Origin of the sequence: Curtobacterium sp. MCPF17_047 (genome assembly GCF_003234045.1) — a bacterium.
Lineage (GTDB): Bacteria > Actinomycetota > Actinomycetes > Actinomycetales > Microbacteriaceae > Curtobacterium.
Window position 1 is genome coordinate 1 of sequence record NZ_QKSF01000014.1, and the last position, 56,847, is coordinate 56,847.

A 56,847-nucleotide genomic window follows, 5' to 3' on the forward strand; every position below is an offset into this window, starting at 1 on the left:
TCGAGCACGAGGTCAATAAAATTGGCATTGACAATGTGCACGCTGTTGAGTTCTCAAGGACCAGACGCACTCCCCACACAACACCAACACGATGTCACGCCAGAGAGGCTGTCGTTCTCGAACCCACCGATGTCGTCGAACCCAGCAACACAACCGTGCAACCAGACCCAGTGGCTCATCCCGAAGGAGAGAACCGGTGGAGTAGTCATCCTAAGCGTCGAAGCGAACCAGCACAAGGCCAGATCCGATCTCCAGTGGAGGATGGTCCCGCTTGAGGGCCGACGTGCTCTGGGCTTTCGCTCCAGCCGCTCCGCCGCACCTTTGGGGTGACGAGGGATTACTTTACGCAGCCCCCACCCCCACCACCAACCCGCCCCACATCCCGGGCGTGTCGCACACTGCAACACATTGACGGGGCCTGGATCAGGAGACCGTCACGCCCGCCAGGGTCTTCTTCCCCCGTCGGAGGACGAGCACACCCGCCGGCAGTGCGAGGGACGCCAACGTCGCCGCCGGGTCCTCAGCTCGCTCGTTGTTCACGTAGACACCGCCCTGGGTGATCGCACGCCGTGCCTCACCGAGGGACTTGACGAGTTCCGTGTCGACGAGGGCACGAGCGAGGTCCGCGGTTCCCTCGATGGCGACGGACCCGGGGAGCTCCGCGATCGCGGAACGGAGGGTCTTGGCATCCAGTGCAGCGAGGTTACCGTTGCCGAACAGTGCTGCCGACGCATCGATGGTCGCCTGCGTCGCGTCAGCGCCGTGGACCAGGGTGGTGACCTCCACAGCCAGGGTGCGCTGGGCCTCCCGGCGGAACGGCTCGTCGGCCACCGCCTGCTCGAGCCGCTCGATCTCGGCACGCGACAGGAACGTGAACTCCCGGAGACGGGCGATCACGTCGGCGTCCGCCGTGTTGAGCCAGAACTGGTAGAAGGCGTACGGCGACGTCATCGCGCCGTCGAGCCAGATCGCGTTGCCCTCGCTCTTGCCGAACTTCGTGCCGTCCGAGTTCGTGATGAGTGGCGTCCCGAGTGCGTGCGCGGCCACACCCTCGGTACGCCGGATCAGCTCCGTCCCCGAGGTCAGGTTGCCCCACTGGTCGGACCCGCCGGTCTGCAGGGTGCACCCGTACTGCCGGTACAGCTCGCGGAAGTCCAGCCCCTGCAGGATCTGGTAGCTGAACTCCGTGTAGCTGATGCCTGCGTCGGAGTTCAACCGGGCGGCGACGGCGTCCTTCTTCAGCATCGAGTTGACGCGGAAGTACTTGCCGATGTCGCGCAGGAAGTCGATGGCCGACAGCGGCGCGGTCCAGTCCAGGTTGTTCACCAGACGGACGCCGTTCTCACCGTCGGGGCTGAGGAAGCGGGAGACCTGCGCTTGCAGACGACCGACCCACTCCACGACGGTCTCGCGGGTGTTGAGCGTGCGTTCCGCCGTCGGGCGCGGATCACCGATCAGGCCGGTCGACCCGCCGACGAGTGCGAGCGGCTTGTGTCCTGCCAGCTGCAGCCGGCGCATCGTGAGGAGCTGCAGCAGGTTGCCGCAGTGCAACGAGGGAGCCGTCGGGTCGAAGCCGCAGTAGTACGTGACAGGTCCGGCGTCGAGGGCCTCTTTGAGGGCGGTCTCGTCGGTCGAGACGTGCACCAGACCACGCCAGCGGAACTCGTCCCACACCGAAGCGAAGGTCGGGTCGTTCTGCTGGCGCGTCAGGACATCGGGAGCGGTATCACTGGACACCCCGTCATCGTACCGGCGCCGCGGCACACCCTTCAGTCCACGGCGCCCTTGTGACGCCGGTACGCGGAGACGGTCGGTTCGTCCCGCAGCCAGAAACGCCACGGGAACGCGGCGCCACCAGCGACACCGCCGACCCCGGTGCGTGGACCACACGCGATCGTGCCGGCGGCCAGGAGGTCGTCGACGACCGCAGCCGGGGTCGATGAGGCGAGCCGGCCCTCCAGTCCGGGTGCCAGGGCGAGGCGGTACGGGCCGGAGCCATCGAGGAGCGACGTCCCGTCGTCCTCGCCGAGGACGGCGCCGAGTGCGACGCCGAGGTTGCCCGGTCCACGCGCGAGGGCGACGTCCGCGACGGACGGACCGCGCCGCTGGCGTGCGGTCTCGACGCCCGCGACGACCTCTGCCCCTCGGAGCAACGACCCGGACGAGACGCCGTCCGGTCCGCTCACGACGTTGACGCAGGTGTGGATGCCGTAGGACCGGTACGCGTACAGGGTGCCCGGTGGGCCGAAGAGGTGTCGGTTGCGGGCCGTCATCCCGCGGTGCCCGTGCGACCCGGGGTCGGTGGGGCCGAAGTAGGCCTCCACCTCGGTGATGCGGAGCGTGACGCCCTTGCCCGCCACGGTGGCCCCGAGGAGGGCCGGGGCGGAGACCGGTGCTGGCTCGGACAGCACGGCGAGGAGCGCGGTGGTCGTCATCGCGCCGTCGCCGTCGCCGTCACCGTTGGTCCGGGCGTTCCGGTCATCGAGCGAAGGGCGTCCCCGCGGCGATCTCGGCCACGGACCGTGTCACGGCAGCGAGCTGCTCGGCGACCCGCTCCGGCGCGGTTCCGCCCACGCCACGACGCGAGGCGACGCTGCCCTCGATGGTGAGGACCGCACGGACGTCCGGCGTCAGGTGCGGTGAGACGGACGCGTACTCCTCGTCCGTCGGGTCGTCGAGGTCGATGCCGCGCTCCTCGCAGTACCGCACGAGCGCACCGGACACCTCGTGCGCGTCGCGGAACGGCACACCCTGACGGACCAGCCACTCGGCGACGTCGGTCGCGAGCGAGAAGCCCTGCGGCGCCAGCTCTGCCATCCGAGCGGTGTCGAAGGACAGTGTCGCGACCATGCCGGTGAACGCGGGCAGCAGGACCTCGAGCTGGGCGACGGAGTCGAACACGGGCTCCTTGTCCTCCTGCAGGTCCCGGTTGTACGCGAGCGGCAGGCCCTTGAGGGTGGCGAGGAGCCCCGTGAGGTTGCCGATCAGTCGGCCGGACTTCCCGCGCGCCAGTTCGGCGATGTCCGGGTTCTTCTTCTGCGGCATGATGCTCGACCCGGTCGAGAAGGCATCGTGGAGCCGGACGAAACCGAACTCCTTGGTGTTCCAGAGGATGATCTCCTCGGCGAGACGCGAGATGTCGATGCCGATCTGCGCCAGGACGAAGGCGAACTCCGCCACGACGTCGCGAGCGGCGGTCGCGTCGATCGAGTTGTCAGCCGGACGGTCGAAGCCCAGCTCGTGGGCGATCGCCGTCGGGTCGAGCCCGAGCGAGCTCCCCGCGAGCGCGCCGGCCCCGTACGGGCTCACGCTGGCGCGGCCGGCCCAGTCGCGCAGCCGTTCCAGGTCGCGGACGAGCGGCCAGGCGTGCGCGAGCAGGTGGTGCGCGAGCAGGACGGGCTGCGCGTGCTGCAGGTGCGTCCGCCCCGGCATGATCGCGCCCTCGTGCTCGGACGCCTGCTGGCTGATCGCGTCGACGAGGTCGATGACCAGGCGACCGATCCGGCGTCCGTGGTCGAGCATGTGCATCCGGCCGAGGGTCGCGATCTGGTCGTTGCGGCTGCGACCGGCGCGGAGCTTCCCGCCGAGTTCCGGACCGACGTCGGCGATGAGCAGGCGCTCCAGGGCACCGTGCACGTCCTCGTCGGAGTCCGCCGGCTGGAGGGAGCCGTCGAGGAACGACGCCTCGAGACGGTCCAGCCCTGCGAGCATCCGGTCCAGTTCATCGGCCGTCAGGTAGCCGGCCGTCTGCAGCGCTCGGGCGTGTGCCCGGGAACCGGCGAGGTCGTACGGTGCCAGCTGCCAGTCGAACTGGGTCGACTTCGACAGCGCTGCGAGCTCGGCGCTCGGACCGTCGGCGAAACGGCCACCCCACAGGGCACCCGTGTTCGTCGCGTCGGTCTTGCTGCTGGCTTCTTCCGGCCGGGAGGCCCGGGGCACGTCCGTCATGTCGTCCTGCGTCGTGAGTGGTGGTCAGATGGTGTGGGACGGGCCGGGGCGGTTCGCTCCGGCCCGTCCGACAGGGTGGTGCTGTGCTGTCTTCCGGCTAGTTCGCGAGGTCGCGGCGAGCGGAGATCTTGCTCGGCAGCGACCACAGTTCGATGAAGCCCTTGGACAGCGACTGGTCGAACGTGTCGCCCGTGTCGTAGGTGGCGAGGTCGAAGTCGTAGAGGCTCTGCTCCGAACGACGACCGGTCACCGTGGCACGACCACCGTGCAGCTGCAGGCGGATGTCTCCGGACACGTACTCCTGCGTGGAGTCGATGAAGGCGTCGAGGCTGCGCTTCAGCCCACCGAACCAGAGGCCGTCGTAGACCAGGTCGGCCCACTCCGACTCGACACCGCGCTTGTAGCGGTTCACGTCACGCTCGAGGGTGAGGCTCTCGAGCTCCTCGTGCGCGGCGATGAGCGCCATCGCTGCCGGGGCTTCGTAGACCTCGCGCGACTTGATGCCCACGAGACGGTCCTCGACGACGTCGATGCGGCCGACGCCGTGCTTGCCGGCGAGGGCGTTGAGCTCCTGCACGATGCGCAGGACGCTGAAGCGCTGGCCGTCGATCGCGACCGGCACGCCCTGCTCGAACGTGATGGTGACCTCGTCGGCGTCCCGCGGGACGGAGGGGTCCTGCGTGTAGGCGTAGAGGTCCTCGATCGGCGGGTTCCACGGGTCCTCGAGGAACCCGGTCTCCACCGCACGACCCCAGACGTTCTGGTCGATCGAGTACGGGGACTTCTTGCTCTGCAGGATCGGCAGGTTGTGCTCCTGCGCGTAGACGATCGCCTTGTCACGGGTCAGGGCGAGGTCGCGGACCGGGGCGACGCTCGTCAGGTCCGGAGCGATGGCGGCGACGGCGGCCTCGAAGCGGACCTGGTCGTTGCCCTTGCCGGTGCAGCCGTGCGCGACGCTGTCGGCCCCGAGCTGCTTGGCGGTGAGGGCGAGGTGCTTCGCGATGAGCGGGCGGCTCAACGCGGACACCAGCGGGTAGCGCTTCTGGTACAGCGCGTTCGCCTTGAGGGCGGGGACGAGGTAGTCGTCCGCGAACTCGTCCTTGGCGTCGATGACGACGGACTCCACCGCACCGCAGTCGAGCGCGCGCTGCCGGATGGCGTCCATGTCCTCGCCGCCCTGGCCGACGTCCACCGCCAGTGCGACGACCTCTTTGCCGGTGGCGTCCTTGAGCCAGCCGATGCCGACGGAGGTGTCGAGGCCTCCTGAGTAGGCCAGTACGACGCGGTCTGCCATGAGTGTTCTCCTTGCTGGGGTGGTTGTCAGTTGCCGGTGGGCGTCGCGTTGGCGGCGAGGAGCCAGGCGAGCAGGGCCTTCTGGGCGTGCAGACGGTTCTCCGCCTCGTCCCAGATGATGCTGCGTGGGCCGTCGATGACCTCGGCCGTGACCTCGTAGCCACGGTCGGCGGGCAGGCAGTGCATGAACACGGCGTCGTCTGCGGCGTGTGCGAGCAGCTCGTCGTCGACGCGGTAACCGTGGAAGACCTCGAGGCGCTGCTGCTTCTCGTCCTCCTTGCCCATCGACACCCAGGTGTCGGTGACGACGACGTCGGCGCCGGCGACCGCCGCGACCGGGTCGGTCACGACGAGCACCGAGCCGCCGGTCTCCGCGGCGCGGGCTTCGGCGTCCGTGACGACCTGTGCGGCCGGGGCGAACTCGGCCGGGGCTCCGACGCGGACGTGCATGCCGGCGGTCGCGCAGGCGAGCAGGTACGAGTGCGCCATGTTGCTGGCCCCGTCACCCACGAAGGCGATGGTCTGACCGGCGAGGGCACCGCGGTGCTCACGGATGGTCAGCAGGTCGGCGAGCAGCTGGCACGGGTGGAAGTCGTCCGAGAGGGCGTTGACGACGGGCACGGTGGTGCTCGCTGCCATCTCCTCGAGCCCGGCCTGGCCGTAGGTGCGCCACACGATGGCGGACACCATGCGCTCGAGCACGCGAGCCGTGTCGGTCGGGGTCTCCTTGCCGCCGAGTTGGCTGTTCGCGGTCGAGATGATCAGCGGGCTGCCGCCGAGGTCGCTGATCCCGACGTGGAAGGACACGCGGGTCCGGGTCGACGACTTGTCGAAGATCACCGCGACGCTCTGCGGGCCGGCGAGCGGCTTGCTCCCCCAGCGGTCGCGCTTCATCTCGACGGCGAGGTCGAGGATGGCGGACTGCTCCGCCTGGGTCAGGTCGTCGTCCCGGAGGAAGTGGCGGGTCATGCGATGGTCTCCTGGTCGGCGCCCGTGACGGCCGCCATGCTCTGGGCGAGGATCGCGAGGAACTCGTCGATCTCGTCGTCGGACACGATGAGCGGCGGCGCGATGCGCAGGCTCGATTCGTTCGGGGCGTTGATGATGAGACCGCGGTCGAGCGCGGCGGCGGACACGGCCGCGGCGACCGGCTGGCGCAGGCCGACGCCGATGAGCAGGCCGCTCCCGCGGACTTCTTCCACCAGGTCGGAGCCGAGCGCGCTGATGCCCGCACGGATCCGCTCCCCCTTGATGACGGCGCCCTCGACGAGACCCGCTCGCTCGATCTCGGCCAGGACCGCGTTCGCGACCCTCGTGCCGAGCGGGTTGCCGCCGAAGGTCGACCCGTGCTGGCCGGCCGAGAACAGGTCGGACGCCGCGCCGAAGGTCACGAGGGCACCGATCGGGAACCCGCCGGCGATGCCCTTGGCGACGGTGATGGCGTCCGGGGTCACGCCGGTGTTCTGGAACGCGAACCATGCCCCGGTCCGGCCGATGCCGGTCTGGATCTCGTCGAGGATCAGCAGGGCGCCGTGCTCCTCCGTCAGTTTCCGAGCGGCCTGCAGGAAGCCCTCGGGCAGGTCGACCACGCCGGCCTCGCCCTTGATCGGCTCGAGGATGAGAGCCGCGACGGTGTCGTCGATCGAGCGTTCGAGGGCCTCGATCGAGGTCTCGATGTGCTCGACTCCGGGGATCATCGGCAGGAAGTCCTCCTGCAGAGCGGGCTTGCCGGTCAGGGCGAGCGCTCCCATGGTCCGGCCGTGGAACGCCTGCTGCAGCGCGAGGATCCGGGTCTTGCGACCGTCCGTCCCGCGGTTCAGGCGTGCGAGCTTGAACGCGGCCTCGTTCGCTTCCGCGCCGGAGTTGCCGAAGTACACGCGGCCGGCGTCCCCGGCGCCGGAGATCCGCTTGAGGCGCTCGGCCAGCTCGAGCTGCGGCGGGGTGGCGAAGTAGTTCGACACGTGCACCAACTTGGCTGCCTGGTCGCTGATGGCCTCGACCAGGGCCGGGTGGGCGTGGCCGAGCGAGTTCACCGCGATGCCGGCGAGGAAGTCGAGGTACTCGTTGCCGTCGACGTCCCAGACGCGACAGCCCTCACCGCGCTCGAGCATGATCTTCGGCGGGGTCAGGGATCGCATGAGCGACGCCCCGAACCGGTCGTTCCAGGTCTCGGTCTGCGTCTGGGTGCTCACCGTGGGGTGCCCTTCTCGTCGTGGTGCGGGGTGGTGTGCTCGCCGGCGGCGCGGCGGCCGATCTCGGCGTGCGTGTTCTGGTTCTCGGTCCGTCGGCTCGGGTCCGGGATCACCTCGGTGCCCGCACCGCGCAGGGTGAAGACCTCGAGCAGGATCGAGTGTGGGATGCGACCGTCGATGATGGTCGCGCCGCCGACACCGCCGACCACGGCGTCCAGGCACGCGGTCATCTTCGGGATCATCCCCGACTCGAGGGACGGCAGCAGCTGCCGGAGTTCCTCGACGGCGATGAGGTCGATGATCGAGTCCCGGTCGGGCCAGTTGCGGTACAGGCCGGGGACGTCGGTCAGCATCATCAGCTTCGACGCGTTGAGCGCGATCGCCAGCGCGGCCGCAGCGGCGTCGGCGTTCACGTTGAGCGCCTGGTCCGGGTGCGCGTCGTCGATCGCGATGCTCGACACCACCGGGATGCGGTCGGCCCGGATCGCCGCGAGGACGCCGGACGGATCGACGTGGGTGATGTCGCCGACGTGACCGAGGTCGAAGTGCTCGCCGTCCACGACGACGCCCTTCTTCTCGCCCGTGAACAGCGACCCGCCGTCGCCGAACACGCCGACACCGAGGCCGGCACCGTGCTCGTCGATCAGGTCGACGATCTCGCGGTTCACCTCACCTGCCAGCACGTCGCGGACGACGGTGATCGCTTCGGTCGTGGTGACGCGGTAGCCGCCGCGGAACTCGGACTCGATGCCCTGTTCCTTGAGCGCCGCCGAGATCTGCGGACCGCCGCCGTGCACGACGACCGGGTGCAGTCCGGCGTACCGCAGGTAGACCATGTCCTCGGCGAACGCACGCTTCAGGTCGTCGTTCACCATCGCGTTGCCGCCGAACTTGACAACGACGATCTTGCCCGAGAACCGCTTCAACCACGGCAGGGACTCGATGAGGGTCGCGGCCTTGACGGTCGCGAGCTCGTGCTCTTCTTCCTTCGAGAGGTCCGGATCGCTCATCAGCTGGAGTACGCGCTGTTCTCGTGGACGTAGTCGTGCGTCAGGTCGTTCGTCAGGATCGTCGCCGCATGCGGTCCGACCCCCAGGTCGATGAGCACATGGGTGTCCCGCGGGCTGAGGTCGACGCTGTCGCTCGGCTGGTCCGGAGCGCCGGCATGGCAGACCCGGATGCCGTTCATCGAGACGTCGACCGCGTACGGGTCGAACTCGGCATCGGTGGTGCCGATCGCGGCGAGGACCCGACCCCAGTTGGGGTCGTTGCCGAAGACGGCCGCCTTGAACAGGTTGTTCCGGGCCACGCTCCGGCCGACCGCCACCGCGTCGTCCTCGCTCACGGCACCGACGACCTCGATCGCGATGTCGTGCGCGGCGCCCTCAGCGTCCTGTTGGAGCTGCCGGGCGAGGTCCGCGCAGACGGCGGTCAGGGCCTCCCGGAAGTCGCCGACCTCGGGGGTCGTTCCCGACGCGCCGGACGACATCAGCACGACGGTGTCGTTCGTCGACATGCAGCCGTCCGAGTCGACACGGTCGAAGGTGACCCGGGTCGCAGCGCGCAGCGCCTGGTCGAGTTCGTCGGAGGTCAGGGAGGCGTCCGTCGTGATGACCACGAGCATCGTCGCCAGGCCCGGCGCGAGCATGCCCGCACCCTTGGCCATGCCCCCGATCGTCCAGCCGTCGACGGTCACGACGGACTGCTTCGGCTTCGTGTCGGTCGTCATGATCGCCGTCGCGGCAGCCGCTCCCCCGCCGTCGGTGAGGGCATCGGCCGCGAGCGTCACGCCGCGGAGGACACCGTCGCGGAAGGTCTGGTCGCCGACACCGATGAGGCCGGTGGAGCACACGACCACGTCGCCGGCGCCGATCCCGAGGGCGTCGCCGACCGCTTCAGCGGTCAGGTGCGTCGTCTGGAAGCCGAACGGGCCCGTGAAGCAGTTCGCGCCTCCCGAGTTGAGGAAGACGGCTCGCGCCACCCCGTCCCCCACGACCTGGCGGGACCAGATCACCGGGTGCGCCTGGGCGCGGTTCGAGGTGAAGACGGCGGCCACGGCGTCGGACGGGCCGTCGTTGACGACGAGCGCCACGTCCGGCTTGCCGCTCGTCTTCAGGCCGGCGGTGACGCCGGCGGCCCGGAAGCCCACCGCGGCCGTGACGCCCTGCAGCGCGCCGTCAGCGGACGGGAGGCCCGTGGCCGCGTCGTCCGCGCCCGGTGCATCGGTGATGTCGGTCACGGGGCGACTCCGTCCACGCTGAGGCCGAGCGTCTCGGGGAACCCGAGCGCGATGTTCGCGGACTGCACGGCTGCGCCGCCGGTCCCCTTGGCGAGGTTGTCGAGCGCGGTGACGGCGACGACCCGACCGGCCGCTTCGTCGACCGCGATGCCGACCAGGGCCGTGTTGGCACCGATCGTGTCCGCCACCCGCGGGAAGACGCCCTCGGGCAGCAGGTGGACGAACGGTTCGTCCGCGTAGGCCTGCTCCCAGGCGAGTCGGACGTCGTGCGCGGTGACACCGGGTGCCAGGCGCGCGGTCGTCGTGGCGAGGATCCCACGGGCCATCGGCACGAGCACGGGGGTGAACGAGATGCGGACGTCCGAGGCCCCTGCCACCCGGAGGTTCTGCTGGATCTCCGGGACGTGCCGGTGACTGCCGCCGACCGCGTACGCGCTGGCCGAGCCCATGATCTCGGCGGCGAGGTACGTCGGCTCGAGCTTCTTGCCGGCACCGCTCGGGCCGACGCTGAGCACGGCGACGATGTCGTCGGACTCGACGAGCCCGGCCTGGACACCGGGTTGGATGCCGAGCGTCACCGCGGTGACGTTGCAGCCGGGGACGGCGATCCGCTTGGTCGCGGCCAACTCGGTCCGCTGCCGGCCCTGGGCGACGATGTCGTCGACGTCGCGCCACTCCTCCGCGGCACCCGGGGCGGGCGGAGCGTGCAGCAGTTCGGGCAGGCCGTATGTCCATGCCCCGTGGAAGTCACCACCGTAGAAGGCCGCCCAGGCGCTCTCGTCCGTCAGGCGGTGGTCGGCGCCGCAGTCCACCACGAGGGTGTCCGCGTCGAGTTCGGCGGTGATCGCACCGGACTGGCCGTGCGGCAGCGCGAGGAACACCACGTCGTGCCCGCGGAGGTTCTCGGCCGTCGTCTCCACCAGGGTGAGGTGCGCGAGCGATCGGAGGTGCGGCTGCGTCGCGATGAGCGGCTGTCCGGCGTTCGAGAACGCCGTCACCGTCCTGACGTCGAACTCGGGGTGAGCGGAGAGGACGCGCAACAACTCGCCACCCGCGTAGCCGCTGGCTCCCGCCACGGCGACGGATACGGACATGGGTTCCACCTTTGGTCGGACTGTTCGTCGAGAGAGTCGGAGGCGGCGACCCCGGGCGGTGATCCGTCGTGGATCAGTCGCGCAGGGTCGCCCCGAATCGCCCGCCGGCACGTCGGACAGCGCCGTCACGGGCCTCGGAGGCCTCGGCAGCGGTCAGCGTGCGGTCCGTGGCACGGAAGCGCAGGGCGAACGTCAGGGACTTCTGTCCCTCGTCCACGCCGGCACCCCGGTAGTCATCCACGAGCCGAGCATACTCCAACAGGTCTCCGGCACCAGCGCGCACCTCGGTCAGGACGTCGCCGGCGGGCACCGACACGTCCACCACCAGGGACAGGTCCTGCGTCGCTGCGGGGTAGGACACGATCGCCGAGACGTGCACGAGTTCGGGGGCGACGGCGACCAGGGCGTCGAGGTCGAGCTCGACGACGGCCACCACCCGGGGCAGGTCGGCGTCCGCGGTCCGTTCCGGCAGCAGCTCGCCCGCCACACCGACGACCGTGTCACCGACGAGCAGTGATGCCGCGCGTCCGGGGTGCAGCGCCGGGTGGCTCGTCTGCCTGACGGTCAGCTCGACACCGACTGCCCAGGCCACCGTGCGGGCGACGTCGAGGGCGTCGGCGATACCGAACGCCTCGACCGCGGCACCGGGCTGCTTGAGCACGGCGTTGCCGAGGAGCAGCGCGCTGACGTGGAACGGCTGCGGGGGCAGCGAGGCGTCGAGGGCGGCGAGGGTCTCGGGCGTCGGGCGCTCGGCGCCGGCGGGGACGTCGGTCGTCCCGAGCTCGACACCGGGCTCGGGCAGGAACACCCGGGACGTCTCGTACACGGCGACGTCGACCAGTCCGCGGGACACGTTCCGCCGGGCCACGTCGACGAGGGCGGGCAGACCGCTCCGACGCAGGTGGTCCTGCGCACTGTCGAGTGCGTTCGCCAGGACGACGCTCGGCCCGCCGGCGGGGTCGATGCCCGGGTACGCGGCAGCGGTGGCGGCGGAGACGAACGGTGCCGTGACGACCTCGGTCAGACCGGCGGCGGCCAGAGCAGCCGAGACACGGCGACGCGCCTGCTGGTGCCGCGTGAGCCCACGACCCGGCGGCGCGATCGGCAGGACGCTCGGGATGCGGTCGTACCCGACGATGCGGGCGATCTCCTCGACCAGGGAGACGTCGTCCACCAGATCGGGGCGCCAGCTCGGCGGGGTGACGACGAGCAGATCACCGTCGACGTCGACCGACGCGCCGATCGCACGGAGGGTGTCGAGCACCTCGGCGTCGGTGTAGTCCACGCCGATCAGTGCAGCGGCTCGACCGAGACGCATGGTGACGGTGGGGCGAGGCGACTCGTCGACGAGGGTCGATCCGAGCGCGTCGGGTGCGCCGCCGGCGAGGTCGACGAGCAGTTCGACGGCCCGGTTCGCCGCGGCCTGGGCGACGAGCGGGTCAACGCCACGCTCGAACCGGCGCGATGCCTCACTCGGCAGCTTGTGGCGCCGCGCGGTCCGGGCGATCGACACCTGGTCGAAGCCGGCGGCCTCGATCAGGACGTCCGTCGTCGACGCGGAGATCTCCGTCCGGGCACCGCCCATGACACCCGCGAGACCGACCGCCCCGGCGTCGTCGGCGATGACCAGGTCCTCGGCGTCCAGCTCGCGCTCCACGTCGTCGAGCGTGGTGAGCCGTTCCCCGGCGGTGGCCCGGCGGACGGCGAGCCCGCCCTGGACGGCGCCGAGGTCGTACCCGTGCAGCGGCTGGCCGAGCTCGAACATCACGTAGTTGGTGATGTCGACGGGCAACGAGATCGAGCGGACGCCGGCGAGCGACAGACGGGCGACCATCCAGGCCGGGGTGGGGCGGGTGGCGTCGATGCCGCGGACGACCCGCGTCACGAAGGTGCTGGCCCCGATGCGGCCCCGGATCGGTGCGGCGTCGTCGATCGTCACGGCGAAGCCCTCGCCGGCGCGCGGCAGGACGCGGTCGACCGGGTCCGAGAAGGTCGCCCCGGTGGCGTGCGCGTACTCACGAGCGACCCCGCGCATGCTCATGGCGTAGCCGCGGTCCGGCGTCACGTTGATCTCGACGGCGGCGTCGTCCAGGCCGAGCAGCGCGATGGCGTCCGCCCCGACCTCGGGCTCCATGCCGAGGTCGGCGAACCGGAGGATGCCGTCGTGCTCGTCGCCGAGTCCGAGTTCCCGCGCCGAGGCGATCATGCCGTCCGACACGTGGCCGTAGGTCTTGCGTGCGGCGATCGGGAACGGCCCGGGCAGCACGGCGCCGGGCAGGGTCACGACGACGAGGTCGCCGACGTCGAAGTTGTGGGCGCCGCAGACGATGCCACGCGGTTCGGCTTCGCCGACGTCCACCTGGCACCAGTTGATCGTCTTGCCGTTCTTCTGCGGCTCCGGGACACGCCCGAGCACCCGACCGACCACGACGGGCCCGGTCAGGTCGAAGGTGTGCACGGCTTCCTCTTCGAACCCGACCGACACCAGTGCGGCGTGGACGTGCTCGAGTGAGACGTCGTCGGGCAGGTCGACGGATTCGCCGAGCCAACGGAGTGGGACGCGCATCAGACCACCGTTCCGAACTGCTGCGAGAAGCGGAGATCGCCCTCGAGGAAGTCACGCATGTCGTTCAGGCCGTTGCGGAACTGCAGCGTCCGCTCGATGCCCATGCCGAAGGCGAAGCCCTGGTACTCGTCAGGGTCGATGCCGGCGGCCCGCAGGACGTTCGGGTTGACCATGCCGCAGCCACCCCACTCGACCCACCGCGCGCCGCCCTTGGCGTTCGGCTGCCAGACGTCCATCTCGGCACTCGGCTCGGTGAACGGGAAGTAGTTCGGACGCAGTCGGATCTGGGCTTCGTCACCGAACACCTGACGTGCGAAGTGCTCGAGCGTGCCGCGGAGGTGCGCCATCGTCAGGCCCTTGTCGATCGCGATGCCCTCGACCTGGGTGAAGACCGGCAGGTGCGTGGCGTCGAGTTCGTCAGCGCGGTACACGCGACCCGGGGCGATGACGTAGAGGGGCAGGTCACGGGACAGCAGTGACCGCACCTGGACCGGTGAGGTGTGCGTGCGCATCAGCAGGTGCCGGTCGACGGGCTCGACGAACACCGTGTCCGCCATGGCCCGTGCCGGGTGGTCCTGGTCGAAGTTGAGGGCGTCGAAGTTGAACCACTCGTGCTCGAGCTCGGGGCCCTCGGCGACCTCCCACCCCATCCCCACGAAGACGTCGGCGACGGTCTCGTTGAGGACCGACAGCGGGTGCCGCGAACCGGGCGTGCGACGTGACGGCAGCGCGGTGACGTCCACACGCTCGGCGTCCAGACGTGCACGCTCTTCGGATTCGGCGAGGACCGACTCCTGCGCCGCGATCGCCTGGTTCACCTGGCTCCGGGCCTGACCGACGAGCTTGCCCGCGGTGGCCTTCTGCTCCGGCGGGACGCTGCGCATCGACGCGTTCATCCGGGCGAGCGTCGACTGCTCGCCCGTGTGCTCGGCACGGGCCTGCTTCAGCTCGGCGACGGTCGTCGTGGCGCGGACGGCGGCGAGGGCCGCTTCCACGGCGCCGGCGACCGCCGATTCGCTGATCTCGAGAGGTTCTGACACGAGAGCCAAGCCTACCGGCCGCTGGGATACCGTCGCCCTCCCCAGCTGCACTGTGGACGGAGGCGAGTCAGTCCGTGGCTGTGGAGGAACGGGTCCGCTGCGCGAACGCACTCTCGTAGAGGCACACCGAGGCAGCGGTCGCGAGGTTCATCGACTCGGCCCGGCCGTAGATCGGGACCTTCACCGCCCGGTCGACCAGCGCCAGGTCCTCGGCCGTCAGCCCGCGGGCCTCGTTGCCGAAGACCCACACCGTGGGCCCGTCCAACATGCCGTCGGCTCGGACGTCCGGCAGGTCGTCACCGGAGACGTCGGCCGCGAGGATCGTGTAGCCGAGCCCCCGAGCGCGCTCGATGGCGTCCACCAGGGTCACGCCGACCGAGACCGGCACGTGGAACAGCGACCCGGTGGTGGAGCGGACCACCTTCGGGTTGTACGGGTCGACGCTGCGCCCGGTGAGCACGACGGCGTCCGCACCCGCGGCGTCCGCGGCACGGATGATCGTGCCCGCGTTGCCCGGGTCACGGACCTCTTCCAGGATCGCGACCAGTCCGGGGAGGGCGCCCGACGCATCGGGGTCGGCACGGGCCTCCAGACGGGCGTCCGGGAAGACGTCCTTCACCGACGTCGGGAACTGCTGGCACACCGCGACCACGCCCTGCGGCGTCACGGTGTCGGCCATCGCGTCGAGCACCTGCTCGGTGACGAACCAGGTGTCGACCGGGGCGTCGTCCAGACCGTGGCGCGCCGCTGCGGTCGGCGTGACGTACAGCTCGCGGAGGAGCTCGGGGCGGTACTCGATCGCCTCGCGCACGGCCTGCGGGCCCTCGAGCAGGAACAGCCCGGTCTCGGCACGGACGTCCTTCTTGGCCAGGGCGGCCACGGCCTTCACTCGGCCGGCACGGGGGTTCTCGAGGAGTTCGCTCACGTACCCAGTCTAGGAACGACCGGATGCCCGGCACGACCGGACCGCGGTCGACCGACGCCGGGAACGACGGAACCCCCACTCCGTAGGGAGTGGGGGTTCCGGTGCACGGGTGACGTGCTCAGGCTGCCTTCGGCGCCGAGGTGTCGGCCGGCAGGGCCTTCTTGGCGGTCTCGACGAGCGCGGCGAACGTCTCGGCGTTGTTGACCGCGAGGTCCGCGAGGATGCGACGGTCGACCTCGACGCCGGCCAGGTTCAGACCCTGGATGAGGCGGTTGTAGGTCAGGCCGTTCGCACGCGACGCAGCGTTGATGCGCTGGATCCAGAGGCGACGGAACTCGCCCTTCTTCGCGTGACGGTCACGGTACGCGTAGACGAGGGAGTGGGTGACCTGCTCCTTCGCCTTGCGGTAGAGGCGCGACCGCTGGCCGCGGTAGCCCTCTGCGCGCTCGAGGATGACGCGACGCTTCTTGGCGGCGTTGACCGCTCTCTTGACTCTTGCCATTGATCTGTTCCTTTACGATCCGGGTCGACTCAGTGGCCGAGGAGCTTCTTGACGTTCTTCGCGTCGGCCTTCGAGAGGACCTGGTCCTCGTTGAGGCGGGCCTTGCGCTTGGAGGACTTGACCTCGAGGTTGTGGCGCATACCGGCCTGCTGCTTCATGATCTTGCCGCTGCCGGTGACCTTGAAGCGCTTCTTCGACCCGGAGTGGGTCTTATGCTTGGGCATGTTGATGCCTTTCCGTGGGGTGGATGGGGGCCGCGTCGAGCGCGGAAGCGGTCTGGGAGGACCTATTCGGCCGACGAGTCGGCCGGTGCTGCTGCTGCGGCGGGGGCGGCCGGGGCCTGGTCCGCCGGCTGCGACTTCGCGGAGTGCTCGGTGGCCTTCCGCTCGGCCTTCTCGGCGGCGCGCTTGGCGTTCTGCTCGCCCTTGACGTCCGACTTGTTCTTCAGGGGCGCGATGATCATCGTCATGTTGCGGCCGTCCTGGGTCGGACGGGACTCCACGACGCCGAACTCGGCGATCTCCTCCGCGAACTTCTGGAGGAGTCGGACACCCTGCTCGGGACGCGACTGCTCGCGCCCACGGAAGAGGATCATCGCCTTCACCTTGTCGCCACCGAGGAGGAACCCCTCGGCGCGCTTGCGCTTCGTCTCGTAGTCGTGCACGTCGATCTTCAGGCGGAAGCGGACCTCTTTCAGGTCGGTGTTGACCTGGTTGCGGCGGGCTTCCTTGGCCTTCTGAGCGGCTTCGTACTTGAACTTGCCGTAGTCCATGATCTTGGCGACGGGCGGCTTCGAGTTCGGCGCGACCTCGACCAGATCCAGCTCGGCTTCCTGCGCGAGGCGCAGTGCGACGGCGATGGGGACAACGCCGACCTGCTCGCCCTGGGGTCCGACCAGTCGGACCTCGGGGACGCGGATTCGGTCGTTGGTACGGGGATCGGTGATGCGGAGCTCCTTCAATCAGGTGGTGGCCGTCCGGGGCGTTTGCCCGGGACGACGGCACGAGAGAGGAGATCTGACGCACGGATCGGGACCCGTTCGGCAGCCGCCCGACGCCGACCCTTGCGGTCCGGCCTGCCGATGCCCACATGGTGGACCCCGGCGGAGCGGTGGTGACCCGGTAGCCTTGGTGCAGCCGCGGGTGGGAGGAACTCCTCTTTCGTGACACTGTCCTGATCCGGGCCGTCCCGGTTCGAACCGGAACGATCCGGGTGCATCCGGAAGGTTCCGGGCGCGCGGACAGTGTCTGCCGTCGGCGAGTCTAGCAGAGGAGCACCGTGACCGACACCCCGAGCAACCCGGCCCCCGCATTCGACGAGTCCGACGAGGCCGCGCGCGACATCGCCGAGGTCCCCGCGATCGAACTGATCAACACCGTGGCCGTCCACCTGCTCAGCGCTGCCGCCGTCAAGGTGGGTCTGGCCGACGACCCGGAGCAGCAGACCGACCTGGACGAAGCGCGGAAGCTCATCACCTCGCTCGCCGGCCTCGTCACCGCCGCCGCCACCGAGATCGGCGACCAGCACGCGCGTCCGCTCCGCGACGGACTGCGGTCGGTGCAGCTGGCCTTCCGCGAGGCCTCGGCGATCCCCGACGCACCGGGCAAGGGCCCGGGCGAGAAGTACACCGGCCCCGTCAACTAGTCGGGCAGATCGGACGGGAGGCCCGTGGCGGTGTCGCCACGGGCCTCCCGTCCGTCATCCGGTCGCGCCGCAGACCGGCCGCTCGCCGTCAACCGTCCGCGCGCGCCACCAACCGGTCGACCGCGGCGACCGGGATGCCGACCCAGGTCGGTCGGTTCCGCGCCTCGTAGACGGTCTCGTAGACCGCCTTGTCGAGCTCGAACGCGTCGAGCAGTGCCCGGTGTGCGCGCAGGTCGGACCCGCTGCCTCGCTCGTAACCGTCGAGGAACGCCGTGCGCGCTTCGTGCGCCCAGTCGCCCGTCTCCACCGGCTGGTCCTCGTGCGCCAGCGCGCCTGCGACGTAGTCGAAGGACCGGAGCATGCCGGCGACGTCGCGGAGTGCGACGTCCGGCCGTGAGCGTTCCGGCATCGGGCGGAGGGGCTCGCCCTCGAAGTCGAGGAACACCCAGCCCCGGGGTTCAGGGGCCGACAGCACCTGACCGAGGTGCAGGTCTCCGTGGATGCGCTGCATGGTCGGCCACGGCACGGAGGCAGCACGGTCGTAGACGCGACCGACGGCGGCGGCGTGCTCGGCGACCTGCGGCACCTCGGCAGCCGCGGTGTCGAGGCGGCGGCGCATCGTCGCGATCGCCTCGTCGACCTGGTCCGGGCCGGACGTCGCCGTGGGCATCGCTCCCGCGAGGACCGTGTGCACCTCGGCGAGCGCGGCACCGAGCCGGTCGGCCGCGCTGGCGAAGGACTCGCCGTTCCGAGCTGCGGTGAGGGCGACGCGCCATGCGTCCTCCAGCCCGGGCAGGAACTCCTGCGCGAACGCGAGGTGGCCGTGTGCGGTCCCGCCGACCTGCGCCTCGTCCGGCCACTCCCCCGCCAGGGCACCGAAGGTGCGCGGGACGCGGACCGACCCGGCGCTCGACAGCGCCCGCTGCGTCGTGACGTCGGGGTTCTCACCGTCGTGCAGGACGCGGAAGACCTTCGTGATGACCTGTCCGTTCTCGGCGGTCCCGCAGATGACGGACGTGTTGGACTGCTCGCCGCTGAGGACGCGGGCGTCCGTGACCGGCCCGATGTGTTCACCGTCGGCCTCGATCCGGCCGAGCAGCCAGCGCGCGTAGGCGACGTCGTGCGGAGCGTCGTAGACCGCAGCGCCGTCGAGTTCGGTGACCAGGGCGTGGGCGAGCTCGGGGACCGCTGCGGGTCGCACGGTGAGCGGCACCTGGTAGAGGACGGGGCCGGTCGGGGCGTCGTCCAGCACGAAGAGGGTGCGGATCGTCGCGTCGGCGGTGGTGTCGGTCTGTTCGGCGACCACCCGGATCCTGGGGGTCCCGCCCTTGGCGGCGTACCACCGTTGGTCGGCCATCCAGCCGGCGACGGCGGTCTCGAAGGGGTCGGCGTGCACAGCGTCGGTCATGTCGGGGACGCTACCCGTCGCTGCTGCGCCGGTCCGCGGGATCGCGCGGAGGACGGTGTCGGCCTCCCTGCACAGGGGCGGTCCGGCCGGGAGGCTGTCCACAGTTCGCGGGGACCGCCCCGGCGCCGGGGCGGTCCGGACGACACTGACTCGCATGCACCAGCGAGACGATCCCCACGACGACGACTTCCCGGCTCCTCGCGTGACCTGGCGGGTCCCGGACGCCCGGCGACTCCCCGCCCTCGAGCCCTACGCGGACGTCGTCGGGCGGGTCCCGGACGTGATGGTGCGTGAGGCCGTCTGGGACACGTCCGACGGGGTGCTCGCCGCGGCCGGGGTCGAGCTCGTGCGCGGCGAGGACGGCACCTGGACGGTCGATCGCGGCGAGGGTCCGGAGCACCTCGCCGACCGGAGCGCGGACGCACCGGTCCCGGAACTGGCGGTGCACCTGCGCGGTCGGCCCCTGACCGTCGTCCGGTTGCGCGACACCACGACGTCGCTCCTGGTCCTGCACAGTCGGGACGGCCGGGTACGGGCGGAGGTCGCTGACGTCCGGGTCGACGAGGGCTCGCCGGACGAGGCTGTGCTCCGGGCCGGTCGCTGGTGGGCGCTGGCGGACGACGGCAGCGGCCACGCGCTCGTCCGCGGGGTGGAGCGGGCGCTCCGGGACGCGGCCGAGGATGCGGACACCGACGCGGGCGGACCGGACACGGACGGCGGCGGCGGTGCTGCCGACCGCGCTCCGGTACCGCGGCTCGCACCGCTCCGCCGGCCGTCCACGTCGCACCGTCATCCATCCGGCACGGCCGCCCGGTTCGTCGTCGACGCGCTGGCCACGCTCCGCGCCGACGCGGTCCGGCTCGACCCGCTCGTCCGACGCCGGGAACCCGACGCGGTCCACGCTCTCCGAGGGGCGCTCCGACGGATCCGGAGCGTCCTGGTGGTCTACCGGGGCGCGCTCGACAGCGACGCCAGCGAGTCGGTGCGACGGAGCCTCGGCGCCGTCGGACGTGCTGCCGGGACGGTCCGTGACGCCGAGGTCCTGGCCGCCTCGGTCCAGAGGCTCGCGGGCCGTGCGCCGAAGGGACTCGTCGACGACGCGACGCTCGCCGGACTCGTGGGCCGCCTGCGGTCGGCGCACGGGGACGCGACGGCAGGGTTCGACGAGGTGCTGTGCTCTGCCGAGTGGTTCGGCGCACTGGACGCACTCGACGCGCTCATCGTTGACGCACCGCCGGGTCCGCGCGCCGGGGACGCCGTACGACCCTTCGTCGAGCGGCGACTCCACCGGGAGCGTCGTCACATGCGCCGGGTGCGGGACGCGGCGACACGGTCTGCTGACCTCGAGGTGCTGCACGACGCCAGGAAGGCCGCGCGGCGGCTCCGCTTCGCGATCGACGCTGCAGGTGGGTTCGCCAGCACGCACCGACACCTCGGCCGGCTCCGCCGGGCCCAGGCGTCCCTGGGGGACGGACTGGACGCCGCGAACGCCGTTGCGGCCCTGCGGCACGAGGCGGACTTCACCGCCGGGGTCCTCGCGACGGTCGGCCGTCAGCGGGCCGACCGTCGACTCAGACGTGGGCGCGAGCTGCTCGCCCGTCTCTGATCAGGACGTGCACTCCGTGGTCGAGAACTCGTTCGAGCCGACCACGTCGTTGTCACACGACACCGTGTTGCCGAGCACCGGGCGGAAGGCGAAGGCCACACCGTCGCTGTTGCCGAGGTCCACGGTGTTGCCGGAGAACGTGTTGTCCGTGCCCCAGCCGTCCAGGAGCTCGTGCGTCTGGAACCCGTCGAGGATCGAGTGCACCCCGCGGTTCCCGGTGACGCTCCAGCCGTTGCCCTTCACGTCGACCCAGGAGTCCGCATGGTTCTGCCCCTGCATGCCCGCACCGTCGAAGGAGTTGTCCGACAGCACACCACCGGTCGTCCCCTCCTTGATGTCCACGTTCTCGGCTGCGGTGCCCGTGACCGTGTTCTCCGTGACGACGTTCCGGTCGCTGCGGTCCGGCTTGCAGTCGGACACGTCGCACCAGTTGTTCTTGGACGAGCCGATGTAGATGCCCTCGCCGAACTGCGGCTTCCGCAGTCCGGTCTCGGAGACGTGGTTGCCGCGCACCGTGTTGTCGCTGCTGTTGCCGCGGACGTGCACCGCCTCGTCCCCGGTCTTCCGGACCGTGAGCCCCTGGAGGACCGAGTGCTGCGTGTCGTCGAGCATGACGCCCTTCTGGCCGTTCTGCACCGTGAACCCGGAAAGCGTCCAGTAGGCACCACCGTCGAGGTGCATGACGTAGCCGTCGGACGGGTCACCGCCGTCGAGGACCGCCCCGCTCCCGCCACAGAGGGCGATCGGTTGGCTGGCCGTGCCCTTCGCCGTCCCCTCGAAGGTCCCGTCGTAGGTGCCGTCGGCGAGGGCGATGACGGCCCCTGCCTCGGCGTCCTCGAGTGCGGACGTGAGTGCGTCCGCGGTGCTGACCCGGATGGTCGGCGACGTGCACGCGGCGGCCGGGGCGGCGGTGGCCGTCCCCGTGGAGCCCTTCGCCGTGCCGCTGGTGGCGCCGCCGCCCTCGTCGGACTTCCTGCTGTCGGATCCGCCGTCGTCATCCAGCGTGCCGAGCTGCGGGGTGCGGCTGGCACTCGGCGTGCGGCCGGGGTCGGCGGTCGCCGAGGAGGTCGGCACGGGCGCTGCGACCGTCTCGGGGTCGCGGACCGCGGCACTGACGCCCCAGATCCCGCCGACGAGCACGGCTCCGGCCACGAGACCGACGGCGCCGGACACGATCTGGACGCGATGTCGTTCGAACAGGTTCGTCATCCGCGTCACCGGCCCGTCGCGGCGAGCGCCGCGTCGACGTCTGCGGCCGGGGCGGCATGGGCTGCGCGCCGGCTGCCGTCCTGGTCCGCGGCTGCGTGGCCCGTACCTGCCTGGTGCGGTCCGGCCTCCGCCATCGGCGACGAGATCGGCGAGGCGGGCAGGCCCAGCGTGGTCGGGTCGACGACGCCCCGGGTGAAGGAGGACAGGGGAGCGAGTTTGGCGTACGGGTGCTCACGGGCCTCGCCCCGACGGCCGCGGATGACACCACCGATGGCTGCGACCAGGACGATGAGCAGCAGGATCAGCCAGAGCACGGTGAGTGGCTGGAAGATGCCGCGCAGCGTCACGAGCAGCGGTTTGGTGGAGTGCCAGCCGGTCGTGGTGTTGCCGTGTTGAACGGCCTGGTCCGAGCGAGCGAGGTCGATCGCACTCGGTCCGCGCCCGGACACCGAGTTGTCGGTCACGGTCGTGCCCTTCGACGGGCCGACGACCGTCACGCCGTGGGTCCGCGCGCCGGAGATCTCGTTGCCGTCCACGTCGGCGTCGGAGCCTCGGCTGTAGATCCCGATGTCGGCGCCCGCGATCGTGTTGTCGCTGACCTCGGAGGCCCGGACGCCGTCGAGCACCGAGATGCCGTTCTGGGTCGACCCCTTGATGACGTTGTTGCGCACGGTGGTCTTCACGGCGTCCTGACCGACGACGATGCCCATCCGGTTGCGGTCCATGGTGGAACCGCTCACCTTGACGTTCTCGCCTCCGAGCACCTCGACACCGTACCGCCCGTTGTCGGACGCAGTGCTGTCGGTGAGGGAGTTGTTGCCGTAGTCGCCGGTGGGCATGCCGACGGCGTTCGGCCCGTCGGCGAGCGCCCCGCCGTTCAGCGTGATGCCGTTGCGTCCGTTCCGGTTGGCGGTCACCTGGCTGAGCACGATGCCGGTGGAGGCTCGGGTCATCTTGATCCCGTCCACCCCGTTGTCGTGGGAGTCGACCGAGGACAACGTGCTGTTCGTCACGTAACGGTGCAGCACGAGGCCGTCGATGAGCGAGTTCTCGATCGTGGAGTCCGACATCACGACCCCGTCGGCGCTCGTGAGGAACAGTCCGTACGCGTTGCCGTCGAACTCGGTGTGCTGGATCTTCGCCGAGACGAAGCTGTAGGACCCGGCGGCGGTGCTCTCGCCCGGGGTGGTCCCGTCGACGGCACCGGTGGGGAGCAGGGTGGTGCCGAAGACGTCCTTCGTGGTGCGGAGGGTCTTCGCCGCCTGGGTGCCCGACGCCGAGTCGAGCGTGGACAGGTCGGTGCCGGTGAGCGAGACGCCGCCGGTCGTGCCGCTCCAGAAGCCGAGGTCGCGGAAGGACGCGTAGCTCAGGGTCGCCGTTCCGCCCTGGACGCGGACGTAGGCACGACCGTCGGTGGTGTCGGTGTCGACCTTGCCGGCCTGGGGGTCCCACGAGTCGATCGTGACCGGGGCCTTGGCGGAACCGGCGATCTGCAGGGCTCCGGCCTGCGTGACGATCGACACGAAGCCGCGGTCGTCGCTCTCCATGTGGATGTGCAGGCCGTCCGGGCTCGCGAGCTGCAGGGTGGCGCCGTTCTCCACGACGATGTTCTCGCTGAGCAGGTACGAACCGTCGGGCTGTTTGACGAAGGTGGAGGGCGCGAGCTGCTTGAGGTCGTCGACGGTGTACGCGGAACCGCGGGCGACGAGCACCAGGGTGTACGAACTGCCCGTGGCGAGCCGGTACGGCTTCGTGGTCACGAGGCCGCTCCACCGTGCTGCCGAGGCGAGGGCTCGCACGTTGTAGATGCGTTCGTTCTCGGCGGCGACCAGTTTGGCCTCCTTGTTCGGGCTGCCGGGGTACGCCTCGCCCGTGACGACGGTCGACGCTCCGGCGTCCGGGGTCGACCCGGCGGTCGCGGCCTGCGCCGCGGTCGGGAGGGACAGGGCGCCGGCGCCGGCGAGCGTCAGGGCCAGCGCGGAAGCGGTGGCGATGCGGCGACGACGGAGGGACGTGGTGCGGGTCGGGTCGGTGCTCATGCTGCTGCCACCTCTCCGGCCTGGAGGCTCGTCGCCGGCTGCGACGCGCGCTGCGTCCCCGAGGTGGTCGCGGCGGCAGGCTCGGGGGTGTGGGACGCGGCCGCCGCTTCCGTGGTCGGCGCTGCGACGGCGGCCGCTGCCATCGTCGGGGCTGACATCGTCGGGGCTGCCATTGTCGGGGCTGCCATCGTGGAGGCTGCCATCGTCGGCGCCGCAGTGGCCGCGAAGGCCGGAGCGGGGGTCGGGGTCAGTACGGTCTGTGCCGCCGGGCGTGCGCCGGGACCGTCGAGGGTCGCCGCGGTCTGTCCGTCACCGCCCATCTGGTCGGCGTGCCGGGTCAGCCAGCCCTGCTTGTTCATCGTGATGAACGAGAACACCTTGATCGGCAGGGCGATGACGATCACCACGACGGCCAGGATCGGCAGGACGAAGAGGTCGAGCGGGTGACGGCGCAGGTTCGAGAAACCACGGACGGCACGACCGGCGAGCAGCCAGGCGAGGGTGAACCCCGCGCCGATGACGCTGAGCTCCAGTCGGCTGAACAGCAGGTACCACATGGTGATGCCCATGGTCACGGGCGTCAGGATGATCTGCAGCACGGTGATCTTCGTGACGAAGGGCACGCGCCAGATCCACCCCTTGGCGATGGCCGTCAGGTACGTCCGGTACGAGTTGCGGCTCCAGCGGATGCGCTGCTTGAAGAACGCCTTGCCGGTGGCCGGGAACATCGAGAGGGCCTTCGCGCTCTCCTGGTGCACGGTCTTGAAGCCGGAGGCGAGGACCAGCCAGGTCAGCCGTCCGTCGTCGCCGGCGACGCAGCGACGGCCGAGGAAGAACTCGTTCTCGAGGTTGTCGAGCACGGGCAGCACTGCCGAGCGACGGTACGCGGCGGTGCGTCCCGACAGGCAGGGCACGGCACCGGCGGCGCCCATCGCTGGCACGTAGTTGAAGTACCGCAGGTTCACGAGCCAGTCGGCGATGATCCGCCAGATGCTCGAGTTCCGCTGGTAGACGTTCTGCTGCGTCCCGACACCGCCGACGGTGGTGTCCACGAAGGGCATCTGCACGTTCTCGAGCAGTCCCGGCTCCCAGCTGGTGTCGGAGTCGACGAGGACGACGACGTCGTACCGCGCGAGCCGGATGCCCTGGCCGAGGGCGCTGCGCTTGCCGACGTGGTGGAACAGGATCGGTTTCACGGTCGGGTCGCCCACGGCGACGATGCGCTGGTAGGCCTCGGTGTCGGCGACGTCCAGCACGATGATGATCTCGTCGGGGTTCTGCGAACGCCAGGACTCGAGGCAACGGAGCAGGATGTCTGGGTCTTCGTGGTAGCTCGGCACGACGACGGAGGTCGTGGTGCGGAAGCCGTTCACGATCGGCTTCGCCCGCGCCGACAGCACGACGCGGTAGAGCCACAGGGCCCACACGATCACACCGGCGATGCCGACGGGCACGTACTTGAGGGCTTCGTGGCCGAAGGCGACGAGCTGGTCGATGACGACCTGGGTCGATGTCTGGGATGCGGCGAGCGCGGCCAGGGTGTCCATGGGTTCGGGTCCTTCGGACTGGCAGGGTGGATGATCCGGGGCGCTCGGTGGGTGGCCGGGCGCGGACGGTCGGCGAGTGGGTGGCTCACACGGCGGTCGGTACGGCGTCGTGCTGAGGACGCTAGGCGGAGCGCCGACCAGGCGACAAGGGGCTGCAGGGCACTCTTGCGCGTTCGCGCAAGGCGCTGCGGAAGTGCGGGGGGCGCGCTTTCCGGCCCGGTGCGCGCTGGTGCTCACGGCGGCCAGCGCGCAGATCACGAGGTGCGCTCCACGCCCTGTACAACGCTGTACCGCTTCCGCCAGCATGGGGACATGAACGCGCACCTCGGCAACGACGCCGCCACGGCCCTCCCGCTCGCCAGTCGTCAGGACGGCGAGTACCCGCGCCCCCAGATGATGCGGTCCGCGTGGGCGGACCTCGACGGCACCTGGTCCTTCCGCAACACCGGTGACGACCCCGCCTGGCGGAACGGGTTCACGGACGCGCGCGACATCACGGTGCCGTTCCCGCCGGAGTCCGTCGCCTCGGGCATCGACGAGCCGGGCTTCCACCCGGTCGTCTGGTACTCGCGGCAGATCACGGCGGCGGACCTGGCGGCGGCCGGGCACGGCGTCGAGGCGCCCCGTGTGCTGCTGCACTTCGGCGCGGTCGACCACCGCGCTCGGGTCTGGATCGACGGGCAGTTCATCGGTGGGCACGAGGGCGGCCACACGCCCTTCACCCTCGACGTGACCGAGGCGCTCGGTACCGGCACCACCACGCCCCACACCCTCGTGGTCCGCGCCGAGGACGACCCCCACGACCTCACCCAGCCCCGCGGCAAGCAGGACTGGCACGAGCAGGCGCACGACATCTGGTACCGCCGCACGACCGGGATCTGGCAGACCGTCTGGCTCGAGGCCGTCCCGGCCACCGCGATCCGCTCCCTCCGCTGGACGAACGTCGACCACGAGACGATGCGCCTCACCGTCCGGTTGACCGGTGAGCACCCGGTCGGCACGCGTCTCCGGGTCGAAGCCACCTGGACCGAACACGACGAGCACCTCGCCACCGTCGAGACCACCGTCGGTGCGACCGCCCACGAGAGCGAACTCGTCGTACCGATCGCCCGACAGGCGAACGGTCAGGCGGAGCAGGAGCTGCAGTGGACCCCGGACGCGCCGCACCTGGTCGACGCCGTCGTGACCCTGCTGGCCCCCGAGGGTGACCCGCTCGACGCCGTGAGCTCCTACTTCGGCATCCGGACCACCCGGGTCGGCGGTGGTCGGTTCCTGCTCAACGACCGCAGCATCGACGTCCGGAGCGTGCTCAACCAGGGCTACTGGCCGGACTCGCACCTGACGGCTCCGACACGACAGGCCCTGCGCCGGGAGGTCGAGCTCATCAAGGAGCTCGGGTTCAACGCCGCCCGGAACCACCAGAAGATCGAGGACCCGCGGTTCCTGTACTGGGCCGACCGGCTCGGGCTGATGGTCTGGGGCGAGACCCCGGGTGCCTACGCGTTCTCCCCCACCGCGGTGCAGCGACTGATGCGGGAGTGGATGGACGCCGTGGAGCGGGACGCCTCGCACCCGTCGATCGTGACCTGGGTCCCGGCGAACGAGAGCTGGGGCGTGCAGCACATCGCGACCGATCCGGCACAGCAGGCCTACGCCCGGGCCCTGGCGGACGTCACCCGGGCGCTCGACGCGACCCGGCCGGTCATCTCGAACGACGGCTGGGAACACCCGGACTCCGACATCGTCTCGGTGCACGACTACGAAGGCGACGGAGACCGTCTGGCACGCACCTACGCCGACGACGAGGCGCGGACCCGGCTCCTCGCGGGTCTCGGACCGGCCGACCGCCTGGTCCTGGTGGGCGGTGCGGTGGACCGCGGGCAGCCGGTGATGCTGACCGAGTTCGGTGGCGTGAACCACCAGCCGGGTGCGCAGCGCGACGATGCCTGGGGGTACACGACGGCGGCGGACGGGGACGACTGGATCGCTCGCATCACCGCGCTGTACGACGCCGTGCGGGCGAGCTCGTTCCTGGCCGGCAGCTGCTGGACGCAGCTCACCGACACGATGCAGGAGACCAACGGGCTCCTCAACGCGGACCGGACGCCGAAGGAGCCGATCGAGCGGATCCGCCGCGCTGTCCTCGGAACGCCGGAACGCTGACACCGGAGGCGGCAGGGCGGTCGTGCCGGGAGCTGACCCCGGTGCGTCTGGGAGGATCGGGCGCGTGACGGACCTGCTGGAGACGACCCGGGCCTCCGGACCGACCCGCCTCCGCCGGGCGGTGACGGCCGTCCTGGAGGCCCCCTCCAGCGGGTGGACCACTCCCCTGCTGCTGTGGCTGGCCTCCCGGGTGGTCAGCACCGTCCTGCTCGGGACCGTCCACCTGCTGGCGACCACGAACGGGTGGCACTTCGCCTCGTACCGGCGCGATCCGTCGTTCGCCACGTTCTCCGGGTCGTGGGACGCGTCCTTCTACCGGACCATCGCCGAGCACGGGTACCCGCACGTCCTGCCGACGGACGGGTCCGGCCACGTCGTACCGAACCCGTGGGCGTTCCTGCCGCTCTTCCCCGGGGTCGTCCGCGCGGTGATGAGCGCGACCGGGGCCTCGTTCTGGGTGGCCGGTGTCCTGGTCGCGTCGGCCTGCGGTGCGGGCGCGTGCGTGGTGCTGTTCCGCCTCGTGCTCGCCGTCGCCGATGCACGCCGTGCCCGGTGGGCGACGGCGCTCTTCGCGTTCGGGGCGACCGGGTACCTGCTGCAGGTCGCCTACGCCGAGAGCATGTTCCTGCTGCTGTTGTTCGGGGCGCTGCTCGCGCTCGTCCGGCGGCGGTACTGGCTGGTGGCGGGGCTCGGGGTGGTCGCCGCGTTCACCCGGCCGGGGGTGCTGGCCCTGGCGGTGGCGCTCGCCGTGCACCTCGTCGTCCGGTGGATCGCTGCCCGTCGCGCTGCCGGAGCGCCGGCCGGCGTCCAGCAGACGTTCCCGTGGCGGGAACGGGTGGCGGTCGTCGTCGCCGGTCTGGTGGTGGCCGCGGCCGGGCTCGCCTGGCCGGTCGTCGCGTCGGCGGTCACCGGGCGGCCCGGGGCGTACCTCGACACGGAGCTGTCCTGGTGGGTCGGGTTCGTCGGCCGGGTCGACTTCACGCCGCTGACCCCGTGGTTCCTGATGGCCGGACGGTGGCTCGGGCCGGCGGGGCTCGTCCTCGTCGTGGTCGTCCTGGCGGCCACGGCGTGGTTCCTCGGGCGACGTGAGGTCCGGGCGCTCGGTCCGGAGGTGCTCGGCTTCGTGGTCGCTTACGTCGCCTACCTCGTCGCGGTGTTCCTGCCGCAGCAGAGCCTGCCCCGGCTGCTCATGCCCGCCGCACCGCTGCTCGGGTCGGACGTGTTCCTGGCGACCCGACGCCGGGCGGTGGGGTGGCTCGTGACGGGCGTGTGCCTGCAGGCCGTCGCGGTCGTGCTGCTCTGGTTCCTCGGGTTCCCCTGAGGGGTGCGGGCCTCCCGCCGGCCGCCGCTAGGCGTCGAACGTGTGGAACCAGGCAGTCCCACCCGGGTGCTGCACCGTGATCATCTCGTCGAGGTCCCGGTACGGCCCGTCCTGGTTGTGGCTCGCCGACTTGATGCGGATGGTGCCGTCGGGCTCGGTGAACACCTCGGACACGATGGTGGTGTGGTCCGGCGACCCGTTCGCGTTCCAGTCGAACATGACGATGTCGCCGACCTTCACGTGCTGGCGCTCGTCCGACGTCCGCCGGGTCAGGCCGAACGCCGAGGCGTTCTGGTCGAGCCACGGGTCCATCGCCGGGCAGTAGGTCCAGGTGGCCGAGTGCTGTGCACCGCCGGCTCGGTTGTACCAGTCGCTGCGCTGCTGCCACCCGCGGGCCTGGAGCGTCTGGTTCACGTAGTTCGCGCAGTCCCCACCGATCGGGTTCATCGTGCCGTACTCGGCCGTGTTGTAGTCCGACCAGTGCCGCATGGCGTACTGCAGCTGCCGGTCGACGTCGGTCTTCGCGGCGTAGGCCACCGTGGTGGTGACGACCGCGGAGCTCGTGTCGGGCACGGCAGCCGCCGTCGGGGTCGGCGTCGCGGTGGCCGAGTCCTGCGTCGCGCCGACCTGCCCGTCGTTGGCCGCGCTGCCGTTGCCGTCGGACGTCTGGTTCACCGAGGGGACCGGCTGTACCGCCGTCGTGAACAGTGCCACGTCCGCCGATCCGGCCGTGTACATCGCCTGGTGCGGGGCGGTGAAGGTGACCGTCGTCGCGGTGGCCGACACGTCGCGGGCAGCGACACCGCCGACCGTGACCCCCGCCACTGCGGCGAGCCCCGTGCCGGAGACCGTCACGGTCACACCGCCGGCGAGCGGCACCTCGGCGGGCTCCACGGACGTGGCCGTCGGCTTCGCGCCGGAGCCCTTCGCCGGCCTCGTGGCGTCACCGGAGCCGGCGGCACCCGAAGCGCGCGTCGTCGAGGACCCGGCACCCGGGCCGTCGGACGAGCAGGCAGCGGCGACGAGGCCGACACCGGTGATGCCGGCGAGGGACAGGAGGGTACGGCGCGTGATCGGGGCAGTCATGACGCATCCCAGGCTAGGCGACGCAGTCGTGAGATCGACCACCGACTCGGCGGACTCGGACCGGTCCGGCCGCGGCTGGTCAGGCTCGCGGCAGATCAGGTGCCAGGGCGATCAGGTGCCAGGCCGTTCAGGCCTCGGGCTGCTCGGGCGTCGGCTGGTGCGGCGTCGCCTGGTGCGGCGTCGGTGGCGCCACGGTGATGTTCACGAGCCACGTGATCCCGAACCGGTCCGTGACCATGCCGAACTCGTCACCCCACGGTGCCTGGGTCAGCGGCTCGAGGACCGTGCCGGCGTCGGAGAGCGCCGCGAAGTACCCGCGGAGGTCGTCGGCGTCCGCACCGTCACCGGAGAGTGACATCGAGATGTTGTTCGTGTCCGACCGGCTCATCGACGACGGGGTGTCCGACGCCATGAGCACGTAGCCCCGGGTGGTCTCGAGCTGCCCGTGCATGATCTTGTCCGCATCGGCGGGGTCCTGGACGGCTCCCATCTCGGCGAAGGTCCCGAGGCGCAGATCGCCGCCGAACACCGATCGGTAGAACTCCAGCGCCTGCCGGGCGTCGTCGCGGAAGCCGAGGTACGGGTTGAGTCGTGAGGTCACGATGGGCTCCTTCGTCCGGGGCTCATGGTGCCAGTGCGCCCCGACCGCCGCAAGGACGGACCACCCGCGAGCAGCCCGACCCGGTCAGGTCGACTCAGGTGCAGGAGACGTCACGGTCGATCGTCGTCTTCCCGAACGTGGTGACGTACTGGGTCATCGCGGTCTTGCCACCGGCGAGCCCGGGCGCGGAGCACGCCTTCTGCGCCGCGGCGAGCGTGCCCGGGCCGATGGCGATCCAACTGCTGCGGCCGTACGCCGTACTGGTCTTCGGGACGACGCCGGCGACGGTCGCCCACTGGCTTGCCGTGGAGTAGAACCCGATGGACTTCGCGCCGCCGCTCTGCAGCCCGGCGATCATGCCCTCGAGCACGGTCCGGTTCAGGGCGGTGTCGGTCTGGTGGGAGAACTGCGTCTCGACGTCGATCCACCAGCGGTGGGAGCCGGGGTTCGCGACACCGCGCTTCGTCGTGTCGTCACCGCCGAGGGCGTACCCGTAGAGGAAGGAGCACGCCGGGCTGTTCTGCGGCTTCCCGCCGGCGCGGGTCGAGCACGAACCGTAGGGGTTCTTCGGCGCGTACCCCTTGAACACGTTCGACGTCGGCCAGGTCGAGGCTGCCGCGGCGGCGGGGTTCGCGAAGAGCACGTAGAGCTGGGCCTTCGGCTGGGCGGTCCCGCCGGCCGAGAGACCTGCCCAGGCGAGCTGGCTGCTGAAGCACGGGTTCGTGGTGTTCGCCAGGGCGGCGTTCACCCCCACGACACCGAACGCCTGATCGGTCGGCAGCGCCGAGCCGCACTGCGGGTACGACACGTCCGCGCCGGTGCCGACGCCGGAGGTCCCGTCGACGAAGTAGCCGACCGCGTCCAGGTTGAGCGCCCCGCTGCCGGCCTTGGCCCGCGTCTGCACGGTGCCGGTCGGGGCGATCGGTACGGTCACCGTCGCGGCGAGCGACTGCGACTTCGCGACCACCTGGGTCGTGGCCACGGCGGCACCGGCTGCGCCGACGTGGAACCAGCCGCTGGCGCTGAGCCCCTTCGTCCGGGCGGTCAACACGGCGGCTCGTGCGGTCGTCGGGATGCCGCCGGCGCCGGCGACGCGCACCCGCTGCACCGTCGAGCTGACGGTGGTCGAGGCGACCCGTGCGCCGTCGGCGGGCACGAAGACCAGACCGGAGGCCTTCGCCGACCAGTAGCCGACGACGGTGACCGTGACACCCGAGGCGACGCCGGAGGTGCGGACGTCGACCGCGCCGCTCGCGGGCAGTCGCACCGTCGCGGTGTTCGCGATCGACAGGCCCTTCGACGAGAACGCCTGGGTGACGGCAGCCCGGTTCGACACGCCCTGCGCGGTGACGCTCACGCTGCCGGCCCCTGCCGGGCTGCTGACCCGGACGTCGAGGACCGCGGCGGTCGCCCCGACCGGCACGCCAGCCCGACCGGTGACGCGGACGGTGGTGGGTCTGGTCGCCGCGACGGTCCCGGAGAAGAGCGACGCGGGGGTCACCGGTGCGTAGGTGGACCCGCTGCTGCCGTACGACCCGGCGACGACGAGCGAGACCGTCGCCGTCCCCGCCGAGAGCACCACCTGGACCCGACCGCCGGAGACCGCCACGGTGGTCGCGCCGGCGACCGCACGGCCGCGGACGTAGTCCTGCAGCGGCGGGCGGTCTGCGCTGCCGACCGGCACGACCGAGACGACGCCGGCTGCGGTGGGGGCGGCGACCTGCACGACGAGCGTCGCGGCGGTCGCCGTCGCCGGGATCCCGGGGAGTGTGACCGTCGTCGGCGTCGTCCGCACGGTGCCCCGCCAGACGGTCGGTGCCGCGAGCGGCGTGTAACGCCCGAAGCCCGGTGCCGTCGTCGCCGGTGCCGTCGTCGCCGATGCGGTCGTCGCGCCCGTCGTCCCGGCGGCGGGGACCGCGGCGGAGGCTGACGCGACCGGGCCGACGACGAACCCCGTCGAGACGACGACTGCTGCCGCGATGGTCGCGAGCGCTCGTGTGAAACGGTGCATGGCACTCCCCTGGTGTCCGCCCGGGCCGGGCGCAGCAGGAGTCTAGGGGCCGGGTGTGGCGCGCCGACAGCCCCAGGACGAGACCTGTGGAGAGCCGGATGCGACGGCGGGAACACGTCAGGCCCGGAACCGAACGGTTCCGAGCCTGTGTGCTGCTACCTGGTGGAGCTAAGGGGATTCGAACCCCTGACCTTCTCATTGCGAACGAGACGCGCTACCAACTGCGCCATAGCCCCAAGTGCTCGACCACGATAGCACCGCGGTGCAGCGAACCCGAAATCGAGTCGCAGCGGTCGGGCGTGCCGCTACCGGTCAGACCGCGCGACGCCGACGCAGGATCGCATCGAGGTCGGTCTGCCCGTACGCGTCGTCGCCGAGGAGACCCATGCCCGCCCAGCGGCTGGGCGGGCCGGGGGGTGCAGCCGGGACGTCACGAGGAGCGGACGAGTCCGACCCGGACGCTTCCGCGGGCGACGACGAGGACGACGACGAGGACCCAGACCGGGACACAGACGCGGGCGCCGCGCGGAGCCCGAGCCGCTCCGCGAGCCGCCCCTGGTCGTGCGAGGACAGTGCCGCCGCGGCGTCCTCGACGTCCGCACGCATCCGCGACACCCGCGCCAGCGACGGGTCGGACCCGGCGGCCCGGATCGCGGCCGCCTCGGCGTCCGCCTCGGCCTTCGCCTGCGCGACACGCTCCCGCAGCCGCGCGGCGAGCACGGCCGACGACTCCGGCGACGGCTCGGGCGCCGTGGGCGCCTGCACGTACAGCGGCTTGGGGACCGCCCCGGGCGTCCAGGTGCGCTCGGCCGGCGCGGCCTCGGGCTGCTCGGCCGACAGCGGCGGCGCGGGGTCCGTCCAGGTGGTTGCCGGACGGGAGGCCCGGCGCTGCTCCGGCGCGCCGGCTGCGGCCCGACGGCGCCGCGCGGTGGCGACCTGGTGCAGCTGCGCGAGCACCGCGGCGGAGCCACCGACCGCGACGAGTCCGGCGACGGCGAGGATCCAGGCGCCGGGTGCGGCGACGAGGACGACGATCGCCGTGAGGAGTCCGAGCGCGCCGAGGGTCGTGGCGCCGAGGCGCGAGCGACGCATCCGCATCGCGGTGAGTGCGGGCACGGACGACACCTGCTCGAGCACGGGCGCCTGGGCGGCCAGACGACGGGTGATCTCCCGCTGTCGTGCGGCTTCGTGGGCGCGGACGATGGCGGCGCGCTTGGCCTCTTCCGACCGGGCGACGCGCTGCGCCTCGGCGAGGGACTTCGCGTTCATCTCCACGCGGACCTCGTCGGGCAGTTCGGCGGTCTGCGCCAGGATGCGGAGGGTCTGCTGCAGGCGGATCGCGTTCCGCTCGGTCGCCAGGTACTGACGTCGCGCAGCCCACGCGGGCATCAGGTACACGACCCAGAGCACTGCCGCCACGAGCAGCACGACGCCGCCGCCCCAGGTCCCGAATCCCATGGGGCAACGGTAGGGGGAGCGCACCGCCGGGACGCCCATTGCCGGGAGCGTGTCGAGCGAGTCGCGACGGATCCGTCGAACGGGGGACGGGCCTCCCGCCCGGCATCGGCGCGACGCGGACCGTCGGCCGCAGGCCCGGTCAGCCGCGCGGGGAGACGGGCAGCGGCACGGCCGCTTCGTCCCAGGCCTCGTCCGGCACACGGCCCGCGCCGAGCGGGACCTGCCCACGGACCCAGCGGTCCAGGACGCCGTCGCGGACCTCTTCGGCGACCAGCCCGAAACAGAAGTGGTCACGCCAGTCGCCGTTGATGTGGATGTACCGGCGGCGCAGGCCCTCGTAACGGAAGCCGAGCTTCTCGACGACCCGGAGGCTCGGGGCGTTCTCCGGCCGGATGCAGATCTCGAGACGGTGGATGCCGACGACGCGGAAGCAGTGGTCGGTCGCGAGGGCGACCGCGGTCGGGGTCACGTTGTGACCGGCCGCGTCCTGCACGACCCAGTACCCGATCGACGCGCTCGCGAGCGAGCCGTACGTGATCCCGGACACGTTGAGCTGGCCGACGAAGCGACCGTCCAACTCCATGGCGAACGGGAGGCCCAACCCGGCCCGGGCGTTCGCCTGCAGTGCCCGGATGCTCCCCCGGACGTCGGAGGACGCCATGCCGGAGGGGTTCGTAGCCTCCCAGGTGCGGAGCCAGGAGCGGTTGCCGGCGAGCGCGAGGTCGAGGTCGCGGGAGTCACGGACCCGGAGGGGGCGGATGGTGACCCGCCCGTGGGTGAGGGTCGGGATCGTCGTCATCGCTTCTGGTTCCTCCGGGGTCCCGATCTGGTCGGGACGGGTGTCCCGTACGGGTCCGGGTGCACCGGCCCCGTACGGGATGGGTCGACTCATTCGCCCGCGTTGAACTCCTTGAGCCAGGACTTGAGGTCCGGCCCGAGGTCCTCACGGTCCGAGGCGAGCTGCACGATCGCCTTGATGTAGTCGAGTTTGTCACCGGTGTCGTAGCGGCGTCCACGGAACACGACACCGTACACGCCACCTGTCCATTCCTCGGCGCTCGCCATCTTCATGAGCGCGTCCGTGAGCTGGATCTCGCCGCCCTTGCCCGGCTCCTGCTTCTCGAGGACGTCGAAGACCTCGGGGCGGATCACGTAGCGGCCGATGATGGCCAGGTTCGAGGGGGCTTCACCCTGCGCCGGCTTCTCGACCAGGCCGGTGATCTTCACGACGTCGTCGGTGTCGGTCTCCTCGACGGTCGCGATGCCGTAGAGGTGGGTCTGCGACTCCGGGACCTCGAGGAGCGCCACGATCGTCGCGTTCTTCTCGCCCTGGACCTCGATCATGCGCTTGAGGAGCGGGTCACGGGCGTCGATGATGTCGTCGCCGAGGAGCACGGCGAACGGTTCGCGGCCGACGTGCATCTTCGCGCGGAGCACCGCGTGGCCGAGGCCGAGCGGGTCGCCCTGGCGGACGTAGTGCATGTCCGCGAGGTCGGTCGACTGGTTGACCTTCTGCAGCTTCTCGTGGTCGCCCTTCTTGCGGAGGGTCTCCTCGAGCTCCGACACGTGGTCGAAGTGGTTCTCGAGCGCGTTCTTGTTGCGCCCGGTGATCATCAGGACGTCGGTGAGACCCGCATCGACGGCCTCTTCCACGACGTACTGGATGGCCGGCTTGTCGACGACGGGGAGCATCTCCTTCGGCATCGCCTTGGTCGCGGGGAGGAAGCGCGTGCCCAGCCCTGCGGCGGGGATCACGGCCTTCGAAATCTGGAAGCCCATGCAGCGACCGTATCCGATCCCCATTTCCAGGGCATGTCAACGGATAGGGGGACAGCGAGATCGGCGGGAAGCCGCATCGCCCGCGATCGCTACACTCGTCGCCATGACCGCCGATCTCGGGAACGAGAAGCGTGCCCTGCGAGCCGACCTCCGGCAGCGGCGGCGCAGCCGGACCTCGACCGAACGCGACGCCGACGCGCTGTCCCTGACGGCGACGTTGCAGCGGTTCGTCGAGGAGCGCCAGATCACCTCGGTCGCCGTGTACCTCTCGGCGCCCGACGAACCCGACGTGCGCCCCTTCCTCAACTGGGCGTTCGACCGGGGCCTCCGCGTGCTGCTCCCGGTCACCCGCGAGGACGGGCTGCTCGACTGGGCGGTCGGCGACGGCTCCTCCGAGCGCGAAGGGCTGTTCGGCATGCCCGAGGTCGTCGGCGAGGTGCTCTCCCCCCTGGCGATCAACGACGTCGACGCGATCCTCACCCCCGCGGCGGCGGTCGGCCACGACGGGGTCCGCATGGGATGGGGTCGCGGCTACTACGACAAGACCCTCGGGTCCATGGCGAAGCGCCCGCCCGTCTATGCTGTGGTGTTCGATGCGGAGTACCTCGACGAGGTCCCGCGCGAAGCCCACGACGAACCCGTGGACGGCATCATCACGCCGTCACGCATCATCACGTTCCGGAGCTGACGTGCCCACCTACTCGTACCGCTGCACCGAGTGCGGCAACGCGTTCGACATCAAGCAGTCCTTCTCCGACGACACCCTGACCGAGTGCCCGGTCTGCGGCGGGGTCCTGCGCAAGGTCTTCTCGCCGGTCGGCGTGACCTTCAACGGGGGCGGCTTCTACCGGACGGACTCGCGGCCGGCGCCGAAGGGCGAGGGCGGGTCCGGATCGAGCTCGTCCGGCTCAGGGTCGTCCGGCTCAGGGTCGTCCGGCTCCGGGTCGTCGGGCTCCGGGTCCTCTGCGTCCGGGTCGTCGGGCTCCGGGTCGTCCGCGAGCAAGCCGAGCACGCCGAGCGCCTCGAGCTCGGGATCGTCGGCCTCGGGATCCTGACCACCTCCGCGCCTCCTGGATAGGTTGGAGCGGGCCGCTGCACGGTGGCCGTCCACGACAGAAGGGGGCTCACGTGAAGGGCTTCAGGGAGTTCCTGCTCCGCGGCAACGTCATCGACCTCGCGGTCGCGGTCGTCATCGGTGCTGCGTTCACCGCCATCGTCACGACGATCGTGAACTCGCTCATCAACCCGCTCATCGGTGCCGTGTTCAACGCGTCGAGCCTCGACAAGGCGTTGGTCTGGGAGATCCCGACCGTCTCCGGCGGCAGCGCACCGATCCTGTTCGGCGCGATCATCGGTGCGGTCCTGAACTTCGTCATCGTCGCCGCCGTCGTGTACTTCGCACTCGTGGTCCCGGTGAACCACCTCAAGAAGGTGGCCTTCGACCGGGTGAAGAACAACGAGGAGCAGACGCCGCAGGACGTCCCGCCGACCGACGTCGAGGTGCTGCTCGAGATCCGCGACCTGCTCCGCCGTCAGGGTGGCGACGATGCAGCGGTCCCGGCCGGCGGCGGCGCCCACGTCGCACCGTCGACCGCGCCCGCGGGTCCCGGGATCGCCGGCTCGACGAAGCTGTAGGGCTCAGCCGCCCCCGCCGCCGGGCGCGCCGGGCGGCCGGGACGCGCCTACGCCGGAGCGCGCTGGGTCCGGTGCTTCCGGGACATCTCGGCCGCGTACTGCAGCCCCGCCAGGACGTGGCCGATCGTCCCGAGCCAGACGAACACGAGCGCCACGTTCCGGATCCAGAGGTGGTCCACCGCGACCGAGGTCGACGAGAACAGCAGCACCGGCAACCCGACGAACAACAGTGCCGACCGGATCTTGCCGGTCCACGTCACGCGCAGGTCCGGGTTGCCGCGGAACCACGCGCTCGACAGGGCGAGGAGCGCCAGGTCGACGGCCACCACGATCGCGACGACGATCCACGGCAGCAGCCCGACGAGCACGAGCGAGAGCACGATCGCGACGATCGCCAGCCGGTCGGCGATCGGGTCGAGGGCCTTGCCGAGCGCCGACTCCTGGTGCAGCCGGCGTGCCAGGAACCCGTCCGCCCAGTCGCTGACGCCGAGGACGACGAGCGAGGTCAGCGCCCATCCGGGGTGGCCGGCGACGACGAGCGCCACGTAGACCGGGATGAGGACGAACCGCACCATCGTGATGAGGTTCGGCCACGTCTGCCAGTCGGGCCGGGTCCGCCGGGAGGGCTCCGTCATCACACGCTTCCGTTCGGGGTTCGCTGACCCTCAGCGTACCGGTCAGCCCCAGTGCGGCGGTCGGTCGCGGAGGAGACGGTCGTCGTTCTCCCCCGTCCCGTGCCGCGGGGGCTCGGGTGACGGCGTCGGATCACTGCCCGGGACGGGCGTCGTGGTGACACGACGGCCGGACCGGACGAGACCACGGGACGGTGCCGATGCGGTGTCGGCCGCCACCTGCGGGACGGGAGGCTCGGCTGCGGTCGGCTGCGTGCCTCCCGTCCGCGGGCTGGTCGCCTCGGGCGTCCACGCGCCGGTCAGCTGTTCCGTGGTCGGCGTGACCGGACCAGCGGGCCGGGCGGCCCGACGTGCGGGCCGCGATCGCCGATCGGTCATCGGCGTGCGGGCACCGGGGGGATCGAGATCTCCTGCGTGGCGCCGCGGTCGACGCCGAGCACCTGCGCGACCGTGTTCGCGACCCGGTCCGGGTCGGAGAACAGCTGGAACGCGTGCACGCGGACGTAGTGCCATCCGAGTCGGCGGAGCACCTCGGGGCGGAGGCGCAGCGACTCGCGGAGCGACCCCTTCACCAGGGACGCGTCCGTCTCGATCGTCACGCAGACGCCGCCGTGCGCGGCGACCAGGCCGAGCTTGCCGCGGTGCCCGAGCGCGACCGGGATGCCGCGCATCTCGAGCCGACGGGCCAGGTCGACGAGCAGCGGGTCGGAGTCGTCCGGCACGTACTCGGCGGTGGTGCGGGCGCGGACCTCGGCCAGGATCTCGGCGAGGGCGACGGTGCCGTGGCCCATCCGCTCCGCTTCGATGTCGGACGGCTGGAAGCAGGTGACGATGACCATCGAGCGACGGGCGCGGGTCATCGCGACGGCGAGCAGGCGCTCCCCGCCGGGCTTGCCGAGCGGACCGAAGTCGCGGAGGACGCGGCCGTGCGGGGTGCGCCCGTAGCCGATCGAGAACACGACGCGGTCGCGACTCTGCGCCACGGACTGCTCGAGCGTGGCGACGATGAACGGCTCGGGACGGTCACCGATGACGAACTCGGTGAGGTCCTTGTGACCCTGTGCTGCGGCGAGGACGGCCTGCTCGACCCGGACCGCGTGCTTCGCCGAGGCCGTGATGACCATGAGCGACTCGGTCGGTCGGGTACGGGCGTGTTCGATGACGTGGCGGACGACACGGTCCACCTCGGCGTCGACGCTCTCGACGGCGCCGGACTCGGGGTCCGGCACGGCCTTGCCCTCGCTGACGTAGTCGAGCGCGATCGACCCGTGACCGAGGAACGACCCGGCCCACGGCAGCGACTCGATCCGGCCGCCGTAGAAACGACGGTTCACCAGTTCGGCCAGGTCCTCGCCGCCAGCCCGGTACGAGCGGGTGAGCGACAGGGTCGGCAGCAGCGTGGACAGCTTCGCCAGGGCGGAGTCGGCGTGCAGGGCGTCGAGGGTCTCCTCGTCGACCTGCAGGGCGCGGTGCTCCGGGTCGACGGCGATGCGGAACGGCGACGGCGTCTGGGTGACCGGGTCGCCGAACACGACCGTCTGGCGGGCCCGGCGGACGGCGCCGACGGTCTCGGCGATGGTGACGGCGCCGGCGTCGACGAGGATCACCGTGTCGAACGGCATGGTGTCCGCGATCTGGGCGACCTCGTACGGCGAGGCCAGCCAGACCGGGGCGATGGCGCGGGACAGGTGCGGTGCCGAATCGTGGAGCAGACGGGAGGTGATCGCGCCGTCCCGGAGCTGGCTCTTCAGCGCCGCGGACTCCTCCGGCCAGTCGACGAGCCCGACCTTCCAGTTCTCGGCGAGCTGCCACGCCAGGCCCTGGGAGACCCCGGCCGCATGCGCGTCGTCGACGAGTCGGAAGTCGGCCTCGACCCGGTCGAGCATGTCGGTGTTCGCGCCGAGGAGCGCACGGTCGGACTCGAGCATGGTCTCGAGCGCGGACTGCCACCAGGCGAGCTCGAGCTCGGCGGGCACCTGCACGTCGGGGACGTGCCGGTTCGCCAGGTCGGTGAGGAGCGGCTCGAGCTGCAGGTCGCGGAGCGTCTGCATGAGCTCGGTGCGCTCCTGCAGGTTGTGCAGGACGTCGGACTCGGCGGCCAGCTCGGCGATCGTCGGCACGAGCCGCTCGATCGGCAGGTTCGCGAGCTGCTGGTCACGGCTGGCGCGGCCGAGCGGCTCGTCGAGGCGCGCGAGGTCCTCCACCACGTTCGAGAACAGCACCTGGACGTCCGCGATGCCGGTGGGGACCTCGGGGTTGACACCGGCGGCGACGTAGCGCTGCCAGAGGACGCGCTGCTGCTGGACGCGGGTGAGCGCCTCGTGCAGGTCGGACACGTGCACACCCGGACGGACGTACTCCCGCGCGAGCTTCTTCAGGCGGCGTCGGTTGGTGCTGGACATCGGCGCGCCCTCGCCCCGGGGTGCGGTGGCGGCGACGAGCTCGGACACCGACCGGTCGAAGACGATCGGCAGGAAGCGGTCGAGGGTGTCGCGGATCTCGGTGAGCAGGCGCAGGTAGATGCCGAGCTCGTTGATCGTCGTGAACTGCCGCATGTGCGTCGAGGCGACCAGGTCGTGCGCACGCTGCAGGAGGGCCGGCAGTGATCCGCCGTCGAGCTCCCGCGCCGTCGCGTGGGCGCGCTGGGCACCGTCGCTCGAGCTGAACTTCGCGCCGTACCAGGGCGAGTCGTCCGGCCCGTAGCGGAACTCGCCCAGGTTGGCGGCGCTCACCATGGTCTCGGCGACGCGGGCACGGCCGGACACCATCGACACGACGGACTGCTTCGAGAGCCGGGCCGTGGTGGAGGGGGCGACGGGCAGCAGGGACAGCCGCGACAGCTCGACCAGGCAGTCGAGCACGCTGACGCCGAAGTCCGGGTCGGTGCGGGTGAGGGCGCCGCGGTAGTCGGTGAGGACCTTGCGGAGCCGGACCAGGGCGTCGTCGACCTCGCGGAGGTTCGGACGGCTCGACTTTTCGTTGCGGGCGATGGCCCGGACGACGTCACGGCGCAGGGTGCCCGGCGTGACGGCGACGCCCGGCAGGTGCACCTCGCCGAAGCGGGCGGCGATGCCGCGGAGCGTGGCGCGACGGGGGCTGACCACCAGCACGCGCTTGTTCGCGGCGACCAGGCCACCGAGGGCGTTCACGATCGTCTGCGTGCCACCGGTCCCGGGCAGCGTCTTCACGACGATGGAGTTGCCGGCCGTGATCTGTGCGATCACGTTCTCCTGCTCGTCGTCCGCGTCGAGCAGCAGGGTGTCGGTCTCCGGTGAGCGCTCGTCCGACGGCGTCTGCTCGACCGGGTGGTACGACTGCTCGACCTGCCACTTGGCGCTGGGGTTGCCGGCGAGGGCGTCGAGCACGGGGTGAGCGAGGTCGTCCGTGTCCTCGACGAGTCCGGTGGCGACCTCGGCGAACGTCGACACGACGAGCCGGGCGTGCACGGTGAAGCCGGGGATGTGTGCGGTGAGGCCGCGGAGGCGGTCGATCACCGGGTTCGGGGTGAACGAGCCGTCCTGCTGCGCGAGGGCGACGAAGGACTGTGCGTCGAGGGTCACACCGAACTGCTCGCGGAGCGCGTCGGACAGCCCGGGGTTGAGCACGGGTTCACCGAGCAGGCGGACCTCGAAGTCCCGGCCGTGGCGGCGGATCGCCAGCGGACGGAGCAACACGGGTCCGCGGAAGTGCTCGTCGCCGTGCTGCCAGTCGGCGATGCCGATGCCGAGCTTCACCGCGTCGATCCCCCGGACCGTGGCGAGCTCGGTGCCCTTTGCCTCGACGTGTCCGGCGGCGACGCGAGCGGCTCGGAGTGCCACCTCGTCGCGGATCAGGCTCGACAGCAGGGTCGTCTTGCCGGTGATGAACTGCGCCAGACCGCCGGGATGGGTCGTCGAGAGCTCGATGCGCCCGCGCGGGTGGTCGGCGAAGTGCACGAGCGGGCTGGTGCCACCGACGCCGGCGAGCTGCTCGCGCCAGGCGTCCCACGCGGGCTCGGCCGCGTTGCCCGCGGTCAGGCGCGGGTCACCGAGGCTGATCGCGTGCGGGCTGGTGACCTGGAGTTCGGGGCGCAGTGCGGACCGCTCGTCGGGCAGGTCCGTGCCCTCCGCCGCTCCGCCGTCGACCGAGGCGTCGTCGTTCGTCACGTCGTCCTCATCGCCGGTCGTCCTGTCCACTCGCCACACACGCCCACTGTAGGCGGAAGCGCAGTGGCACTCCGGCAATGAGCCCGCGGTTCCGGGTTTTCGCCCGGTCGCACCGTCGGCCGCACCGAGCCCGGACGCCAGCGTGTGGTACCAACGGTGCATGGCCACCGACGACCGACCCGCTCCGTCCACCCCTGCCGTCTCCCGGCGTCGATCGGTCCCCGCCGAGATCTCGCGCTCGTGGCTGCTCGTCGCCGGCACCGCCGAGGACCGGTTCGACGGTGCCACCCGCTCCCGCGCCGACCAGGTGATCCTGGACATCGAGGACGCCGTGGACCCTGCGGCGAAGCCCGCTGCCCGCGCCACGGTCGCCGCGTGGCTGGCGGGCTCCGGTGAGGCCTGGGTGCGCGTGAACGACGTCACGACCGACTTCTGGGAGGACGACCTCGAGGCGCTCCGCGGTCTGCCAGGCCTGCAGGGTGTGATGCTCGCGAAGACCGAGGGCCCTGCCCAGGTCACCGACACCTGGCACCGCCTCGGCGGCCACACGCCGGTGATCGCCCTGGTCGAGTCCGCCGTCGGCATCGAGGAGGCGACGAGCATCGCCAAGGCACAGGGTGCGTTCCGCCTGGCGTTCGGCAGCGGCGACTACCGCCGCGACACCGGCACGAGCGCGGACACCCTGGCGATGGCGTACCCCCGCTCGCGCCTGGTCGTGGCCTCCCGCGTCGGTGACCTGCCCGGTCCGATCGACGGCCCCACGGTCGGCTCCTCGCACCCGATCCTCCGCGAGCAGTCGCAGGTCGCGGTGTCGCTCGGCCTGACCGGCAAGCTCTGCCTGGACACCGAGCAGCTGCCCGTCATCAACGAGGTCATCTCACCGACGCCGACCGACGTCGCGTGGGCGCAGGACTTCCTCGACGACTTCGAGGCCCGTGGGCGGGTGATCCGTGACGGATCCGACCTGCCGCGCCTGGGTCGCGCGCAGAAGATCCAGCGCCTCGCCCAGGCGTTCGGGGTGGAGCCCCGGTAGGACGGACACATGACCTGGTCGAACGTCCCCGGAACCGGACCGCAGCGGCACTCTGAGGCAGAGCGTGTGGCGTGGGAGCAGGGTGCCACGTCACTGTTCCCGCCGGGCAGGATCGCCGACCGCGTGTCCACCGTCCTCCTGCTGGCCGCCGGTGCGGTCCTCACCGTGGTCGCGGCCGTCGCCGGCGTCATCGCGGTCGCGTCCGCGGCGACGTCCTGCGGCTCGTCCGGGGTCTCCTGTGCGCCCGGCGGGTTCATCGGCGGTGCCGTCCTGGCCGTCGGCGGGGCCTTCGTCGTCGGCGTGGTCACCCTGGTGTTCGCGGTCCGGGCCTGGATCCGTCGTCGCACGTCCTGGTGGATCGCCGGCATCGGGTTCGTCCTCACGGTCGCCGTCGTCACCTGGGGCACGGTGCTGTTCGCACAGGCCCTCGACCAGCAGGGCTCCGGCCGTGACGGGGGCGTCGGGACGGCTGAACTGCGGACCTCCTGACCTCCTGACCTCGAGCCGTGAGCCCGCTGGACGCCGGATTCGCCCGCCGGCGCATGCTGGGCGGATGAAGCAACGAGTCATCGGAGACACGTCCGTCAGCGCCATCGGACTCGGCGGCATGCCGATGTCCATCGAGGGGCGGCCGGACGAACGGCGCTCCGTCGCCACCATCCACGCCGCCCTCGAGGCCGGCGTCACCCTCATCGACACCGCGGACGCCTACCACCTGGCCGCCCACGACGAGGTCGGGCACAACGAGGAGCTCATCGCGAAGGCCGTCCGGGAGTACTCGGGCGACACCTCCGCGGTCCTCATCGCGACCAAGGGCGGGCACCTCCGCCCCGAGGCGGGCGCCTGGGCCCAGAACGGCGACCCGGCGTACCTCAAGGAGGCGGCGAAGGCCTCCGCCAAGCGTCTCGGCGTCGACGCGATCGGCCTCTACCAGTTCCACCGCCCGGACCCCGCCGTGCCGTACGCGGACTCGGTCGGGGCGCTCGCCGAGTTGCTCGACGAGGGCGTCATCCGCATGGCGGGCATCTCGAACGCCACCGTCAACCAGATCCGGGAGGCGAACGAGGTCCTCGGCGGTCGACTCGCCTCGGTCCAGAACCGGTTCTCCCCCGTGTTCCGCTCGAGCGAGCCGGAACTCGAGCTCTGCGACGAGCTCGGCATCGCGTTCCTGCCGTGGAGCCCCCTCGGCGGCATCGGCGGCGCGGCGGACCTCGGCACGACGGCGGAGGAGTTCGCCGTCCTCGCCCGCGAGCGCGACGTCACCCCGCAGGTGATCGCCCTGGCGTGGGAGTTGGCGAAGAGTGACGTCGTCGTCCCGATCCCGGGAGCGTCGCGTCCGCAGTCGATCCTCGACTCCGTCACGGCGGCCACCGTCAAGCTGGGGCCGGAGGACGTCGCCCGTCTCGACGCGTCGCGACCGGACCAGGCGGCGTAGTCGGCCGGTCCACCGGACGCACCACGGGCCTCCAGGCTGCTCGGCCTGGAGGCCCGTGGTGCGTCACCGACGTGCGTCGCGACTCAGGACGCGCAGGTCGAGTCGAAGTCGGTACCGGCGGTCTGGACCGCGGTCGCGGAGTCCTGGAACGCCGACAGGTCGGCGGACTTCGGGTCCTTCGTGATCGCCTCGAGGCGGGTCACCATGTCGCCGTAGGCGCTCTGGAACGCCTCGGCCTTGCCCTTCACCTCGGTGTTCGTCACCGCGTCGACACCGTCGTCGATGCTCGAGTCGAGCTCCTTGAGCTTCGCGACCGCGGCCGCGGGGTCGGACTGCAGCTTCGCGGCCTGGGACTGCAGCCCCTCGGCGGCAGACCGGACCTTGCTCTCGAAGGCCTGGCACGCGTCCGCCTTCGACTGACCACCCGAGGCTTCGGCGGCCTTCGTCGGGGCGCTCGACGACCCGCCCGAGCTCGCACCGGTCGTCGCCCCCTGCGACGACGAACCCGTCCCCGTCGTGCTGCCGCCACCGGAACAGCCGGTGAGCAGGGCCGCGGCGAGTGCGGCGGTCGCGAGGACGGTGAGGTGCTTCGTGGACATGGGATCCCCCTGGGTTCGCGACGTGTCCCTGATCGGACACGTTCGCGACCGACAGTACCGACGGCTCCCTCCGGGCGGCCGGTCGCGCGACGGGTGCCGGGCGGGCGGGCGCGTACGGTCGAAGGATGCGTGCGATCACCATCACCCAGCCCGGCGACGTCGACGTCCTGACCCTCGGCGAACTGCCCGACCCGGTCCCGGGTGACGGCGAGGTCCTCGTGGAGGTCGCCGCCGCCGGCGTCAACAACGCCGACCTGCAGCAGCGACAGGGGAACTACCCGCCGCCGCCCGGAGCCTCGGACGTGCTCGGGCTCGAGGTGTCCGGCACCGTCCGTGCCCTCGGCGTGGGCGTCACCGACTGGGCGGTCGGCGACCGGGTCTGCGCGCTCCTCAGCGGCGGTGGGTACGCCTCGCTCGCCGTCGTCCCGCAGGCGCAACTGCTGCCGGTGCCCGACGACCTGGACCTGGTGTCCGCGGCCGGGCTGCCCGAGGCGGCCTGCACCGTCTACTCGAACATCGGGATGCTCGCCGGACTCCGACCCGGCCAGACACTGCTCGTGCACGGCGGGACCGGCGGCATGGGGTCGCACGCGGTGCTCTGGGCGAAGGCCCTCGGCGCCCGCGTGATCGCGACCTCCGGCGGTGAGCGGAAGGTCCGGGCCTCCCGGGAGCTCGGCGCGGACCTGGTGATCGACCACCGGGAGGAGGACTTCGTCGAACGGGCGCTGGCCTTCACGGACGGTGTCGGCGTGGACGTCGTCCTCGATGTCGTCGGCCCGTCCTACCTGCACCGGAACCTCGAGGTCCTCGCGCCGAACGGCCACCTGGCGATCATCGCCGCGGGTGCCGGAGCAGACGCGACGCTGCCGATCGGGCAGCTGATGCGAAAGCGCGCGACCGTCAGCGGCACGACGCTCCGGGCACGTCCCGCTGCCGAGAAGGCGGCGATCGTCGCCGCCGTCCGTCGGGACGTGTGGCCGTTCGTGGCGGACGGTCGGGTGCGACCGGTCGTCGACGCGGTGCTGCCGATCGCCGACGCGGCGGAGGCGCACCGCCGGCTGGCGTCCGGCGACGTCATCGGCAAGCTGCTGCTCGCGCTGTAGCGGGGCGGCGGCGGTTCCGGGGAGGTCGGCGAGGTTGCCCCGCTACGCCCGGACGCGCGCCAGGAACGTGCGGAGCGCCGGGTGCTGCGGGTCGTCGAGGACCGCCGCGGGAGCGCCCTGCTCGACGACCTCGCCACGGTGCAGGAACACGATCCGGTCGGCGACGTCCCGGGCGAAGTGCATCTCGTGCGTCGTCATGAGGATCGTCGAGCCCTGCTGTTTGAGTTCGGTGACGAGGTCGAGCACCTCGCCCACGAGCTGCGGGTCGAGCGCACTCGTGACCTCGTCGAGCAGGAGCAGCTCCGGGTCCGACGCGATGGCGCGGACGATCGCCACGCGCTGCTGCTGGCCGCCGGACAACCGGTCGGGGAACGCACCGGCGAAGTCACCGAGTCCGATCCGGTCGAGCAGGCGGCGCGCGTTCGCCTCGGCCTCCGGACGGGAGGCCCGGTGCACCTTCCGCGAGGCCAGGGTCACGTTGTCGAGGACGCTCATGTGCGGGAACAGGTTGAACTGCTGGAAGACGACGCCGATCCGGGCACGTGTGGCGTCCACGTCGACGCGGGGGTCGGAGACGTCCTCGCCCTGCAGCAGCACCTGGCCGTCGTCGATCCCCTCAAGCAGGTTCACGGTCTTCAGCAGCGTCGACTTGCCCGAGCCTGATGCCCCGATGACGCAGATGACCTCGTGGCGGTGCACGGCCAGGTCGATGCCGCGCAGGACCTCCTGGTCGCCGAAGGACTTGCGGAGGCCCCGCAGTTCGAGGACGGGAGCGGTCTCGTCGGTCACACCGCGCCTCCGATCTGTTCGCGCTGCTGCTGCTTCCGGGCGATCGCGTCGGTGACCCGGATGAGCGGCAGGCTGATGAGGACGAAGAGCAGGCCGGCGACCAGGTAGGGCGTGAAGTTCGTCTGCTCCGCCTGGGCGATCTGCGCGCTGCGGACCGCGTCCACGGCACCGAGGATCGAGACGAGCCCGACGTCCTTCTGCATCGATACGAAGTCGTTCATCAGCGCGGGCGTGACCTTGCGGATCGCCTGCGGCAGCACGACCAACCGCAGCGTCTGGGCGTGGGACAGGCCGAGCGACCGGGCGGCCAGGCGCTGGGACGGGTGCACCGCCTCCATGCCGGCACGGAGCACCTCGGCGACGTACGACGAGTAGGTCAGCACGATCGCGATCGTGCCCCAGAACTCCGGCGCCAGGCGCGGGAAGACCCCGAGCCCGGGCAGGCCGAAGCCGACCAGGTAGAGCACGATGATGAGCGGCAGTCCGCGGAACAGGTCCGTGTAGCCGGTGGCGAGCATCCGCAGCGGGAAGAACACCGGGTTCCGCAGACCACGGACGACCGCGAGCAGGGTGCCGAGGACGGCGACGCCGATGCTCGCGAAGAACAGGATCCGGACGTTCAGCCAGAGCCCGAGCAGGACGTCCGGCAGGGTCTCCCACGCCACCTGCGGGTCGAAGAAGGACTGCTGCACCGCCGCCCACCCGGGGGTGTTGACGACGCCGAACCAGACCAGCGCGACGACGACCAGCGTCGAGACGACGGAGACGGTGACCGATCGGCGACCACGCTGCCGACGGTAGAGCTGCCGTTCGCGCTCGACCTGGCTCGGCGCCGGCGAGACCAGCGGCGTGCCGGCGCCCGCGGGGGACGTCATGCCCGCGTCACTTCAGGACCGGGGTGTTCGTCTCGGAGGACAGCCACTTGGTCTGCAGGTCCTGCAGCGTGCCGGCGTCGTCGAGCGAGTCGAGCGCCTCGTCGACCTTGCTGGTGAGCTTCGAGCCCTTCGGCAGCACGATGCCGAACTGGTCGCCCTCGCCGTCGGCGGGGAACTGCGCCGACACGGTGCCGCCGTCGACCTGCGAGGCCGAGATGAAGAAGGCCGTCGGCAGGTCGGTGACGATGGCGTCGATCTGACCGGACTTGAGCGCCAGGACGGCGTCGTCGTTGGAGTTGAAGACCTGCGGCGTCACGCCGAGGACGTCCTTGACGCTCTGGATGCTCGTCGACCCGGCGGCCACGCCGATGGTGTCCTTCTTCAGGGCGGCGACGGTGGTGTCCCCGGCGGCGGCGGACGACTTCTTCGTCACGACCGCCTGCGTGGTCGTGTAGTACGCGGAGGACATGTCGACGGCCTTCTTGCGCTTTGCGTCGATCGAGAACTGCTGCAGGTTGAGGTCCCAGTCCTTCGCACCCGGTGCGATGGCGCTGTCGAAGGTGCTGCGCTTCCAGACCACGTCGCCCTTGCTGTAGCCCATCTCCTTCGCGACGGCGTACGCCAGGGCGGCCTCGAAGCCCTTGCCGGACTGCGGCTCGTCGTCCTCGACCCAGGGCGAGTACGCGGGCTGGCCGGTGGCGATCGTGAGCTTGCCGTCGGTGACGGTGCCGGCAGCGTTGTCACCACCGCCGGACGAGCAGCCGGCGAGGGCGGTCGCGGCGACGAGGGCCGTGGCGAGGGCGATGGTCAGGCGGAGGGGTCGGGTCACGGTCTGGCCTTCGTCAGAGGGGAACAGGGCAGGAACCGAGTGTACTGGCCGTGGGATACCAACGGCCGCTCGACGCGGTTCCTGCCCCGAACGTGACGCTCCGGCCTCAGCGGCGCCGCCGCGCGTTGATGGCAGCACCCGTGGAGATGTTGGCCAGGAACAGCGCCACACCGGCGGACACCCCGGTCACCCAGCCACCGGATGTCGTCGGCACGTTCATGGCGAACACACTACAAGCCACCAACGACGCACTGACCGGGATCGCGACCGGCAGCCGGAGCAGGAACGGGATGGACACGCGGTGTCCACGACGCTCAGACACAGCGGGGTGCCCGTGACCCGTCGAACGGGTGGACAAGCAGCGACTTGCTCCCACATCGGGCCCCGTTGGTCGCGACCGCGGAGGTCACCCCGGTGGCCAGGATCACCGTCGCTCGTCGGGATCGCATCATGGTCAGGTCCTTCCGTCAGAGCCGGCTCAACCACCGGCCCGACGAACGTAGAACTCAAGACCTCCGCATGGCAAGCATGATGTATCAGTCGGCGAGGGTGAAGTCGTCGAACGAGAACCCGGGTGACACCAGGCAGCTGAGGAGCACCTCGCCCTCGTGCGGGATCGTCCGCTGCCAGACACCGCCGCGGACGAACGCCTGTGCGTCGTTCACCCGGTCGCGCCCGGCATCCGGCCCGAGGGTGATCCGTGCGCCCGGCTCCGGCTGGTCCCCCGACCCGCCGAGTTCGAGCTCGACCGAGTCCGGCCCGTGCCACATCCAGATCTCGTCGCTCGTGACCCGGTGCCAGGCAGAGGCCTCGCCCGGGGGCAGGAGGAAGTGGATGAGCGTCGCCGCGGGTCGCTCCCCCGCCGCGGTCTGCACGTTTGCGGGCGAGGTCCACGTCCGGACGTACCAGCCGCCCTCGGGGTGCGGCTCCATGCCGAGCGCTCGCGCCCGCTGCGGGACGTCGAGCCACTCGATGAGCTCCCCCGAGACGGTGCGGCGGGCGACCATGCCGGGGCGGGGTGCGGTGTCGGTCATCGGGACTCCTTGCTGGGGGTGGTGGAGGGGCCCGGTGCGACCCGGGCAGAGTCGGCTGTCCGGACGACCCCGCGGATGACGGTCGCGACGGCACGACCGGCACCGTCCTCGACGAGTTCGGCGAGCGCGTCGGGCACCGTGCGCGAGTCGACGTCGAACACGGCCAGGTCGGCACGGGCACCGACGGCCAGGTGCCCGATCCGGTCCGGTCCCACCGCCAGACCCATCGCGTGCGCCCCGCCGAGCGTCGCCGCCGCGAGCAGTCGCTCGTGCAGGTCCCGCCCGGAGTACCCTTGGGCGCGGGCGATGCGGTGCAGGGCGGTGACGTCGGCCATCGGGTCGAGGGATGGCGACGACGACAGGGAGTCAGTACCGACGGCGATCGGGCTGCCCTCCCGCAGGTAGTCCGCGACGGGCGGCGGATCGAGCCCGATGACGGCGTTCGACCGTGGGCAGAGCGCGACCGCGGTGCCGCGGGCCCGGAGCAGCGCCCGGTCGACCGCGGTCATGTAGACGCCGTGCGCGATGTGGCAGTCGGGGCCGAGCACGCCGAGCCGGTCGACGAACGAGGTCGCACTCGCCCCGAACCCGAGTGCCCGCATCGCCCGGAAGGACGGCACGTTCGCCAGGTGCCAGTCCGCGCCGTGGCTGACCCCGACGACGCCCTCGAACCCGGGGACCGGCTCGACGGCGGCGCGCTCCCCCTCGAACGCTGCTTCACCGAGGTGCAGGTGCAGACGGAGTCCCCGCTGCCGGACGATGTCGGGCAGTTCCAGGAGCGGCGCCACGTCGAGCGAGTAGGGCGCGTGCGGGGACAGCCCGGCGCCGGGGGTGGTCGGCATGCGTGCGAGTTCGCCGAGCACCTGGTCGCGGCCGTGCTGCTGCCAGGCCGCGTTCTCCCAGTCCATCACCTCCCAGTAGGCGATGCCGCCGAGGCCGGCGTCCTGGAGGGCGCTCGCCGCTTCGAGGTCGGTGACGACGTCGGCGATGCTCGTCACACCGGCGGCGATGGACTGCACGGCACCGGCCGCGGCTTCGGCCCGCCAGTCGTGCGGCTCGGCGTAGACGGTGTTGAACGCGGACGCCCAGTCCTCGAACCCGTCGTACTGGCCTCGCCCGACACTGGCCATGCCGGTGTACTGCAGGTGCGAGTGCGCGTTGACGAGTCCGGGCAGCAGGGCCCCACGCCACCGCCGCTCGGTGAACGGGGTGCCGTCGAGCTGGTCCACCACCCAGGAGCGTTCGCCGACGTGCAGGATCCGGCCGTCACGGACCGCCACGGCCCCGTCGGCGATCGGCGGTGCGGTCATCGGCACGACGATCCGCGCCGAGTGCACGGTCGTCGTCGAGCCGGCCACGACCGGCGGGCCCACCCGCTGGTCGGTCACGCCGGGTCCCCGAACCGTCGGGTCCGGACGTCCGACGGGGCACGGTCCACGGGCTGCGCCGCGAGCCAGGTCGTGCCGACCGGGCTGCCGGGAGGCTCGACCACCGTCCCGAACACGTCGAGCGCCGCGCGGGCGGTCACCGCGTCCACCTCGGGGTCGATCGGCACGACGGCCCGCTCGAGTTCGTCCCCGCGTTCGACGAGCATCCGCACGGCACCGAGCTGCGCCGCGAAGGACAGGTCCATGATCTCGATCGGGTTGCCCTCGGCAGCGGTGATGTTGATGCAGCCTCCGCCGTCGAGCAGCAGCACGTGCGGGCCGTCCGGCACGCTGACCCGCTCGACCTTCCGCGCGATCTGCGTCCGCACGGCTCCCGCGGCGACGGCGTCGTCGAGCGCGACCTCCTGGTCCACCCCGCCGGCGACCGCGACGACCGTCCCGGGAGCGCACGCTCGCAACACGGCGAGGCTGATCGTGTCCGGCACCCCGGAGGCGCTCATCACCAGGTCGGCGTCGCGCACGGCCTCGGTGAGCGGGGCCACGGCGTACCCGGCGAACAGGGCCTGCAACGCCCGGACCGGGTCGGGGTCCGCGACGGTGACCCGGAACCCGAGTGCGCGGAGCACCAGGGCGACCCCCTCGCCGACGTGACCGTACCCGGCGACGACGGCTGAGCCTCTCCCCACCGGCACGGCCGGCCGCACCGTCGTGTCGAGGTCGTCGAGCAGGTCGAGCGCGGCGAACACCGTCGACTGCCCGGTGCCGTACCGGTTGTCGAAGAACGTCTTGGTGCGGGCGTCGTTCACGGCGACGACCGGGATCCCGAGTTGGCCGCGCGACGCCATGAGGCGCAGCGGGCGGAGGCCGCTCGTGGTCTCCTCGGCGGCCCCGAGCATCGTCGGCAGCAGGTCCGGTCGTTCCTGGTGCACCAGCCGGATGACGTGCGACCCGTCGTCGACGAGCACGTGCGGGCGGGTGTCGAGCATCGCGAGCGCCAGATCCCGCTGTTCCGACACGGACGCCGTGCTGCTCGCGTGCACCGGGATGCCCGTGCGGCGGAGGACGTCCGCGACGGCGTCGTCGGTCTCGTCCGCGTGGGCGTAGGCGACGACCTCCGCGCCGGCGTCCTGCAGGAGCAGGGCGAGCACCGCGGTCTTCGGCTCGAGGAACAGACTGACACCGATGCGGGTGCCGCGGAGCAGGCCGCCCTGCCGGAGGTCGTCGGCGACCGCGCGCGAGACGGGCATGGAGCGGCGGGCCCATCGGATGCGGGCCTCGGCGGCGGGGTCGTCCTCGGGGTCCCGGCCGGTGGAGACGAGGAACACGTCGTCCGAGGTCGTCGGCACGCCGAGCACGCCGGGTCGGGCGAGCGCGGTCGGGCCGAAGGCGTCCTCGTCGACGGCGGGTACGTGGCGGCCGACGTCGATGACGAGCAGCGTCGAGCCGCGCGGCCGGTCAGCGGTGGCCTGCTCGACGGCCGTGACCGACTCTTCCGGGGTGCCGAGGCACCAGAGCTGGTCCACGCCCGTCGCGTCGTCGGCAGGACGGGCACCGAGCCCCGTCAGCAGGTCGTGCAGGACGGCCGCGTCCCGCGGGTCACCGCCGACGATGCGGAAGCGCCGGGCCGCGAGGAGCATGTTCGTCACCCGGGCGGTGTGCCTGACGGCAGCGGAGGCCCAGGCCAGCACGGCCGGGTCGGCGCGGGCTGTCGGGTCGGCACGCGGCATACGCCCATCGTAGGGCGCAGCGGGCACCCTCAGCGGAGCGGGTGTGGCGGCGGCGACCCGGCCCAGGCGCCGAGCTCCGCGTGCTGCCGGGCGTCGAGGCGCCGGGCCTGCCGCCGGTAGTGCAGCAGCACGCCGACGAGCACGCCGACGCCGATGACGGACACGACGGCGAGCCCGGCGATGTACAGCGTCGTCACGACGCCGGCGAGCGAGGACGGTACGTACCCGTTCTGCGCCGCCGAGAACGGCGTCCCGGTGAACACGAACGCCAGCAGGGTCGAGATCGTCGAGTTCGAGTCCCACAGCCCGTGCAGCAACGACACGACCACGTACGCGACGAGCACCGACCACGCCCATCGGAACCTCGGCCGCCCGTGCGCCACCCCGAACAGGACGGCCCCGAGGATCGCGGTCCAGAGGACGTGGCCGACCGGGGACAGCACGGCGCGGGCGACCTCGGTCTGCAGCAGGGACGACAGGTCGATGCCGCGGGTGGTGATCGCGGCGTTGAAGGCGTAGCCGGCGGACTCGAACGCCGAGAACCCGGCCCCGACGGTCGCACCGAGGAGCGCCCCCTGCCGAGCGGTCTTCGGGCGGACCCGCCACCCGACGACGACGAGCAGCACGCCCTTGACCAGTTCCTCGACGAAGCCGACGAGCAGGTACAGCCCGGCACCCGGTCGCAGGTCGGACTCCAGCAGCGACGCCCCGAGTACCCCGAGGACCCCGCCGACGAAGAACGCGGTGATCAACTGCATGGTGCTGACCGTGCCGGTGACCCGTTCGATGACGAACAGCACCACCGTGAACGGCACCAGGAAGCTGCCGATCAGGATGATCGTCGGCACCAGGTTCGTGTTCTGGGTGGCGATGGTGACGATGATCGTCACCACCCAGAGCAGGAACCCGCCGAGCAGGGTCTTCCACCACCAGCCGTGCCGGTGGTGCGGGTGTGCGCCGACGTGCACATCGGTCTCGAGCGTCATGGGCCCCATCGTGCTCTCGCACACACGGGGCCGGTCACCGGGAATACGGAAGGCGCGGTGGACGTAGTGACCGACATGACTGACGAGACGTTCGACAAGGTGACCATGTTCGGCGCGGACTGGTGCCGCGACTGCCGTCGTTCGAAGGCGCTGCTCGACCGCCTGGGCGTGGACTACGAGTACGTCGACGTCGAGGCCGACCTCTCGGCGGCCGACCGTGCCGAGGCGATCAGCGGCCGCAAGAACATCCCCGTCGTGGTGCTGCCGAACGGCAAGCACTTCGTCGAGCCGTCGGACGTGGAGTTGCAGGGCGAACTCGAGGCATCCGGCGCACTCTGACCAGGCCGACGGCTTCCCTGGGAGGCCACTGAGCCGAGCCCGTGTTGACTCAGGCCTCGGCCCTGAGCTCGGCGAACTGTCGCAGCCTCGGACCGGCCGCAGAACAAGGAGAACAACATGGGTGTACTCGGCACCATCATCGGCCTCATCGTCGTCGGCCTCATCGCCGGCGCCATCGCACGGCTGGTCATCCCGGGTCGGCAGCACATGTCGATCCTGATGACCATCATCCTCGGCATCGTCGGTTCGTTCGTCGGCGGTTTGCTCGGCTTCCTGATCTTCCGCCATGACCTCGCGGACGGCTTCTTCCAGCCGTCCGGCCTCATCGGGTCGATCATCGGCGCGATCATCGTGGTGTTCATCTACACGCGCGTCGCGGGTCGCGGCAACCGCCGCTGACCAGCGGTACGCGCCGGCGCTGACGCGCTGACCACACGACGGGAGGCCCGGTACCAGCTGGTACCGGGCCTCCCGTTCGTCGTGTGCCAAACTTCCGTCGTCGACGCGGACTCCCGGCGCCTCGACGGCAGCCGGCCCGGAGACAGCGGCCAGCCGGGATGCCCCGGCCACCCGGGAGGCACCGGCCGACGGTGCAACGCGGGTCAACGGACGCGTTCGCCTCGGCAGCGACCTCGGCCGCCCCGATCACCGCTCGCGGCGGCGTCAGTACCGACCCGCTCCGCCCGATGTCCGGAACGCGCGCAGGCGTGGCGCGTACGGTCCAGTCCATGACTGACGAGAACGACACCCGTCGCCCGGAGCAGGACGCAGCTCGACTCGGTCTCGTCGTGGTCGGCGAGGCCGCGGCCCTGCAGTCCGGCGACGAGACCACACTGGAAGCGAGCGAGGAGAACATCCGCGACGCCGTCGACGAACTGGTCGACGTGCCGCTCACCCCGCGTCAAGAAGAGGTCGTCGAACGACTGGCGCAGGCCGGAGGCACCCTCACCGCTGGCCTCAGCGGCGCGCTCGCGGCACAGACCGGGCACCCGGTCGAGCACGTCCTCGAGGGCGCGGCGCGCAGCATCCTCTGGCAGGAACGCCTCGCCGAGCGCCAGGACGCGGGACACCAGGACGCCGGCCGCCAGGACGCCGGACACCCGGATCTCGACGGTGAAGGACACGAGCCCGCCTGACCGGCCAAACGGCCAGACGGCGAGACGGACGGGAGGCTCCCCACCGGATCGGTGGGGAGCCTCCCATCCGTCACCTGACGGTCACGTCGTCGCGTGCCACCACTCGTCGAACGGGGTCGCCGGCACCTGACGCTTGTGCTCCGTGGCGCGGTAACGGGCCTCGATCGCCTCGGCGACCTCGACGGGGACGTCGTGGCCCTGCAGGTAGGCGTCGAGCTCGGCGTAGGTGAGACCGAGGTTCGCCTCGTCCGTCTGGCCCGGCAGGTCGTCGAGCAGGTCGGCGGTCGGGGCCTTCTCGTACAGGCGGGCCGGTGCGCCGAGGTGCTCGAGCAGCTGTCGACCCTGGCTCTTCGTCAGCCCGGTCAGCGGGGTGAGGTCGACCCCGCCGTCGCCGTACTTCGTGAAGAAGCCGGTGACGGCCTCGGCGGCGTGGTCGGTGCCGACGACCAGGTAGCCGCGCTGCCCGGCAACGGCGTACTGCGCGACCATCCGCATCCGCGCCTTCACGTTGCCCTTGACGAAGTCGCTCAGGGCGACGCCGGCGTCCGCGGTGTCCTGGACGACCCCGTCGACGCCGTGCTCGATGTTGACGACGATGCCCGGGTCGGCGGCGATGAACTGCAGCGCGAGCTGGGCGTCGTCCTCGTCGGCCTGCACGCGGTACGGCATCCGGACGGTGGTGAACTCGGCAGCGTGTCCCTCGGCCCGGAGCGACTCGATGGCGAGCTGCGTCAGACGTCCGGCCAGGGTGGAGTCCTGCCCGCCACTGACGGCGAGGACGTAGCCCTTCGCGCCGGTGGTCAGCAGGTAGTCGCGCAGGAAGCCCACGCGCCGGGTGACCTCCTGCTCGGGGTCGATGGTCGGCTGGACGTTGAGGTCCGCGGCGATGGCGGCTTGGAGTTCTCGCACTCCCCCAGTATCCGCCTGCACCACCGTCGTCCGCACGGGTTCTCGGCACCTGCTCGTGAACGGCATCCAGACCACTACGGTGACCGTGACGACGGAGGTGCGACTGTGACGGACGGACGCCGCACCGGCCTGCTCGCGATCACGGTCACGTCGCTGCTCTGGGGCACCACCGGGACCGCGGCGACCTTCGCCCCGGACGTCGGCCCGCTGGCGATCGGGGCCGCGGCACTCGGGGTCGGCGGCCTGCTGCAGGCCGTGGTCGGTGCCCGGGCGCTGCGTGGCGCGCGCACGCAGCTCCGGCACCGCCGCGCCCTCGTCGTCGTCGGTGCCCTCGCGGTCGCCGTCTACCCGCTCGCGTTCTACAGCTCGATGCACACGGCCGGGGTGGCTGTCGGGTCGGTCGTGTCGCTCGCGTCCGCGCCCCTGGCCTCCGGGGTGCTGGAACGCGTCGTCGACCGACGCCCGCTCAGCCGGTGGTGGGTCCTCGCCGCCCTGCTCGGCGTCCTGGGCAGCGTACTGCTCTGCCTCTCCGGACTCGACGACGCCGCGCGCCCGGCCGGGGCGACGGTCCTCGGGGTCCTG

The 56,847-nt window shown here is 71.5% G+C and carries 52 protein-coding genes and 1 tRNA gene (1 of these 53 only partly in view); 15 read left to right on the top strand and 38 right to left on the bottom strand.

What is annotated here, in order from left to right; translation table 11 throughout:
• Positions 1–423: 423 nt before the first annotated feature.
• From tyrS to infC, 15 genes are all read right to left on the bottom strand, one after another.
• Complete coding sequence (gene tyrS, locus DEJ33_RS13670; RefSeq protein WP_111195267.1) at positions 424–1,737, bottom strand: tyrosine--tRNA ligase; 1,314 nt, start codon at positions 1,735–1,737, stop codon at positions 424–426.
• Between the two features lie 32 nt (positions 1,738–1,769).
• Positions 1,770–2,435, bottom strand: coding sequence for a DNA-3-methyladenine glycosylase (locus DEJ33_RS13675; RefSeq protein ID WP_111195268.1), 666 nt, complete (start codon positions 2,433–2,435; stop codon positions 1,770–1,772).
• Between the two features lie 43 nt (positions 2,436–2,478).
• Positions 2,479–3,948, bottom strand: coding sequence for an argininosuccinate lyase (gene argH / locus DEJ33_RS13680; protein WP_258374693.1), 1,470 nt, complete (start codon positions 3,946–3,948; stop codon positions 2,479–2,481).
• A 97-nt stretch (positions 3,949–4,045) separates the two neighbouring features.
• Positions 4,046–5,242 (bottom strand): argininosuccinate synthase, encoded by a 1,197-nt coding sequence (locus tag DEJ33_RS13685; RefSeq protein WP_110904982.1) that lies wholly within the window; start codon positions 5,240–5,242, stop codon positions 4,046–4,048.
• A 26-nt stretch (positions 5,243–5,268) separates the two neighbouring features.
• Positions 5,269–6,210 carry an ornithine carbamoyltransferase gene (gene argF, locus DEJ33_RS13690; RefSeq protein ID WP_111195269.1) on the bottom strand — a complete coding sequence of 314 codons (942 nt, stop codon included), beginning with the start codon at positions 6,208–6,210 and terminating at the stop codon, positions 5,269–5,271.
• A complete protein-coding gene (locus DEJ33_RS13695; protein WP_375342154.1) occupies positions 6,207–7,379 on the bottom strand; it encodes an acetylornithine transaminase in 1,173 nt (390 codons plus the stop codon). Before DEJ33_RS13695 ends, argF begins: the two co-directional genes overlap by 4 nt.
• A gap of 50 nt (positions 7,380–7,429) precedes the next feature.
• The gene (gene argB / locus DEJ33_RS13700; protein WP_110904979.1) at positions 7,430–8,443 is read right to left on the bottom strand and encodes an acetylglutamate kinase; all 1,014 of its coding nucleotides are present in this window, start codon (positions 8,441–8,443) and stop codon (positions 7,430–7,432) included.
• Positions 8,443–9,603: a bifunctional glutamate N-acetyltransferase/amino-acid acetyltransferase ArgJ gene (gene argJ, locus DEJ33_RS13705; protein ID WP_111078194.1), complete on the bottom strand. Its 1,161-nt coding sequence runs from the start codon at positions 9,601–9,603 to the stop codon at positions 8,443–8,445. The genes argB and argJ overlap by 1 nt, the downstream gene beginning before the upstream one ends.
• Before the next feature lie 65 nt (positions 9,604–9,668).
• Positions 9,669–10,766, bottom strand: a complete 1,098-nt coding sequence (locus tag DEJ33_RS13710) for an N-acetyl-gamma-glutamyl-phosphate reductase (protein ID WP_111195271.1) — start codon at positions 10,764–10,766, stop codon at positions 9,669–9,671.
• A 73-nt stretch (positions 10,767–10,839) separates the two neighbouring features.
• Entirely contained in the window at positions 10,840–13,332 is a 2,493-nt protein-coding gene (pheT, locus tag DEJ33_RS13715) for a phenylalanine--tRNA ligase subunit beta (protein ID WP_111195272.1), read from the bottom strand.
• Complete coding sequence (gene pheS, locus DEJ33_RS13720) at positions 13,332–14,372, bottom strand: phenylalanine--tRNA ligase subunit alpha (protein WP_111195273.1); 1,041 nt, start codon at positions 14,370–14,372, stop codon at positions 13,332–13,334. The genes pheT and pheS overlap by 1 nt, the downstream gene beginning before the upstream one ends.
• A 67-nt stretch (positions 14,373–14,439) precedes the next feature.
• The gene (locus tag DEJ33_RS13725) at positions 14,440–15,297 is read right to left on the bottom strand and encodes an RNA methyltransferase (RefSeq protein ID WP_110904975.1); all 858 of its coding nucleotides are present in this window, start codon (positions 15,295–15,297) and stop codon (positions 14,440–14,442) included.
• A gap of 118 nt (positions 15,298–15,415) precedes the next feature.
• Entirely contained in the window at positions 15,416–15,799 is a 384-nt protein-coding gene (gene rplT / locus DEJ33_RS13730; protein WP_110824044.1) for a 50S ribosomal protein L20, read from the bottom strand.
• Between the two features lie 29 nt (positions 15,800–15,828).
• Entirely contained in the window at positions 15,829–16,023 is a 195-nt protein-coding gene (gene rpmI / locus DEJ33_RS13735) for a 50S ribosomal protein L35 (RefSeq protein WP_111195274.1), read from the bottom strand.
• Between the two features lie 62 nt (positions 16,024–16,085).
• The gene (gene infC / locus DEJ33_RS13740) at positions 16,086–16,760 is read right to left on the bottom strand and encodes a translation initiation factor IF-3 (RefSeq protein WP_110904973.1); all 675 of its coding nucleotides are present in this window, start codon (positions 16,758–16,760) and stop codon (positions 16,086–16,088) included.
• 317 nt (positions 16,761–17,077) lie between these two features.
• Here infC and DEJ33_RS13745 point away from each other — a divergent pair, with 317 nt between their 5' ends.
• On the top strand, positions 17,078–17,443 hold the full coding sequence (locus DEJ33_RS13745; protein ID WP_111077958.1) for a DUF1844 domain-containing protein: 366 nt from the start codon (positions 17,078–17,080) through the stop codon (positions 17,441–17,443).
• Between the two features lie 88 nt (positions 17,444–17,531).
• Here DEJ33_RS13745 and DEJ33_RS13750 read toward each other — a convergent pair whose 3' ends face one another.
• Positions 17,532–18,851: a phosphotransferase gene (locus DEJ33_RS13750; protein ID WP_111195275.1), complete on the bottom strand. Its 1,320-nt coding sequence runs from the start codon at positions 18,849–18,851 to the stop codon at positions 17,532–17,534.
• A gap of 154 nt (positions 18,852–19,005) precedes the next feature.
• Here DEJ33_RS13750 and DEJ33_RS13755 point away from each other — a divergent pair, with 154 nt between their 5' ends.
• Complete coding sequence (locus DEJ33_RS13755; protein ID WP_146242634.1) at positions 19,006–20,457, top strand: CHAD domain-containing protein; 1,452 nt, start codon at positions 19,006–19,008, stop codon at positions 20,455–20,457.
• Here DEJ33_RS13755 and DEJ33_RS13760 read toward each other — a convergent pair whose 3' ends face one another.
• From DEJ33_RS13760 to DEJ33_RS13770, 3 genes are read right to left on the bottom strand one after another with little or no spacing between them, the layout of a single operon-like run.
• The gene (locus DEJ33_RS13760; protein ID WP_111195277.1) at positions 20,458–21,666 is read right to left on the bottom strand and encodes a right-handed parallel beta-helix repeat-containing protein; all 1,209 of its coding nucleotides are present in this window, start codon (positions 21,664–21,666) and stop codon (positions 20,458–20,460) included.
• A gap of 5 nt (positions 21,667–21,671) precedes the next feature.
• The gene (locus DEJ33_RS13765) at positions 21,672–23,705 is read right to left on the bottom strand and encodes a right-handed parallel beta-helix repeat-containing protein (protein ID WP_111195278.1); all 2,034 of its coding nucleotides are present in this window, start codon (positions 23,703–23,705) and stop codon (positions 21,672–21,674) included.
• A complete protein-coding gene (locus DEJ33_RS13770) occupies positions 23,702–25,252 on the bottom strand; it encodes a glycosyltransferase (protein ID WP_111195279.1) in 1,551 nt (516 codons plus the stop codon). The genes DEJ33_RS13765 and DEJ33_RS13770 overlap by 4 nt, the downstream gene beginning before the upstream one ends.
• 312 nt (positions 25,253–25,564) lie before the next feature.
• On the opposite strand from DEJ33_RS13770, the gene DEJ33_RS13775 reads away from it, so the two are divergent.
• Together DEJ33_RS13775 and DEJ33_RS13780 are read left to right on the top strand one after the other, a co-directional pair.
• Positions 25,565–27,415 carry a glycoside hydrolase family 2 protein gene (locus DEJ33_RS13775; protein ID WP_111195280.1) on the top strand — a complete coding sequence of 617 codons (1,851 nt, stop codon included), beginning with the start codon at positions 25,565–25,567 and terminating at the stop codon, positions 27,413–27,415.
• Between the two features lie 64 nt (positions 27,416–27,479).
• Entirely contained in the window at positions 27,480–28,736 is a 1,257-nt protein-coding gene (locus DEJ33_RS13780; RefSeq protein WP_258378173.1) for a hypothetical protein, read from the top strand.
• A gap of 27 nt (positions 28,737–28,763) precedes the next feature.
• Here the strand turns inward: DEJ33_RS13780 and DEJ33_RS13785 are convergent, their stop codons facing one another.
• The 7 genes from DEJ33_RS13785 to galU all read right to left on the bottom strand — a co-directional run bounded on the left by DEJ33_RS13785 (position 28,764) and on the right by galU (position 35,671).
• The gene (locus tag DEJ33_RS13785; protein WP_111195281.1) at positions 28,764–29,822 is read right to left on the bottom strand and encodes an amidase domain-containing protein; all 1,059 of its coding nucleotides are present in this window, start codon (positions 29,820–29,822) and stop codon (positions 28,764–28,766) included.
• 127 nt (positions 29,823–29,949) lie between these two features.
• Positions 29,950–30,423 carry a VOC family protein gene (locus tag DEJ33_RS13790; RefSeq protein WP_111195282.1) on the bottom strand — a complete coding sequence of 158 codons (474 nt, stop codon included), beginning with the start codon at positions 30,421–30,423 and terminating at the stop codon, positions 29,950–29,952.
• 94 nt (positions 30,424–30,517) lie between these two features.
• Positions 30,518–32,434 (bottom strand): hypothetical protein, encoded by a 1,917-nt coding sequence (locus DEJ33_RS13795; RefSeq protein ID WP_111195283.1) that lies wholly within the window; start codon positions 32,432–32,434, stop codon positions 30,518–30,520.
• Between the two features lie 160 nt (positions 32,435–32,594).
• Positions 32,595–32,670, bottom strand: a tRNA-Ala gene (locus DEJ33_RS13800).
• A 76-nt stretch (positions 32,671–32,746) separates the two neighbouring features.
• Entirely contained in the window at positions 32,747–33,892 is a 1,146-nt protein-coding gene (locus DEJ33_RS13805; protein ID WP_111195284.1) for a hypothetical protein, read from the bottom strand.
• A gap of 139 nt (positions 33,893–34,031) precedes the next feature.
• Positions 34,032–34,691, bottom strand: a complete 660-nt coding sequence (locus DEJ33_RS13810) for a GNAT family N-acetyltransferase (protein WP_111078196.1) — start codon at positions 34,689–34,691, stop codon at positions 34,032–34,034.
• Between the two features lie 89 nt (positions 34,692–34,780).
• Positions 34,781–35,671: a UTP--glucose-1-phosphate uridylyltransferase GalU gene (gene galU / locus DEJ33_RS13815; RefSeq protein WP_111077980.1), complete on the bottom strand. Its 891-nt coding sequence runs from the start codon at positions 35,669–35,671 to the stop codon at positions 34,781–34,783.
• A 103-nt stretch (positions 35,672–35,774) separates the two neighbouring features.
• Here galU and DEJ33_RS13820 point away from each other — a divergent pair, with 103 nt between their 5' ends.
• The 3 genes from DEJ33_RS13820 (at position 35,775) to mscL (ending at position 37,306) form a co-directional block, all read left to right on the top strand.
• Positions 35,775–36,359, top strand: a complete 585-nt coding sequence (locus DEJ33_RS13820; RefSeq protein WP_111077982.1) for a 5-formyltetrahydrofolate cyclo-ligase — start codon at positions 35,775–35,777, stop codon at positions 36,357–36,359.
• Position 36,360: 1 nt separating this feature from the next.
• Positions 36,361–36,726 carry an FmdB family zinc ribbon protein gene (locus tag DEJ33_RS13825; protein WP_111077984.1) on the top strand — a complete coding sequence of 122 codons (366 nt, stop codon included), beginning with the start codon at positions 36,361–36,363 and terminating at the stop codon, positions 36,724–36,726.
• A 73-nt stretch (positions 36,727–36,799) separates the two neighbouring features.
• Entirely contained in the window at positions 36,800–37,306 is a 507-nt protein-coding gene (gene mscL, locus DEJ33_RS13830) for a large conductance mechanosensitive channel protein MscL (protein WP_111077986.1), read from the top strand.
• A 47-nt stretch (positions 37,307–37,353) separates the two neighbouring features.
• On the opposite strand, the gene DEJ33_RS13835 is transcribed toward mscL, so the two are convergent.
• Together DEJ33_RS13835 and DEJ33_RS13845 are read right to left on the bottom strand one after the other, a co-directional pair.
• Complete coding sequence (locus DEJ33_RS13835; RefSeq protein ID WP_111077987.1) at positions 37,354–37,941, bottom strand: CDP-alcohol phosphatidyltransferase family protein; 588 nt, start codon at positions 37,939–37,941, stop codon at positions 37,354–37,356.
• Positions 37,942–38,312: 371 nt separating this feature from the next.
• Entirely contained in the window at positions 38,313–42,083 is a 3,771-nt protein-coding gene (locus DEJ33_RS13845) for an ATP-binding protein (RefSeq protein WP_111077991.1), read from the bottom strand.
• A 160-nt stretch (positions 42,084–42,243) separates the two neighbouring features.
• Here DEJ33_RS13845 and DEJ33_RS13850 point away from each other — a divergent pair, with 160 nt between their 5' ends.
• The 3 genes from DEJ33_RS13850 to DEJ33_RS13860 all read left to right on the top strand — a co-directional run bounded on the left by DEJ33_RS13850 (position 42,244) and on the right by DEJ33_RS13860 (position 44,551).
• Positions 42,244–43,116, top strand: a complete 873-nt coding sequence (locus DEJ33_RS13850; RefSeq protein ID WP_111195285.1) for a CoA ester lyase — start codon at positions 42,244–42,246, stop codon at positions 43,114–43,116.
• Positions 43,117–43,125: 9 nt separating this feature from the next.
• Positions 43,126–43,605, top strand: a complete 480-nt coding sequence (locus DEJ33_RS13855) for a DUF6264 family protein (protein ID WP_111195286.1) — start codon at positions 43,126–43,128, stop codon at positions 43,603–43,605.
• Positions 43,606–43,669: 64 nt separating this feature from the next.
• On the top strand, positions 43,670–44,551 hold the full coding sequence (locus tag DEJ33_RS13860) for an aldo/keto reductase (RefSeq protein WP_111195287.1): 882 nt from the start codon (positions 43,670–43,672) through the stop codon (positions 44,549–44,551).
• 83 nt (positions 44,552–44,634) lie between these two features.
• Here DEJ33_RS13860 and DEJ33_RS13865 read toward each other — a convergent pair whose 3' ends face one another.
• On the bottom strand, positions 44,635–45,150 hold the full coding sequence (locus DEJ33_RS13865) for a hypothetical protein (RefSeq protein WP_111195288.1): 516 nt from the start codon (positions 45,148–45,150) through the stop codon (positions 44,635–44,637).
• Positions 45,151–45,275: 125 nt separating this feature from the next.
• On the opposite strand from DEJ33_RS13865, the gene DEJ33_RS13870 reads away from it, so the two are divergent.
• A complete protein-coding gene (locus DEJ33_RS13870; protein WP_111195289.1) occupies positions 45,276–46,253 on the top strand; it encodes an NAD(P)H-quinone oxidoreductase in 978 nt (325 codons plus the stop codon).
• Between the two features lie 42 nt (positions 46,254–46,295).
• On the opposite strand, the gene DEJ33_RS13875 is transcribed toward DEJ33_RS13870, so the two are convergent.
• The 8 genes from DEJ33_RS13875 to DEJ33_RS13910 all read right to left on the bottom strand — a co-directional run bounded on the left by DEJ33_RS13875 (position 46,296) and on the right by DEJ33_RS13910 (position 53,881).
• The gene (locus DEJ33_RS13875; RefSeq protein ID WP_111078003.1) at positions 46,296–47,042 is read right to left on the bottom strand and encodes an amino acid ABC transporter ATP-binding protein; all 747 of its coding nucleotides are present in this window, start codon (positions 47,040–47,042) and stop codon (positions 46,296–46,298) included.
• Positions 47,039–47,917 (bottom strand): amino acid ABC transporter permease, encoded by an 879-nt coding sequence (locus DEJ33_RS13880; protein ID WP_111078005.1) that lies wholly within the window; start codon positions 47,915–47,917, stop codon positions 47,039–47,041. The genes DEJ33_RS13875 and DEJ33_RS13880 overlap by 4 nt, the downstream gene beginning before the upstream one ends.
• Positions 47,918–47,924: 7 nt before the next feature.
• Positions 47,925–48,746, bottom strand: coding sequence for an ABC transporter substrate-binding protein (locus tag DEJ33_RS13885; protein ID WP_111195290.1), 822 nt, complete (start codon positions 48,744–48,746; stop codon positions 47,925–47,927).
• A 106-nt stretch (positions 48,747–48,852) separates the two neighbouring features.
• Complete coding sequence (locus tag DEJ33_RS13890; protein WP_111195291.1) at positions 48,853–49,044, bottom strand: hypothetical protein; 192 nt, start codon at positions 49,042–49,044, stop codon at positions 48,853–48,855.
• A gap of 238 nt (positions 49,045–49,282) precedes the next feature.
• On the bottom strand, positions 49,283–49,780 hold the full coding sequence (locus DEJ33_RS13895) for a cupin domain-containing protein (RefSeq protein ID WP_258366206.1): 498 nt from the start codon (positions 49,778–49,780) through the stop codon (positions 49,283–49,285).
• The gene (locus DEJ33_RS13900; RefSeq protein ID WP_111195331.1) at positions 49,777–51,090 is read right to left on the bottom strand and encodes an amidohydrolase family protein; all 1,314 of its coding nucleotides are present in this window, start codon (positions 51,088–51,090) and stop codon (positions 49,777–49,779) included. Before DEJ33_RS13900 ends, DEJ33_RS13895 begins: the two co-directional genes overlap by 4 nt.
• Positions 51,091–51,164: 74 nt before the next feature.
• Positions 51,165–52,895 carry an adenosylhomocysteinase gene (locus DEJ33_RS13905; protein ID WP_111195292.1) on the bottom strand — a complete coding sequence of 577 codons (1,731 nt, stop codon included), beginning with the start codon at positions 52,893–52,895 and terminating at the stop codon, positions 51,165–51,167.
• 29 nt (positions 52,896–52,924) lie between these two features.
• Positions 52,925–53,881 carry a PrsW family intramembrane metalloprotease gene (locus DEJ33_RS13910; RefSeq protein ID WP_258378174.1) on the bottom strand — a complete coding sequence of 319 codons (957 nt, stop codon included), beginning with the start codon at positions 53,879–53,881 and terminating at the stop codon, positions 52,925–52,927.
• A gap of 75 nt (positions 53,882–53,956) precedes the next feature.
• Between DEJ33_RS13910 and DEJ33_RS13915 the strand changes: the two genes are divergently transcribed.
• The 3 genes from DEJ33_RS13915 to DEJ33_RS13925 all read left to right on the top strand — a co-directional run bounded on the left by DEJ33_RS13915 (position 53,957) and on the right by DEJ33_RS13925 (position 55,356).
• A complete protein-coding gene (locus DEJ33_RS13915; RefSeq protein WP_111195332.1) occupies positions 53,957–54,220 on the top strand; it encodes a glutaredoxin domain-containing protein in 264 nt (87 codons plus the stop codon).
• 117 nt (positions 54,221–54,337) lie between these two features.
• Entirely contained in the window at positions 54,338–54,619 is a 282-nt protein-coding gene (locus DEJ33_RS13920) for a GlsB/YeaQ/YmgE family stress response membrane protein (RefSeq protein ID WP_111195294.1), read from the top strand.
• 329 nt (positions 54,620–54,948) lie between these two features.
• Positions 54,949–55,356 (top strand): hypothetical protein, encoded by a 408-nt coding sequence (locus DEJ33_RS13925; RefSeq protein ID WP_111195295.1) that lies wholly within the window; start codon positions 54,949–54,951, stop codon positions 55,354–55,356.
• An 81-nt stretch (positions 55,357–55,437) separates the two neighbouring features.
• Here the strand turns inward: DEJ33_RS13925 and nadE are convergent, their stop codons facing one another.
• Positions 55,438–56,265, bottom strand: coding sequence for an ammonia-dependent NAD(+) synthetase (gene nadE / locus DEJ33_RS13930; protein ID WP_111195296.1), 828 nt, complete (start codon positions 56,263–56,265; stop codon positions 55,438–55,440).
• 105 nt (positions 56,266–56,370) lie between these two features.
• On the opposite strand from nadE, the gene DEJ33_RS13935 reads away from it, so the two are divergent.
• Positions 56,371–56,847 carry the 5' portion of a DMT family transporter gene (locus DEJ33_RS13935; protein WP_111195297.1) on the top strand. 468 nt of this gene lie beyond the right edge of the window, so only the first 477 of its 945 coding nucleotides appear in the window; its start codon is at positions 56,371–56,373; the stop codon falls past the right edge of the window.

Excerpts from the sequence above, each read along its gene's own strand:
- rplT (WP_110824044.1), bottom strand. The coding sequence starts at position 15,799 with ATGGCAAGAGTCAAGAGAGCGGTCAACGCCGCCAAGAAGCGTCGCGTC.
- DEJ33_RS13685 (WP_110904982.1), bottom strand. The coding sequence starts at position 5,242 with ATGGCAGACCGCGTCGTACTGGCCTACTCAGGAGGCCTCGACACCTCC.
- DEJ33_RS13785 (WP_111195281.1), bottom strand. The coding sequence starts at position 29,822 with ATGACTGCCCCGATCACGCGCCGTACCCTCCTGTCCCTCGCCGGCATC.
- DEJ33_RS13910 (WP_258378174.1), bottom strand. The coding sequence starts at position 53,881 with ATGACGCTCGAGACCGATGTGCACGTCGGCGCACACCCGCACCACCGG.
- DEJ33_RS13920 (WP_111195294.1), top strand. The coding sequence starts at position 54,338 with ATGGGTGTACTCGGCACCATCATCGGCCTCATCGTCGTCGGCCTCATC.
- DEJ33_RS13775 (WP_111195280.1), top strand. The coding sequence starts at position 25,565 with ATGAACGCGCACCTCGGCAACGACGCCGCCACGGCCCTCCCGCTCGCC.
- DEJ33_RS13915 (WP_111195332.1), top strand. The coding sequence starts at position 53,957 with ATGACTGACGAGACGTTCGACAAGGTGACCATGTTCGGCGCGGACTGG.
- DEJ33_RS13755 (WP_146242634.1), top strand. The coding sequence starts at position 19,006 with ATGCACCAGCGAGACGATCCCCACGACGACGACTTCCCGGCTCCTCGC.
- DEJ33_RS13870 (WP_111195289.1), top strand. The coding sequence starts at position 45,276 with ATGCGTGCGATCACCATCACCCAGCCCGGCGACGTCGACGTCCTGACC.
- argH (WP_258374693.1), bottom strand. The coding sequence starts at position 3,948 with ATGACGGACGTGCCCCGGGCCTCCCGGCCGGAAGAAGCCAGCAGCAAG.
- DEJ33_RS13750 (WP_111195275.1), bottom strand. The coding sequence starts at position 18,851 with ATGACCGACGCTGTGCACGCCGACCCCTTCGAGACCGCCGTCGCCGGC.
- galU (WP_111077980.1), bottom strand. The coding sequence starts at position 35,671 with ATGGGCTTCCAGATTTCGAAGGCCGTGATCCCCGCCGCAGGGCTGGGC.
- DEJ33_RS13810 (WP_111078196.1), bottom strand. The coding sequence starts at position 34,691 with ATGACGACGATCCCGACCCTCACCCACGGGCGGGTCACCATCCGCCCC.
- argB (WP_110904979.1), bottom strand. The coding sequence starts at position 8,443 with ATGAGCGATCCGGACCTCTCGAAGGAAGAAGAGCACGAGCTCGCGACC.
- DEJ33_RS13795 (WP_111195283.1), bottom strand. The coding sequence starts at position 32,434 with ATGCACCGTTTCACACGAGCGCTCGCGACCATCGCGGCAGCAGTCGTC.
- DEJ33_RS13835 (WP_111077987.1), bottom strand. The coding sequence starts at position 37,941 with ATGACGGAGCCCTCCCGGCGGACCCGGCCCGACTGGCAGACGTGGCCG.
- DEJ33_RS13765 (WP_111195278.1), bottom strand. The coding sequence starts at position 23,705 with ATGAGCACCGACCCGACCCGCACCACGTCCCTCCGTCGTCGCCGCATC.
- DEJ33_RS13865 (WP_111195288.1), bottom strand. The coding sequence starts at position 45,150 with ATGTCCACGAAGCACCTCACCGTCCTCGCGACCGCCGCACTCGCCGCG.
- DEJ33_RS13820 (WP_111077982.1), top strand. The coding sequence starts at position 35,775 with ATGACCGCCGATCTCGGGAACGAGAAGCGTGCCCTGCGAGCCGACCTC.
- DEJ33_RS13925 (WP_111195295.1), top strand. The coding sequence starts at position 54,949 with ATGACTGACGAGAACGACACCCGTCGCCCGGAGCAGGACGCAGCTCGA.
- DEJ33_RS13675 (WP_111195268.1), bottom strand. The coding sequence starts at position 2,435 with ATGACGACCACCGCGCTCCTCGCCGTGCTGTCCGAGCCAGCACCGGTC.
- argF (WP_111195269.1), bottom strand. The coding sequence starts at position 6,210 with ATGACCCGCCACTTCCTCCGGGACGACGACCTGACCCAGGCGGAGCAG.
- DEJ33_RS13900 (WP_111195331.1), bottom strand. The coding sequence starts at position 51,090 with ATGACCGCACCGCCGATCGCCGACGGGGCCGTGGCGGTCCGTGACGGC.
- pheT (WP_111195272.1), bottom strand. The coding sequence starts at position 13,332 with ATGCGCGTCCCACTCCGTTGGCTCGGCGAATCCGTCGACCTGCCCGAC.
- DEJ33_RS13880 (WP_111078005.1), bottom strand. The coding sequence starts at position 47,917 with ATGACGTCCCCCGCGGGCGCCGGCACGCCGCTGGTCTCGCCGGCGCCG.
- DEJ33_RS13805 (WP_111195284.1), bottom strand. The coding sequence starts at position 33,892 with ATGGGATTCGGGACCTGGGGCGGCGGCGTCGTGCTGCTCGTGGCGGCA.
- DEJ33_RS13905 (WP_111195292.1), bottom strand. The coding sequence starts at position 52,895 with ATGCCGCGTGCCGACCCGACAGCCCGCGCCGACCCGGCCGTGCTGGCC.
- DEJ33_RS13710 (WP_111195271.1), bottom strand. The coding sequence starts at position 10,766 with ATGTCCGTATCCGTCGCCGTGGCGGGAGCCAGCGGCTACGCGGGTGGC.
- DEJ33_RS13695 (WP_375342154.1), bottom strand. The coding sequence starts at position 7,379 with ATGCGATCCCTGACCCCGCCGAAGATCATGCTCGAGCGCGGTGAGGGC.
- DEJ33_RS13850 (WP_111195285.1), top strand. The coding sequence starts at position 42,244 with ATGGCCACCGACGACCGACCCGCTCCGTCCACCCCTGCCGTCTCCCGG.
- DEJ33_RS13855 (WP_111195286.1), top strand. The coding sequence starts at position 43,126 with ATGACCTGGTCGAACGTCCCCGGAACCGGACCGCAGCGGCACTCTGAG.
- DEJ33_RS13760 (WP_111195277.1), bottom strand. The coding sequence starts at position 21,666 with ATGACGAACCTGTTCGAACGACATCGCGTCCAGATCGTGTCCGGCGCC.
- DEJ33_RS13895 (WP_258366206.1), bottom strand. The coding sequence starts at position 49,780 with ATGACCGACACCGCACCCCGCCCCGGCATGGTCGCCCGCCGCACCGTC.
- DEJ33_RS13860 (WP_111195287.1), top strand. The coding sequence starts at position 43,670 with ATGAAGCAACGAGTCATCGGAGACACGTCCGTCAGCGCCATCGGACTC.
- DEJ33_RS13770 (WP_111195279.1), bottom strand. The coding sequence starts at position 25,252 with ATGGACACCCTGGCCGCGCTCGCCGCATCCCAGACATCGACCCAGGTC.
- rpmI (WP_111195274.1), bottom strand. The coding sequence starts at position 16,023 with ATGCCCAAGCATAAGACCCACTCCGGGTCGAAGAAGCGCTTCAAGGTC.